Origin of the sequence: Pseudomonas sp. HMSC057H01, from assembly GCF_001836405.1 — a bacterium.
In the GTDB taxonomy this organism is placed as follows: Bacteria; Pseudomonadota; Gammaproteobacteria; order Pseudomonadales; family Pseudomonadaceae; genus Pseudomonas; species Pseudomonas aeruginosa.
Genome location: NZ_KV828412.1, coordinates 1 through 56549 on the forward strand (window position 1 = coordinate 1; position 56549 = coordinate 56549).

Genomic DNA, 56549 nt, shown 5'->3' on the forward strand with positions numbered 1-56549 from the left:
CACCGACAACCACCTGATGCTGATCAGCCTGGTGCGCCAGGGCCTGACCGGCAAGGAAGCCGACGCCGCCCTCGGCCGGGTCGGCATCACGGTGAACAAGAACGCCGTGCCGAACGATCCACAGAGCCCGTTCGTCACCTCCGGCATCCGCATCGGCACCCCGGCCATCACCACCCGCGGGCTGCAGGAAGCGCAGAGCCGCGAACTGGCCGGCTGGATCTGCGACATCCTCGACCACCTCGGCGATGCCGACGTGGAAGCCAAGGTCGCCACCCAGGTCGCCGGTCTCTGCGCGGACTTCCCGGTCTATCGCTGAGCCCCCCGAAGACGGTCGGGGAGCCCGACGCGCCCCGGCCCAACCCTCTCCGCGGGAGAGGGAGCAACAGTTCAGGAGCATCCACATGCAACGCTACTCCGGCTTCGGCCTGTTAAAGCATTCACTGAGCCATCACGAGAACTGGCAACGCATGTGGCGCACGCCCACGCCGAAGCCGGTCTACGACGTGGTCATCGTCGGCGGCGGCGGGCACGGCCTGGCCACCGCCTACTACCTGGCCAAGGAACACGGCATCAGCAACGTGGCGGTAGTCGAGAAAGGTTGGCTGGGCGGCGGCAACACCGCGCGCAACACCACCATCGTGCGCTCCAACTACCTGTGGGACGAGTCCGCGCTGCTCTACGAACACGCGATGAAGCTGTGGGAGGGCCTGTCCCAGGACCTCAACTACAACGTGATGTTCTCCCAGCGCGGGGTCTACAACCTCTGCCACACCCTCCAGGACATGCGCGACGGCGAGCGCCGGGTCAGCGCCAACCGCCTCAACGGCGTCGACGGCGAATTGTTGAACGCGCAGCAGGTGGCGGAGGAGATTCCCTACCTGGACTGCAGCAAGAACACCCGCTACCCGATCATGGGCGCGACCATCCAGCGTCGCGGCGGCGTCGCCCGCCATGATGCGGTGGCCTGGGGCTTCGCCCGCGCCGCCGATGCCCTCGGCGTGGACCTGATCCAGCAGACCGAAGTCACCGGCTTCCGCAAGCAGGACGGCGCGGTGATCGGCGTCGAGACCAACCGCGGCTTCATCGGCGCGCGTCGTGTCGGGGTGGTCACCGCCGGCAACTCCGGGCACATGGCCAGGCTCGCCGGCTTCCGCCTGCCGCTGGAGTCGCACCCGTTGCAGGCGCTGGTCTCCGAGCCGCTGAAGCCGATCATCGACAGCGTGATCATGTCCAACGCCGTGCATGGCTACATCAGCCAGTCGGACAAAGGCGACCTGGTCATCGGCGCCGGCATCGACGGCTACAACGGCTACGGCCAGCGCGGCTCGTACCCGGTGATCGAGCACACCCTGCAAGCCATCGTCGAGATGTTCCCGGTGCTCTCGCGGGTACGCATGAACCGCCAGTGGGGCGGCATCGTCGACACCACCCCGGACGCCTGCCCGATCATCGGCAAGACTCCGGTGCAGAACCTGTTCTTCAACTGCGGCTGGGGCACCGGCGGCTTCAAGGCCACTCCCGGCTCCGGAAACGTCTTCGCCGCCACCCTGGCCAAGGGCGAACCGCATCCGCTGGCCGCGCCCTTCTCCATCGAACGCTTCCACAGCGGTGCGCTGATCGACGAGCACGGCGCGGCGGCAGTGGCGCACTGACAAAAGCCGCCCGAAGGGCGAAATCCGCTGCCCCTCGCCCTTCAGGGAGAGGGTGCCGGTCAACCGGCAAGAACAGTTTCCGGAGGCTACAAAATGCTGAATATCTTCTGCCCCCACTGCGGCGAACTGCGTTCCGAAGAGGAATTCCACGCCAAGGGTCAGGCCCACATCCCGCGCCCGCTCGACCCGAACGCCTGCAGCGACGAGGAATGGGGCGACTACATGTTCTTCCGCGACAACCCGCGCGGCCTCCATCACGAGCTGTGGGTGCACGCCGCCGGCTGCCGCAAGTACTTCAACGTCACCCGCCATACGGTGACCTACGAAATCCTCGAGACCTACCTGATCGGCGAGCAGCCCAGCGTCGTCGCCGACGGTGAGAAGAAACCCGCCGTACAAGGGGAACCGGCATGAGCCAGATCAATCGCCTGTCCAGCGGCGGCCGCATCGACCGCAACCGCCCGCTGACCTTCAGCTTCAACGGCCAGCACTACCAGGGCTATGCCGGCGACACCCTGGCCGCCGCGCTGCTGGCCAACGGCGTCGACATCGTCGGCCGCAGCTTCAAGTACTCGCGGGCGCGCGGCATCGTCGCCGCCGGCGCCGAGGAGCCCAACGCGATCCTGCAGATCGGCTCCCGCGAAGCCACCCAGATCCCCAACGTGCGCGCCACCCAGCAGGCGCTCTACGGCGGCCTGGTGGCCACCAGCACCAACGGCTGGCCGAATGTGCAGAACGACCTGATGGGAATCTTCGGCAAGGTCGGCGGCAAGCTGATGCCGCCCGGTTTCTACTACAAGACCTTCATGTACCCGCAGTCGATGTGGATGACCTACGAGAAGTACATCCGCAAGGCCGCCGGCCTGGGCCGCGCGCCGACCGAGGTCGATCCGGACAGCTACGACTGGATGAACCACCACTGCGACGTGCTGGTGGTCGGCGCCGGCCCGGCCGGCCTGGCCGCCGCCCTCGCCGCCGCTCGCAGCGGCGCGCGGGTGATTCTCGCCGACGAGCAGGAAGAGTTCGGCGGCAGCCTGCTGGACACCCGCGAGACCCTCGACGGCAAGCCCGCCGCCGAGTGGGTCGCGGACGCCGTGGCCGAGCTGCAAGGCCTGCCGGAAGTCATCCTGCTACCGCGCTCCACGGTCAACGGCTACCACGACCACAACTTCCTCACCATCCACGAACGGCGCACCGACCACCTCGGCGAGGTCGCCCCGCTCGGCCAGGTCCGCCAGCGCGTGCACCGCGTACGCGCCAAGCGCGTGGTACTGGCCGCCGGCGCCCATGAGCGGCCGCTGGTCTACGGCAACAACGACCTGCCCGGCAACATGCTCGCCGGCGCGGTTTCCACCTATGTACGGCGCTACGGCGTGGCACCGGGCAAGAAACTGGTGCTGGCCACCAACAACGACTACGCCTACCGCGTCGCCCTCGACTGGCAGGAAGCCGGCCTGCAAGTGGTGGCCATCGCCGACGCCAGGGCCAATCCGCGCGGCGAGTGGGTCGAGGAAGCACGCCAACGCGGTATGCGGGTGATCACCGGCAGTTCGGTGATCGAGGCTCGCGGCGGCAAGCGGGTCAGCGGCGCCAAGGTCGCCCGGATCGACTTGCAGGCCATGCGCGCCAGCGGCGGCGAATGGCTGGACTGCGACCTGATCGCCAGCTCCGGCGGCTACAGCCCGGTCGTGCACCTGGCCTCGCACCTGGGCGGCAAGCCGGAATGGCGCGAGGAAATCCTCGCCTTCGTCCCCGGCGAAGGCCTGCAGAAACGCATCTGCGCCGGCGCCGTGAACGGCGTGTTCGGGCTCGCCGAGGTGCTCGCCGACGGCTACCAGGCCGGGAGCCGCGCCGCCCTCGACGCCGGCTACAAGACCGCCGCCGGCAGCCTGCCGAAGGTCCAGCCGCGCCGCGAGGAAGCGTCCGTCGCGCTGTTCCAGGTGCCCCACGAGAAGCCCACGGCACGCGCACCGAAGCAGTTCGTCGATCCGCAGAACGACGTCACCGCCGCCGCCATCGAACTGGCCTGCCGCGAGGGCTTCGAGTCCATCGAGCACGTCAAGCGCTACACCGCGCTGGGCTTCGGCACCGACCAGGGCAAGCTGGGCAACATCAACGGCCTGGCGATCGCCGCGCGGGCCCAGGGCAAGAGCATCGCCGACACCGGCACCACCATGTTCCGTCCGAACTACACCCCGGTGACCTTCGGCGCCGTCGCCGGCCGCCACTGCGGGCACCTGTTCGAACCGGTGCGCTTCACCGCCCTGCACGCCTGGCACGTGAAGAACGGCGCCGAGTTCGAAGACGTCGGCCAGTGGAAGCGGCCGTGGTACTTCCCGCGCCGCGGCGAGGACATGCACGCCGCCGTGGCCCGCGAATGCCGCGCGGTGCGCGAGGCGGTCGGCCTGCTCGACGCCTCGACCCTGGGCAAGATCGACATCCAGGGCCCGGACGCGCGGGAGTTCCTCAACCGGGTCTACACCAACGCCTGGACCAAGCTCGACGTCGGCAAGGCGCGCTACGGCCTGATGTGCAAGGAAGACGGGATGGTCTTCGACGACGGCGTGACCGCCTGCCTGGCCGACAACCACTTCGTCATGACCACCACCACCGGCGGCGCCGCCCGCGTACTGGAGTGGCTGGAGCTGTACCACCAGACCGAATGGCCGGAGCTGAAGGTGTACTTCACCTCGGTCACCGACCACTACGCGACCCTCACCCTGTCCGGCCCGAACAGCCGCAAGCTGCTCGCCGAAGTCACCGACATCGACCTGGACAAGGACGCCTTCCCCTTCATGACCTGGAAGGAAGGCAAGGTCGCCGGGGTGCCGGCGCGGGTGTTCCGCATCTCCTTCACCGGCGAGCTGAGCTACGAGGTGAACGTCCAGGCCGACTACGCCATGGGCGTGCTCGAAGCGCTCGCCGAGCACGGTGCGAAGTACGGCCTGACACCCTACGGCACCGAGACCATGCACGTCCTGCGCGCCGAGAAGGGCTTCATCATCGTCGGCCAGGACACCGATGCCTCGGTCACCCCGGACGATCTCAACATGGGCTGGGCGGTGGGCCGCAGCAAGCCGTTCTCCTGGATCGGCTGGCGCGGCATGAACCGCGCCGACTGCCTGCGCGAGGATCGCAAGCAACTGGTCGGACTCAGGCCGAGCAACCCGCAGGAGGTACTGCCCGAAGGCGCGCAACTGGTGTTCGACACCCAGCAGGCGATCCCGATGAAGATGGTCGGCCACGTCACCTCCAGCTACATGAGCGCCAGCCTCGGCCACGGCTTCGCCCTGGCGGTGGTGAAAGGCGGCCTCAAGCGCATGGGCCAGAAGGTCTACGCGCCGCTGGCGGACGGCCGCTTCATCGAGGCGGAGATCTGCTCCTCGGTGTTCTACGACCCCAAAGGGGAGCGGCAGAACGTGGATTGACCGGAGAGGGATGCGCTCCTCTCCCCGGCCCTCTTCCCGAAGGGAGAAGGCAGACAGGCTACCAGGGCGCGCGGCGCCCCAAGGTGAAAACGAATGAGCAAGGCAAACGTCTACCAGCAACGCCCCGAACCCGGCGTCCACGCCGAATCGCCTCTGCACCATGCCGAGCTGCACAAGCTCGCCGGCAAGACCGCCGCGAAGGCCGGTATCGTGCTGCGCGAGAAGAAGCTGCTCGGCCACCTGGTGCTGCGCGGCGATGCCGCCGACCCGGCCTTCGCCGCCGCCGTGCACCAGGCCCTCGGCCTGGAACTGCCGGTGGCCCTGACCCTGGTCGCCAGCGGCGAGACCTCGCTGCAATGGCTGGCCCCGGACGAATGGTTGCTGATCGTCCCCGGCGGCGAGGAATATGCCGTCGAACAGCGCCTGCGCCAGGCCCTGGGCGAGGAGCTGCACTACGCGGTGGTCAACGTCAGCGGCGGGCAGACGCTGCTCGAACTGAGCGGAGCGAACGTCCGCGAACTGCTGATGAAATCCACCAGCTACGACGTGCATCCGAGCAACTTCCCGGTGGGCAAGGCGGTCGGCAGCATCTTCGCCAAGTCGCAATGCGTGATCCGCCATACCGGCGAGGACACCTGGGAGCTGGTCGTGCGCCGCAGCTTCGCCGACTACTTCTGGCTCTGGTTGCAGGACGCCAGCGCCGAATACGGCCTGCAGGTAGCGGCATGAGCAGCCTTCCCCTCTCCCCGAGAGGGGATACCGGACCCGGAGCCTCGCGATGAGCCGTACCCCCGACACCTGGATCCTCACCGCCGACAGTCCCAGCCTGCTGGGCACCGTCGACGTGGTGACGCGCTACCTCTTCGAGCAGCGCTGCTACGTCACCGAGCACCATTCGTTCGACGACCGCCTGGCGCAACGCTTCTTCATCCGCGTGGAGTTCCGCGCCGGCGACGGCTTCGACGAAGCCTCCTTCCGCGCCGGACTGGCCGAACGGGTGGCACCGTTCGGCATGCGTACCGAGCTGACCGCGCCGGGCTACCGCAGCCAGGTGGCGATCATGGTTTCCAAGGCCGACCACTGCCTGAACGACCTGCTCTACCGCCAGCGCATCGGCCAGTTGCCGATGGACGTGGTGGCGGTGATTTCCAATCACCCGGACCTGGAGCCGCTGGCGCGCTGGCACGGCATTCCCTACCACCACTTCCCGCTCGACCCGAACGACAAGCCGGCCCAGGAAGCCAGGGTCTGGCAGGTGCTCGAAGAGAGTGGCGCCGAGCTGGTGATCCTCGCTCGCTACATGCAGGTGCTGTCGCCGGAACTGTGCCGACGCCTGGACGGCTGGGCGATCAACATCCATCACTCCCTGCTGCCCGGCTTCAAGGGCGCCAAGCCGTACCACCAGGCCTACCAGAAGGGCGTGAAGCTGGTCGGCGCTACCGCCCACTACATCAACAACGACCTCGACGAAGGGCCGATCATCGCCCAGGGCGTCGAGACGGTCGACCACGCCCACTACCCCGAGGACCTGATCGCCAAGGGCCGCGACATCGAGTGCCTGACCCTGGCGCGGGCGGTGGGCTACCACATCGAGCGGAGGGTATTCCTCAACGCCAATCGGACCGTGGTGCTGTAAGCGCGCCTTCTCTCCCCAACCCTCGCTGAAGGAAGAGTGCCAGGGAGAGGGGCGCTTCCCACGGCCTCGCGTCCCGAGCAACACCGACAGCCCGCCGGCTGCCAGCATTCTCCGGCCCTGTCGCGCAACAGACGACTTTCCAGTGCAAAGCCGCGCGGCCGTGGACGCCGCGCATTTGTACCCACAACGACAAAGAGGAAACGCGTATGTCTGGCAATCGTGGTGTGGTCTATCTCGGCCCGGGCAAGGTCGAGGTGCAGAACATTCCCTATCCGAAGATGCAGGACCCGCAGGGCCGGCAGATCGACCACGGGGTGATCCTGCGGGTGGTCTCCACCAACATCTGCGGCTCCGACCAGCACATGGTGCGCGGCCGCACCACCGCGCCGGAAGGCCTGGTGCTGGGCCACGAGATCACCGGCGAGGTAGTGGAGATCGGGCGTGGCGTGGAAACCATGAAGATCGGCGACCTGGTCTCGGTACCGTTCAACGTCGCTTGCGGCCATTGCCGTACCTGCAAGGAACAGCACACCGGCGTCTGCCTGACGGTCAATCCGGCGCGGGCCGGCGGCGCCTACGGCTACGTCGACATGGGTGGCTGGGTCGGCGGCCAGGCCGAATACGTGCTGGTGCCCTACGCCGACTTCAACCTGCTGAAACTGCCCAACCGCGAAGCGGCGATGGAGAAGATCCGCGACCTGACCTGCCTTTCGGACATCCTCCCCACCGGCTACCACGGCGCGGTCACCGCCGGCGTCGGCCCGGGCAGCACGGTCTACATCGCCGGCGCCGGTCCGGTCGGCCTGGCCGCGGCGGCCTCGGCACGCCTGCTCGGCGCGGCGGTGGTGATCGTCGGCGACGTCAACCCGACCCGCCTGGCCCATGCCAAGAAACAGGGCTTCGAGATCGCCGACCTGTCCAAGGACACCCCGCTGCACGAACAGATCGCCGCTCTGTTGGGCGAGCCGGAGGTCGACTGCGCGGTCGACGCGGTCGGTTTCGAGGCGCGCGGCCACGGCCATTCGGGCTCGCAGCAGGAAGCCCCGGCCACCGTGCTCAACTCGCTGATGGGCATCACCCGGGTCGCCGGCAAGATCGGCATCCCCGGCCTGTACGTCACCGAAGACCCGGGCGCGGTGGACGCGGCCGCCAAGCACGGCGCCCTGAGCATCCGCTTCGGCCTGGGCTGGGCCAAGTCGCACAGCTTCCATACCGGCCAGACCCCGGTGATGAAGTACAACCGCCAGCTGATGCAGGCGATCATGTGGGACCGGATCAAGATCGCCGACATCGTCGGGGTGGAAGTCATCACCCTCGACGATGCGCCGAAAGGCTACGGCGAGTTCGACGCCGGGGTGCCGAAGAAATTCGTCATCGACCCGCACAACCTGTTCCGCGCGGCCTGAACCACCGGCAACAACCGACGCGGCCTACGGGCCGCGTCTTCGTTGGCGCTATCCGGGGGAACTGCCGGCGATAAAATGGATCGGTGATACTGCTGCCATCCATTCGCCTCCCGGAGACCGCCATGAGCACCGATAGCCCGATCAACCGCGTCGAACAGGTACAGGTCGACGACCTGGCCTGCTGGCGCATCCACACCGCCCATGGCGAGGCGCTGATCGCCCAGCAGGGCGCGCAACTGCTCAGCTACCAGCCCCACGAACAGCCGCCGCTGGTCTGGCTCAGCGACGAGGCCGGCTACCGGCGCGGGCAGTCGGTACGCGGCGGGGTGCCGGTGTGCTGGCCGTGGTTCGGTCCGCTGGAGCGCAACCCGCAGGAAGTCCGCGGCCAGGTGGAAGATGGCCTGAAGGCGCCCGCCCACGGGCTGGTTCGGGCGGTCGACTGGGAAATCGACGACATCGCCGAGGAGGACGGCGACCTCTGCGTCAGCTTCCGCCTCGACGCCCCCGATGGCCTCCCCGGCTGGCCGCACCCGGCGGCGCTGCGCATGCTGTTCCGCTTCGGCGAGCGCCTGACCCTGCGACTCACCAGCGAGAACCTCGGCAGCAAGCCGCTGGTGCTCAGCCAGGCACTGCACACCTACTTCGCGGTCAGCGACAGCCGCGAGATCGCCATCGAGGGCCTGGAAGGCGCGCGCTACATCGAGACCCTGGAGAACTGGGAAGAACGCACTCAGCACGGCGCGGTACGGGTCAAGGGCGAACTGGACCGCATCTACCTCGGTCTCGAACGCGACCTGCTGATCAAGGACCCGCGCTGGGAACGCAGCATCCACCTGCACGCCCTCGACTCGCGTTCGGCGGTGGTCTGGAACCCCTGGGTGGACAAGTCCCGGCGTCTTTCGCAGTTCGCCGACGACGCCTGGCAGCAGATGCTCTGCATCGAGACGGGGCGGGTCTGGGACGACCTCATGGTGGTCGCCCCCGGGCGCAGCGAAAGCTTTGGCGTGCAGATCTGGAGCGAGCCGCTGAAACGACCCTGAGCGGGACGGCGAGCGGACGGGGCGGCTCGCGTCGTCCGCCATGGGCCGTTGCGCAGGTGCGGCCCTACAGGTCCGCTTCCTCCACTACCTTCACCTGCGCCTTGTCGATGGCGTAGGCGGCATCGGCCAGGTCATTGCTCACCTGCTCGATCTTCAGCGTGCCGCTGACCCACAGCGGGGTGTAGATATCGGCCAGCTTCAGCCCCTGTGGATAACGCACCAGGACGATCTGGTTCGGCGGCGGCGGCGGCACGTGGATGCAGGCGCCCGGATAGGGCACCAGGAAGAATTCGGTGACGCGGCCCTTGGCGTCGTTCTCCAGCGGCACCGGGTAGCCGCCGAGGCGGATCGCCTTGCCATCCAGGCTGGCGACGGTCTTGGCCGAATACATCACCGCCGGCATCTTTCGGTCCGACTGCTTCAGGCCACCCTTGCTGGTGAAGGTGCCGGCGGCCTCCGGGGTGTCGTGAATGATGTCGGGCATTTCTTCCAGCGCCTTGCGGTCGGCCGGCGGCATCAGTTCCAGCCAGTCGGTCTCGGGCAGTTCGGCGTGGGCCAGGGGTGAGGACAACAGGGCGAGCAGCAACAGGCGGGCGAACGGGAAGCGGCGCATGATGGCGGGAATACCGGCGAAGTGAGGAAACGCCGGCCCCCGCGGGGGCCGGCCAGAGCCATCAATTCTTCTTGATCAGGCCGTAAATGACCAGCAGTACGACGGCGCCGACCACCGCGCCGATGAAACCGGCCGCCTGGCCGGCCTGGTAGAAGCCGATCGCCTGGCCGCCGTAGGTGGCCAGCAGCGAACCGCCGATGCCGAGCAGGATGGTCATGATCCAGCCCATGCTGTCGTCACCTGGCTTCAGAAAGCGTGCAACGAGACCAACGATCAGTCCGACGATGATGGTTCCGATTAATCCCATGACAGTCCCTCCTTACGGGTGTATGCGCATGTATTGCGCCTGCCATGGGACAGTGTAGAAAAGCCTTGGGTTCAGTGCCGCCCGCCAACCCAAGGATGGGCGGACGGCAATCGCTCACGCCTCGATCAGCGCCTCGACCTCGGCGATGCGCGCCTGCAGCGTCGCCCGGTCGGCACAGCGCAGGGTGGCGTGGCCGACCTTGCGGCCGTTCTTGAAGGCCTTGCCGTAGTGATGCAGGTGGCAATCGGCGACGGCGACCACCTGATCCACCGGGGGCACCGCGCCGATGAAATTGAGCATCGCGCTCTCGCCGACCTTGGCGGTCGAGCCCAGCGGCAGGCCGGCGACGGCGCGCAGGTGGTTCTCGAACTGGCTGCACTCGGCGCCTTCGATGGTCCAGTGCCCGGAGTTGTGCACGCGCGGGGCGATCTCGTTGGCCTTCAGGCCGCCGTCCACCTCGAAGAACTCGAAGGCCAGCACGCCGACGTAGTCGAGCCGGGCCAGCACGCGGCCGACGTAGTCCTCGGCCAGCGCCTGCAACGGATGCCCGCTGCTGGCCACGGAGAGCTTGAGGATGCCGCTGTCGTGGGTGTTGTGCACCAGCGGGTAGAAACGCGTCTCGCCATCGCGGGCACGCACCGCCACCAGTGAGACTTCCCCGGTGAACGGCACGAAGCCCTCGAGGATGCACGGCACGCTGCCCAGTTCGGCGAACGCGCCCTGCACGTCGGCCGGCTGGCGCAGGACCTTCTGGCCCTTGCCGTCGTAGCCCAGGGTGCGGGTCTTGAGCACCGCCGGCAGGCCGATGGCGGCCGCGGCGGCATCGAGGTCAGCCTGGGACTGGACGTCAGCGAAGTCCGGGGTGGGAATGCCGAGGTCCTTGAACATCGACTTCTCGAACCAGCGGTCGCGGGCGATGCGCAGCGACTCGGCGTTCGGGTAGACCGGCACGAACTGGGAGAGGAAGGCCACGGTTTCCGCCGGCACGCTCTCGAACTCGAAGGTCACCAGGTCGACCTCGTCGGCCAGTTGCCGCAGGTGCTCCTGGTCGCCGTAGTCGGCGCGGATGTGCTCGCCCAGGGAGGCCGCGCAGGCGTCCGGCGCCGGGTCGAGGAAAGCGAAGTTCATGCCCAGCGGGGTTCCCGCCAGGGCCAGCATGCGGCCCAGCTGGCCGCCACCGATGACACCGATTTTCATGGTTCGAGCCTTACCTTCTCAGAGCCTGTCTCACGCATCGCGCGGGTCGGGATTGTCCAGCACGGTTTCGGTCTGGTTGGCGCGGAACTGCTTCAGCGCCTCGTGGTACTGCGGGTGCTTGGCGCCGAGGATGCTCGCCGAGAGCAGCGCCGCGTTGACCGCGCCGGCCTTGCCGATGGCCAGGGTGGCGACCGGTACGCCGGCGGGCATCTGCACGATGGAGAGCAGCGAGTCGACACCCGACAGCATCGACGACTGTACCGGCACGCCGAGTACCGGCAGGTGGGTCTTGGCCGCGCACATGCCCGGCAGGTGGGCGGCGCCGCCAGCGCCGGCGATGATCACTTCGAGGCCGCGGCCTTCGGCTTCCTCGGCGTACTGGAAGAGCAGGTCCGGGGTGCGGTGGGCGGAAACCACCTTCACTTCGTAGGGGATGCCCAGCTTGTCCAGCATGTCCGCGGTGTGACTGAGGGTGCTCCAGTCCGATTTGGAACCCATGATCACGCCAACCAGTGCGCTCATCGTCGTGCCTCTCTCAAATGCGCCGTCCGGCGCGTCAGAAACCAACAAGCCACGCTTCGTCGAGGGGCGTGGCTTGTACTGGGCCGAGCCGGCGGGCAGTGCCGGTTCGAAGGCGGCGCAGTATACCGCAAAGGCAGGCCGGGCGCGCGCCGGGGGCTACCGTCCGTCCCGTTTTTTCGCGCCATGGCGGGAAACTTGCCGCAACTCAATGCGCGCCTGCCACGAGCGGCCAGACTGGTTGTCGCGGCGCGCTCCGAGGGAGCGGCGGCCGCGCCGGTTCCGCAGCCTGTCGCGGTGCCCGTCAAAGGCACCGCGACAGGCGCTCAGCCCCGTCCAAGGAGATGACCATGACCCTGCCACAGACCATGAAAGCCGCGGTCGTGCACGCCTACGGCGCGCCGCTGCGGATCGAGGAAGTCAAGGTTCCGCTGCCCGGCCCCGGGCAGGTACTGGTGAAGATCGAAGCCTCCGGCGTCTGCCACACCGACCTGCACGCCGCCGAGGGCGACTGGCCGGTGAAGCCGCCGTTGCCGTTCATTCCCGGTCACGAAGGCGTCGGCTACGTCGCCGCGGTGGGCAGCGGAGTGACCCGGGTGAAGGAAGGCGACCGGGTCGGCATCCCCTGGCTGTACACCGCCTGCGGCTGCTGCGAGCACTGCCTGACCGGCTGGGAGACCCTCTGCGAGAGCCAGCAGAACACCGGCTACTCGGTGAACGGCGGCTATGCCGAATACGTATTGGCCGACCCGAACTACGTCGGAATTCTGCCGAAAAACGTCGAATTCGCTGAAATCGCGCCGATCCTCTGCGCCGGCGTCACCGTCTACAAGGGGCTCAAGCAGACCAACGCGCGCCCCGGCCAGTGGGTGGCGATCTCCGGCATCGGCGGCCTCGGCCACGTCGCCGTGCAGTACGCCAGGGCCATGGGCCTGCACGTCGCCGCCATCGACATCGACGACGCCAAGCTGGAACTGGCGCGCAAGCTCGGTGCCAGCCTGACGGTCAACGCCCGGCAGGAAGACCCGGTGGAGGCGCTCCAGCGCGACATCGGCGGCGCCCACGGGGTGCTGGTCACAGCGGTATCCAACAGCGCCTTCGGCCAGGCCATCGGCATGGCCCGCCGCGGCGGCACCATTGCCCTGGTCGGCCTGCCGCCGGGTGACTTCCCGACGCCGATCTTCGACGTGGTGCTCAAGGGCCTGCACATCGCCGGCTCCATCGTCGGCACCCGCGCGGACCTGCAGGAAGCCCTCGACTTCGCCGGCGAAGGCCTGGTCAAGGCGACCATCCATCCGGGCAAGCTGGACGACATCAACCAGATCCTCGACCAGATGCGCGCCGGGCAGATCGAGGGGCGCATCGTCCTTGAGATGTGACCTGCGGGGCGGCGTCCCGGCGCCGCCCTTGCCTGTCTACTCGACGCTGCCCAGCCCGCCTTCCAGCTTGCGCCAGAGCAGGCGGATCGCCGCCTTGCGCACCAGCGCGCAGCGGTACAGGCGGATTTCCTGCGGCACGAACCATTGCGGCCCGCCACAGATCGCCAGTTCGCCGCGCTCCAGTTCGTTGACCACGCTCAGCCGTGGCACCCAGGCCACGCCCATGCCTTGCAGCGCCATGCTCTTCAGGCTGTCGGCCATCGCCGTCTCGTAGACCGTGGTGTAGCGCAGGTTGCGCTGGCGCAGCAGCAGGTTGACCCCGCGACCGAGGAAGGCGCTGGCGCTGTAGGCGAGCAGCGGCACGCTCTGGCCGTTCTCCAGGTCGAACAGCGGCAGGCCCTCGGCGTTCACCGCGCAGACCGGCAGCATCTCGGTGCGCCCCAGGTGCAGCGAGGGGAAGATCTCCGGGTCCATCTGCAACGCGGCGTCAGGGTCGTAGAACGCCAGCATCAGGTCGCAGCTACCCTCGCGCAGGGAATGCACCGCCTCGCCGACGTTGGTGGCGATCAGCCGGCTGGCGATGTTCAGCCCCTCGTTGCGCAGCCGCGCGATCCACTGCGGGAAGAAGCCCAGCGCCAGCGAGTGGGCGGCGGCGAACTGCAGCACCTCGCCCTGCCCGCCTTCCAGGTGGTGCAGGTGGCGCACCACCTGGCCGAGCTGCTCGACCACGCTGCGCGCGGTGACCAGGAACAGCTGCCCGGCCTCGGTCAGTTCCACCGGCGTGCGCTGGCGATTCACCAGGGTCAGGCCGAGGGCGTCCTCCAGGCTGCGGATGCGCCGGCTGAAGGCCGGCTGGGTGACGAAGCGCTTCTCCGCCGCCTGGGAAAAGCTGCGGGTGCCGGCCAGGGCGATGAAATCCTCCAGCCACTTCAGTTCGAGGTTCACGACGGGAAAGGCTCCGGTAATGCGACGACACGTCCGCCATCATACCAGCGTCACATCCAACATTATGCCGTTTGTGCATGAGGCAGCGTTTAACAGCATTGGCCACGAAATCGTCACATCCTTAGTCTAGTGGGCATCGCGGCGCTGGCCGTGTCCCTCTGAGACAAATCCCGTCATGTCCCCCGTTGCATCTTCCCGTATCGAGAAAGACCTGCTCGGCACCCTCGAAGTGCCCGCTGACGCCTACTACGGCATCCAGACCCTGCGCGCCGTGAACAACTTCCGCCTCTCCGGGGTGCCGCTGTCGCACTACCCGAAGCTGGTCGTTGCCCTGGCCATGGTCAAGCAGGCCGCCGCCGACGCCAACCGTCAGCTCGGCCATCTCCCGGAAGACAAGCACGCCGCCATCAGCGAGGCCTGCGCCCGCCTGATCCGCGGCGATTTCCACGAGCAGTTCGTGGTGGACATGATCCAGGGCGGCGCCGGTACCTCCACCAACATGAACGCGAACGAAGTGATCGCGAACATCGCGCTGGAAGCCATGGGCCATACCAAGGGTGAGTACAAGTACCTGCACCCGAACAACGATGTGAACATGGCGCAGTCGACCAACGACGCCTACCCGACCGCCATCCGCCTGGGCCTGCTGCTCGGCCACGACACCCTGCTGGCCAGCCTCGACAGCCTGATCCAGGCCTTCGCCGCCAAGGGCGTCGAATTCGCCGGCGTACTGAAGATGGGCCGCACCCAATTGCAGGACGCCGTGCCGATGACCCTCGGCCAGGAATTCCACGCTTTCGCCACCACCCTCGGCGAAGACCTCGATCGCCTGCGTCGCCTGGCGCCGGAGCTGCTCACCGAAGTGAACCTCGGCGGCACCGCCATCGGCACCGGCATCAACGCCGACCCCGGCTACCAGAAGCTCGCCGTCGAGCGCCTGGCCGCCATCAGCGGGCAGCCGCTGAAACCGGCCGCCGACCTGATCGAAGCCACCTCCGACATGGGCGCCTTCGTGCTGTTCTCCGGCATGCTCAAGCGCACCGCGGTCAAGCTGTCGAAGATCTGCAACGACCTGCGCCTGCTCTCCAGCGGCCCGCGCACCGGCATCAACGAGATCAACCTGCCGCCGCGCCAGCCGGGCAGTTCGATCATGCCGGGCAAGGTCAACCCGGTGATCCCGGAAGCGGTCAACCAGGTCGCCTTCGAAGTGATCGGCAACGACCTCGCCCTGACCCTGGCGGCCGAAGGCGGCCAGTTGCAACTGAACGTGATGGAGCCGCTGATCGCCTACAAGATCTTCGACTCGATCCGCCTGCTGCAACGCGCCATGGACATGCTCCGCGAGCACTGCATCACCGGCATCACCGCCAACGTCGAGCGCTGCCACGAACTGGTCGAGCACAGCATCGGCCTGGTCACCGCGCTGAACCCGTACATCGGCTACGAGAACTCCACGCGGATCGCCAAGACCGCCCTGGAGAGCGGCCGCGGCGTACTGGAACTGGTACGCGAGGAAAAGCTGCTGGACGAAGCCACCCTGGCCGACATCCTGCTGCCGGAAAACATGATCGCGCCGCGCCTGATTCCGCTGCGCGCCTGATCCGATACGAGATCGAGCGCGCCCAGGTCCGGCTGTCGACGCAGCCGGGCCGCAGCGCAGCCGATCGAAGAAGGCTCACCGGTAGAGGGGGAGTACTACCCCCTCGACCTTTAGGGATGGATACCCTTCATCCCTTCTTTTATACCCGGCGCCCCGGCCCAGCCGCGGCGCCACGCTCACCGGTCGAGAGGGATACCAACTTTCCCTCTCTACACTCTGAGGGACACGGCGACCTGCGGTGTCCCTTCTTTTTTTCACCGCTCAGGACGGCCCGCAGATCTTCCCCGTTGCCGAGGTGTTGTGTGGCTGCGCTCACCTGTGGATAACGTCCGCGTCATACGTCCTACGAAGGCATATCCCCTCTCAACACCCCGTCAACCCTTGCTCCCGCCGCTCCTCCGGGAAGAAATAAGGCCTCAATACCCGTACCCCGACGCTGTTGCCGGCAAACGCCGCCACCAACCACAACCAGCCATGCAGGCTGCCGGAAGCGATCCCGCTGAAATACGCGCCGATGTTGCAGCCATAGGCCAGGCGCGCGCCGTAGCCGAGCAGCAGCCCGCCGATCACCGCCGCCGCCAGCGAACGGCGCGGGATGTCCAGGTTCGGCGCGAAGCGTCCGGCCAGGCCGGCGGCGAGCAGCGCGCCGAGGACGATGCCGATGTCCATCACGCTGGTGATGTCTTCCCACAGCGGCGCGGCCAGCGCCTTGGCGTTCGCCGGCGTCTGCCAGAAGGCCCAGGCGCCGACGTCCAGGCCCACGCCCTGGGCGATCTTCGCGCCCCACAGGGCGAAGGCCGACGTGATGCCCCAGGGGCGTCCGGCGAGGTACAGGGTGAGGAAGTTGAGCAGCGCCAGCGCCAGCGCGCCCCAGACCAGCGGCCAGGGGCCGCGGAGGAAGCGCCGCCAGCCGCGCCATTCGGCGCTCGGCGGGGTTTCCAGGGTGCCGTGGCGGGCCTTCTCCATGCGTACCGTGACCCCGGCGATGCCGATGAACACCGCCAGGCTCAACACCAGCGCCGGTGCCAGGCCCAGTTCGGCGACCAGCGAGATCGGCGGCAGCGACGGCAGGGCGAACCACCAGCCGACATGCTGGGTGGCGATCAGCGAGCCGAGGATGAAGAACAGCAGGGTCACCAGCATCCGCGCGTTGCCGCCGCCGACGGTGAACAGGGTGCCGGAGGCGCAGCCGCCGCCCAGTTGCATGCCGATGCCGAAAATGAAGGCGCCGACGATCACCGAAGTGCCGACCGGCGAGACGAAACCGCTCACCGGCTGGCCGAACAGGCTGCCCGCCGCCAGCGCCGGGAAGAACAGCAGCACCGCCAGCGCCAGCATCACCATCTGCGCGCGCAGCCCGGCGCCACGCCGTTCGCGGATGAATACCCGCCAGGCGGAGGTGAAGCCGAAGGCGGCGTGGTAGAGGGTCAGGCCCAGGGCGCCGCCGACGATGAAGAGGATGGCCTGGCGCGCGCTGACCGCGTTGAACAGGAACAGCCCGCCGAGCACCAGCAGGGCGAAGGCGATCAGGGGGGCGGCGAGCTTGCGCTCGGGCGCGGCGGAAAGGGCGACACTCATGGCTACTCCTGGGCGCGAGGGTGATCCGGGGGCATTCTAGTCAGTCGCGACGACGGGTCCAACCAGGGCCTCCCGCCGCCAGGCCTTGCGCAACGCCCGCAGCGCTTCGTCGATACGCGCCTCGGGTACTGCCGCGAAGCCCAGCACCAGGCCCGCGCGGTCGTCTGGCGCAACGCTGGAGTCGTCCATCCAGTAGTCGCTCAAGGCGCTGACTTCCACCCCGGCGGCTGCCGCCGCGGCGATCAGGGCCCGCTCGCGCGCCAGGCTGTCGACCCGCACGCACAGGTGCAGCCCCGCCTCCACCGCCGGCAACGGCTGGCAACCCGGCGCCTCTGGCCAGCCCCGCAGCAAGGCGTCGCGGCGGGCGCGGGCGGCGCGGCGCATGCGGCGGACGTGGCGCTGGAAATGCCCCTCGGCGATGAAGTCGGCCATGACCCGCTGGGTGCCCACCTCCGAATGGCGTACCTCGATGGCCCGCCGCTGGCGGAAGCGCTCGACCAGCGCCGGCGGGACCACCAGGTAGCCCAGGCGCAACGCCGGGAAGGCGATCTTGCAGAAGGTCCCGACGTAGAGCACCCGGCCCTGTCGGTCCAGCGCGGCCAGCGGCGCCAGCGGCGTACCGCTGTAGCGATACTCGCCGTCGTAGTCGTCCTCGACGATCCAGCCGTCGGCGCGCTCGGCCCACTCCAGCAGCTCCAGGCGCCGCGCCAGCGACAGGGTGACGCCGGTGGGGTACTGGTGTGACGGCGTGACATAGGCCAGGCGGCAGCCGGCGATGCCCGCGAGCCGGTCGCTGCGCAGGCCCTCGGCGTCGATGTCGATCCCGTGCGGTACCGCGCCGGTCGCGGCGAAGGCCAGGCGCGCCGCGCGGTAGCCGGGGTTTTCCACAGCCACCGGATCGCCGTTCTCGAGCAACACCTGGGCGCACAGGCGGATGGCCTGCTGCGCGCCATGGGTGACGATCACCTGTTCCGCCTCGCAGCGCAGGCCGCGAGCGCTGCGCAGGTAGGCGGCGATCAGCTCGCGCAGGCGCGCCTCGCCGGCCGGATCGCCGTAGCCCAGGCAGTCCGCCGGCGGGTTGCGCCAGAAGCGCGCCTGTAGCCGCGCCCAGGTGTCGAAGGGGAACAGGTCGAAGGCCGGCACGCCGACGCGGAACGCTCGCGGCGCGCCTTCCGGTGGCGGCGCCAGGGCCGCCGGGCCGCGCGGCGCGGGAGCGCTCGGGGCGACGGCGGGGGCCCTGCCTGGGATTTCCTGCAACTCGGCAACGTAGGTGCCGTCGCCTGTGCGCCCGTCGATATAGCCCTCGGCGTGCAACTGTTCATAGGCCCGCACCACGGTGTTGCGCGAGACCTTCAGGGCCTGGGCCAGCTCACGGCTGGCGGGCATCCGCGTGCGGCTGCCGAGGCGGCCGTCGAGGATCCGTTCGCGCAGCGCGGCGTAGAGCTGGCGGGCCAGGCCCTGGGCGGGGTCGAGGTGGATGCCGGCGGGGTCGAAGGGCAGTACGGTGGCCATGGCGGTCTCGGAGGGAAGAAAACGCCAGTGTGGATTGGACCTGTGGAATTGACCAGCAATGGATCTTCTAGCGGACCATTTCCCGGCCTAGTCTGGAGGCACCTTTACCCGGACATGGAACCGAGCCATGAGCACGTCCCTGCAGATTCGTCCCGTCGGCGCCGCCGACCACGCCGCCTGGCTGCCGCTGTGGGAGGGCTACCAGCGCTTCTACAAGACCGAGATCGCCGCCGCTACCAGCGACGCCACCTGGCAGCGCTTCCTCGACGCCGACGAACCGATGAACGCCGCCCTCGCCTGGCTCGACGAGCGCGCCGTGGGCCTGGTGCACTGGATCTACCACCGCTCCTGCTGGACCGTCGGCGACTACTGCTACCTGCAGGACCTGTTCGTCGCCGAGGGCCTGCGCGGCGAGGGCATAGGGCGCCGGCTGATCGAGCATGTCTACGCCGAGGCCGGCGCCGCTGGCTGTTCGCGGGTGCACTGGCTGACCCACGAGAGCAACAGCGACGCGATGAAGCTGTACGAGCGCATCGCCGACAAGTCCGGTTTCCTTCAGTACCGCAGGATTCTCTGAGGCCCACCATGCGCGAACCCTTGAACTGGCGCCCCGTCGCCACTCCGCCCCACGCCCCGCTCGACGGCCGCTTCGTCAAGCTCGAACCGCTCGATCCGCAACGCCACGGCGACGACCTGTGGGACGCCCTGCAAGGGCCTGGCGCCGACCCGCTGCTGTGGGAATACCTGGCCTACGGCCCGTTCGCCGAGCGCACGGCGTTCGACGCCTGGCTGGCCGGCCAGGCGACCAGCCGCGACCCGCTGTTCTTCGCCGTGCGCGAGCGGCGCACGCAGCGCGCCGTCGGCCTGCTCAGCTACCTGCGGATCACGCCGAAGGATGGCGTCATCGAAATCGGCCATATCGCCTTCGGCGCGCCGATGCAGCGCACACCGGGGTCTACCGAGGCGGTCTACCTGCTCGCCGAGCTCGCCCTCGGCCGCCTCAGCTACCGCCGCCTGGAGTGGAAGTGCAATGCCGGCAACGCCCGTTCGATGCGCGCCGCCGAGCGCCTGGGCTTCACCTACGAAGGCACCTTCCGCCAGCACATGGTGGTCAAGCAGCGCAACCGCGACACCGCCTGGTTCTCCCTGCTCGACAGCGAATGGCCGGCGCGACAGGCGGCGTTCGAGCGCTGGCTCGATCCTTCCAACTTCGACGCCGAAGGCCGCCAGCGGCAGACGCTGGAGGCGCTGCGCGACTAGCCCCTGGCAGGGACTGCCGGTCGCTCAACGGTACTCCGGCAGCCAGTGCAGGCTGGCCAGGATGTGCGCGACCGCGTTGGCCACGCCGAACAGCAGCACCAGCACGATCGCCGGCGTGCCGCCCCAGGCGCGGAACAGCGGGCTGCCGAAGCGCTTGCGCGAGGCCCGCGCCATCAGCGCCGGAACGATCACCGCCCAGAACGCCGCGGCCAGCCCGGCGAAACCGATGGCGTAGATGAAGCCGTTGGGGAACAGCAGCCCGCCGATGGTCGGTGGGACGAAGGTCAGCAACGCGGTCTTGAAACGTCCGAAGTGGCTGTCGTCGAACCTGCACAGGTCGGCCAGGTAGTCGAACAGGCCGAGGGTCACGCCGAGGAAGGAGCTGGCCACCGCCAGGTTGGAGAAGGTGGTGAGCAACGCGTTCAGCGAATCCGACGCGGTGATCCGGTGCAGGTATTCCACCAGGGTGCCGACGTTGCTGCCGCCGGCGATGATGCCCTTGAACTGCTCGCGCGGGATGGTGCCCAGGGTGCTGGCCTGCCACAGCAGGTAGATGGCCAGGGCGATCAGGGTGCCGATCCACAGCGAACGGCTGATCCGCTGCGGGTCCTTGCCGTAGTACTTCATCAGGCTCGGCACGTTGCCGTGGTAACCGAAGGAAGTCAGGCAGAACGGCAGGGTCGCCAGCAGGTAGGGCCAGTAGACCGCGTCCGGCTCGCCGCTGTTGAACAGGATCGCCGGCTGGATGCGCCCGAGCAGGCCGCTGATGGAGAGGCCGAAGGTAATGATCATGCCGCCGAGCATCAGCGTGGTGATGCGGTCCACCGCGCGGGTGCTCCACCACACCACCAGCGCCACCGCCAGGGCGAACAGCAGCCCGGCGAGCTTTTCCGGCAGGGTCACGCCGAGGCCGCTGGACAGGGTGTAGCCGATGATCGAGCCGCCGCCGGAGATATAGGCATAGGTGAGGATATAGAGGACGAAGGCGATGCTCAGCCCGTTGACCACATTCCAGCCCTGGCCGAGCAGGTCGCGGGTGATGGTCGAGAAGCTCGAGCCCACCGGGTAGTTGAGGTTGGCCTCGAGGATCATCATCCCCGACAGCAGCATGCAGAACCAGGTGAGCAGGAACACCGCCACCGACCAGCCGAACCAGATGCCGGACATGGCGATGGGCAGGGAGAACATTCCGGCGCCGACGGCGGTGCCGGCGATGATCATCGAACCGCCGAGCAGCGAGGGCCGGCGGCTGGGCGTTTGAGCTGGAGAGGACGACACCTGGACTTCCCGATAGTCAGCGCCTGCGGCGCGACGCGCCGTTGGGCAGAGGCGGCATTCTAGGCGGCGCGCGCGCCGGGCGCACCCTGGCAGGGCGAACAGCCAGCCGACGCGGCAACCGATGCCGATAAAAAAAGGGGAGCATCATGCTCCCCCAGGGACTTTAACCGTCTGTCGCGGTCAGCCCGCAATCTCGATCAGGATCTCGCCCGGGTTGACCCGGTCGCCCTTGGCCACGTGGATCGCCTTGACCGTACCGGCGATGCCGGCCTGGACCTCGGTTTCCATCTTCATCGCCTCGGTGATCAACACCGCCTGGCCGGCCTTGACGCTATCGCCTTCCTTCACCAGCACGTCGACGATGTTGCCCGGCATGGTGGTGCTGACGTGGCCCGGCTCGCTGGCATGCTTGCGGCCGCTGGCGGAGCCGGCGACATATTCGTTGAGCGGCTCGAACACCACTTCTTCCGGCATGCCGTCGATGGACAGGTAGAAGTGCCGCTTGTTGTCGCTCTTCACGCCGACCCCGGTGATGTCGACGCGGTAGGTCTCGCCGTGCACGTCGATGACGAACTCGGTCGGGGTGCCTTCCGCGCCGGCGGCGGCGACGCCCTTGCCGGTGGGAATCGGCAGCAGTTCCTCGGGCTTCAGGGTGCCGGCCTCACGCTCTTCGAGGAACTTGCGCCCGATGTCCGGGAACATCGCGTAGGTGAGTACGTCTTCCTCGGACTTGGCCAGGTTGCCGATCTCGCTGCGCAGCTTGTTCAGCTCCGGCTTGATCAGGTCGGCCGGGCGCACGTCGATGACTTCCTCGCTGCCGATGGCCTGGCGCCGCAGTTGCTCGTTGACCTCGCCGGGGGCCTTGCCATAACGGCCCTGCAGGTACAGCTTCACTTCGTTGGTGATGGTCTTGTAGCGCTCGCCGGCGAGCACGTTGAAGAACGCCTGGGTGCCGACGATCTGCGAAGTCGGCGTCACCAGCGGCGGGAAACCGAGGTCGGCGCGGACCCGCGGGATTTCCTCGAGCACCTCGCCCATACGGTTCAGCGCGCCCTGCTCCTTGAGCTGGTTGGCCAGGTTGGAAATCATCCCGCCCGGCACCTGGTTGACCTGCACGCGGGTATCCACGCCGGTGAATTCGCTCTCGAACTGGTGGTACTTCTTGCGCACCGCGTGGAAGTACATGCCGATCTCCTGGATCAGCTCCAGGTCCAGGCCGGTGTCGTAGGGGGTGCCACGCAGCGCCGCGACCATCGACTCGGTGCCCGGGTGGCTGGTGCCCCAGGCCATGCTGGAGATCGCCGTGTCGATACGGTCGGCGCCGTTTTCCACGGCCTTCAGCTGGCACATGCTGGCGACACCGGCGGTGTCATGGGAATGCACCACCACGTCCAGCGGCAGGGCGTCCTTCAGGGCCTTGACCAGGTCGCCGGTGGCATAGGGGGTGAGCAGGCCGGCCATGTCCTTGATGGCGATGGAGTCGACGCCCATGTCGGCCATCGCCTTGCCCTGGGCGACGAAGGCCTCGATGATGTGCACCGGGCTGGTGGTGTAGCAGATGGTGCCCTGGGCGTGCTTGCCGGCGGCCTTCACCGCCTCGATGGAGACGCGCAGGTTACGCACGTCGTTCATCGCGTCGAAGATGCGGAACACGTCGATGCCGTTGACCGCCGCCTTGGCCACGAAGGCGCGCACCACATCGTCGCTGTAGTGGCGGTAGCCGAGCAGGTTCTGCCCGCGCAGGAGCATCTGCAGGCGGGTGTTGGGCAGCGCTGCCTTGAGCTTGCGCAGGCGTTCCCACGGGTCTTCCTTGAGGAAGCGCACGCAGGCGTCGAAGGTCGCGCCGCCCCAGACTTCCAGCGACCAGTAGCCGACGCGGTCGAGCTTGTCGCAGATCGGCAGCATGTCCTCGGTGCGCATGCGGGTCGCCAGCAGCGACTGGTGGGCATCGCGCAGGATGGTATCGGTGACGCCGGTCTTCTTCGCTTGGATGGTGTTGCTCATGTTCTGCTCCTTCCCTTACAGGCCGGCGTGGGCCGCGATGGCGGTGGCGATGGCGATGGCCAGGTGCGACGGGTTGCGCTTGATCGAGTACTGGGTCAGTTCCGGGTGGCTTTCGACGAAGCTGGTGTTGAACTGGCCGCTGCGGAATTCCGGGTTGCGGAGGATTTCCTGGTAGTACGGCGCGGTGGTCTTGACCCCTTGCACGCGCATGTCGTCAAGGGCGCGCAGGCCGCGATCGAGGGCCTCTTCCCAGGTCAGCGCCCAGACGATCAGCTTCAGGCACATCGAGTCGTAGTACGGCGGGATGGTGTAGCCGGTGTAGATCGCCGTGTCGGTACGCACGCCGGGGCCGCCGGGGGCGTAGTAGCGGGTGATCTTGCCGAACGAGGGCAGGAAGTTGTTCTTCGGGTCCTCGGCGTTGATGCGGAACTGCAGGGCGTAGCCGCGATGGACGATGTCGTCCTGCTTGACCGACAGCTCCAGCCCGGAAGCGATGCGGATCTGCTCGCGGACCACGTCGATGCCGGTGATTTCCTCGGTGATGGTGTGCTCCACCTGGACCCGGGTGTTCATCTCCATGAAGTACACCTCGCCGTCGGCGAGCAGGAACTCCACGGTGCCGGCGTTCTCGTAGCCCACCGCCTTGGCCGCGCGCACCGCCAGATCGCCGATGTAGGCGCGCTGCTCGGGGGTGAGCTGCGGGCTCGGGGCGATCTCGATGAGCTTCTGGTTGCGGCGCTGGATCGAGCAGTCGCGCTCGAACAGGTGCACGGTGTTGCCGAAGGAATCGGCGAGGATCTGCGCCTCGATGTGCTTGGGATTGACGATGCACTTCTCGAGGAATACTTCGGCGCTGCCGAAGGCCTTGGTCGCCTCGGAGATCACCCGCGGGAACGCCTGTTCCAGCTCCTCGCGGCTGTTGCAGCGACGGATGCCACGGCCGCCGCCGCCGGAGGTGGCCTTGAGCATCACCGGGTAGCCGATCCGCTCGGCTTCGCGCAGGGCCTCGGCGAGATCGGCGACGTTGCCTTCGGTGCCGGGGGTGCAGGGCACGCCGGCGGCGATCATGCTGCGGCGGGCTTCGGTCTTGTCGCCCATGCGGCGGATCACTTGCGCCGACGGGCCGATGAACTTGATACCGCGCTCGGCGCAGATTTCCGCCAGCTCGGCATTTTCCGAGAGGAAGCCATAGCCGGGGTGCAGGGCGTCGCAGCCGCTTTCCACCGCCAGGTTCACCAGGGCGCGCGGGTTGAGGTAGCCGGCCAGCGGGTCCGCGCCGATGCTGTGGGCTTCGTCGGCGCGCTTGACGTGCAGCGCGTGGCGATCGGCCTCGGAGTAGACGGCCACCGAGCGGATGCCCATCTCGGCGCAGGCGCGCACGATGCGGACGGCGATCTCGCCGCGGTTGGCGATCAGGATCTTCTTGATCACGGAGGTCTCCCTCTTCGGGGTTGGGAACCTGGTACGGTCGATCCGGATATTCCGGTCGCTGCATGACCGGCAGGCAGCTCCCGGTCGCACTTTTACCCTACCCCCGCGAGGGTGATTAACAAAAATCAATAATTATTGGGATAGCCATTAGAAAAGCTTTATAGTCGCCCGACCGATCTCGGTCAGAGTGTGACTGGAATGCGTAAGTCGTTGATGCGTATGACATTACGGCAGCTTCAGGTTTTTCGTGCCGTATGCGAGAGCCGCTCCTACAGCCGGGCGGCGGAGGAAATGGCCCTGACCCAGCCGGCGGTCAGCTTGCAGATCCGCCAACTGGAAGAGCTGGTCGGCCAGCCGCTGTTCGAGTACGTCGGCAAGAAGCTCTACCTGACCGATGCCGCCGAAGCCCTGCTGAAGACCAGCACCGACCTGTTCCAGCGCCTGGAAAGCCTGGACATGCAGCTCTCGGATCTGAAGGGCTCGCTGCAGGGCCAGTTGCGCCTGGCGGTGGAGTCCAGCGCCAAGTACATCACCCCGCACCTGTTCAAGGCGTTCCAGAACCTGCATCCGGAAGTCAGCCTGAGCCTGACGGTGGTCAACCGCACCCAGGTGATCAAGCGCTTGGCCGACAACCGCGACGACCTGGTGATCATGTCCCTGGTACCGCAGGACATGGCCCTGGAGTTCCTGCCCTTCCTGAACAACCCGATCATCGCCGTGGCGCCGCCGGACCATCCGCTGTGCAACGCCGCGAAGCTGGCCCTGAAGGACCTGGAGCCCTTCCCGCTACTGGTCCGCGAACCGGGCTCGGGCACCCGCAAGGCTTGCGAGGAGTTCTTCCAGCAACGCCGCGCGCACTTCTCGCAGATCCAGGAGATCGCCTCGCTGGAGTCCCTGCGCGAAGGGGTGATCACCGGCCTCGGCCTGGCCCTGCTGCCGCGCCATGCGGCGCACCAGGAACTGGCCAACGGCCTGCTGCGCGAACTACCGGTGGAGGAATTGCCGCTCTATCGCAGCTGGTGCCTGGTGCACGCCAAGGGCAAGCGCCTGAGCCCGGTGGCCCAGGCGTTCGTCGCCTTCGTCCGCGAGGAGCGGGCGCTGATCAGCCAGCTCGCTGGGCGCTTCGCCGGCCCTGGCGGTTCGAGCTGAGGTAGGCGGCGGCTACCAGCTCGGGGTAGTCGGCCAGTTCCTGGCGCAGGCGCAGTTCTTCGCAGTGGTCCTCGATCGCCCGGCGGAATTGCATGCGCCGCTGGTCTTCGAGCTTGCGGCGGGTTTTCGAATCCACGTGCTGGGCATTGGCATCGCTATGACGGGGCATCTCGCGTCTCCCATGGCCGACTGGCTGGAGTCGCGAGCATCGCGCAGCAATGTGACGGTTTGGCGGCAGGCCGGTGAAGACTGCGTTATGCCTTCCCGGCGGCGCCTCAGGACGGCTCGCCGCGCTCTTCCTGGTTCTTCATCACCTTCGGCGACAGGCGCAGGCTGCGCAGGCTGCGCTTGACGCTCTTGAGGTGGTTGACCAGGTCCGGGCCGCGGGCCATGGCCACGCCCATCGCCAGCACGTCGATCACCACCAGGTGGGCGATGCGCGAGGTCAGCGGGGTGTAGATGTCGGTGTCCTCGTGCACGTCGATCGCCAGGTTGACCGTGGCCAGGTCGGCCAGCGGGGTCTGGCTCGGGCACAGGGTGATCAGCGTGGCGCCGGCCTCGCGGACCAGGTTGGCGGTGATCAGCAGGTCCTTCGAGCGACCCGACTGGGAAATGCAGATGGCCACGTCGCTGGGCTTGAGGGTCACCGCCGACATCGCCTGCATGTGCGGGTCGGAGTAGGCCGCCGCCGACAGCAGCAGGCGGAAGAACTTGTGCTGGGCATCCGAGGCCACCGCGCCGGAAGCGCCGAAGCCGTAGAACTCCACGCGCTGGGCGTGGGCGATGGCGGCGATGGCGCGCTCCAGGGCGTGGGTGTCCAGGTGCTCGCGGACTTCCATCAGGCTGTGCAGCGTGGTGTCGAAGATCTTCAGGCTGAAGTCGGCCACCGAGTCGCTCTCGTGGATCGAGAACTGGCCGAAGCTGGCGCCGGCCGCCAGGCTCTGCGCCAGCTTCAGCTTGAGGTCCTGGAAGCCGCTGCAGCCGATGGCGCGGCAGAAACGCACGATGGTCGGCTCGCTGACCCCGACCCCATGGGCCAGTTCGGCCATGGAGCTGTGCATGACCGACGCCGGATCGTTGAGAACGTGATCGGCGACCTTGAGTTCCGACTTGCGGAGCTGTTGGCGGGACTGGGCTATGTGCTGCAGCAGGTTCACAGGCTGGGCTCGATTCTCTGTAGTAACCTTGTAGTTATACTACAAACAGTCAGCCACGCCCAGCCAACGCCGTCGGGAGCTTGCCTTGAGTACACCAGCCACTCCAACGTCCTGCGACATCCTGGTCTTCGGCGGTACCGGCGACCTGGCCCTGCACAAGCTGCTGCCGGCGCTCTATCGCCTGCACCGGGAGGACCGCCTGCCGGCCGATACGCGGATCTTCGCCCTCGCCCGCAGCGCGCTGGACAACGCCGCCTTCCTCGCCCTCGCCGAGCGCAACGTCCGCGCGGTGGTGGCACGCAGCGAGTTCGCCGCCGAACAATGGAAAGGCTTCGCCGCGCGCCTCGACTACCTGGCCATGGACGCCTCGCAGAGCGCCGACTTCGGCCGTCTCGCGCGGCACCTGAAGAGCAGCGAGGGCCGGGTGCTGGTGCACTACCTGGCGACCTCGCCGAGCCTGTTCGCGCCGATCGCGCAGAACCTCTCCATCGCCGGCCTCGCCGGGCCGCAAGCGCGCATCGTGCTGGAAAAACCGCTGGGCCATTCGCTGGACTCGGCGCGGGCGATCAACCAGTCCATCGGCCGGGTGTTCGACGAGTCGCGGGTGTTCCGCATCGACCACTACCTGGGCAAGGAAACCGTGCAGAACCTGATGGCCCTGCGCTTCGCCAATGCGTTGTTCGAGCCGGTCTGGCGCGCGGCGCACATCGACCATGTGCAGATCAGCGTCAACGAGACCCTTGGCGTGGAGAACCGCGGCGGCTACTACGACCACGCCGGGGCGATGCGCGACATGGTGCAGAACCATCTGCTCCAGTTGCTCTGCCTGGTGGCGATGGAGGCGCCGGTGCGTTTCGACGCCGAGGCTGTGCGCAACGAGAAGCTCAAGGTGCTGCAGGCGCTGAAGCCGATCTCCGGGCTCGACGTGCAGGACAAGACGGTACGCGGCCAGTACGCCGCCGGCAGGATCGGCGGCCAGGAGGTGCCGGCGTACTACTTCGAGAAGAACGTCGACAACGACAGCGATACCGAGACCTTCGTCGCGCTCCAGGCCGAGGTCGAGAACTGGCGCTGGGCCGGGGTGCCGTTCTACCTGCGCACCGGCAAGCGCATGGCGCGCAAGTGCTCGGAAATCGTCATCCAGTTCAAGCCGGTGCCGCACAGCCTGATCGACGGCGGCGGCGGGCCGGCCAACCGCCTGTGGATAAGGTTGCAGCCGGAGGAGCGGATCAGCGTGCAACTGATGGCCAAGACCCCGGGCAAGGGCATGCAACTGGAACCGGTGGAGCTGGATCTCAACCTGGCCGAGGCCCTCAGCCGCAACAAGCGGCGCTGGGACGCCTACGAACGCCTGCTGCTGGACGTGATCGAGGGCGACTCGACGCTGTTCATGCGCCGCGACGAGGTAGAGGCCGCCTGGGGCTGGGTCGACCCGATCCTCGCCGGCTGGCGCGAGCACTACCAGAGCCCGCGGCCCTACCCGGCCGGCAGCAACGGCCCGGAACAGGCGCAACTGCTGCTGGAACTGCAGGGTCGACGCTGGCTGGAATGACGCGGACATTGATCCGGCTCAGGATCGCCCGGCGCGCGCTCGGCTAGAGTCGCGCGCCCACGTCGTTGCGAGCCCGAACCATGACCGCCACCGCCCTCCGCCCCGAACTGCTGTGCCCCGCCGGCACCCTGAAAAGCATGCGCTATGCCTTCGCCTACGGCGCCGATGCCGTCTACGCCGGGCAGCCGCGCTACAGCCTGCGGGTGCGCAACAACGATTTCGACCACGCCCAACTGGCCGAAGGCATCGCCGAGGCCCACGCGCTCGGCAAGCGCTTCTACGTGGTGGTCAACATCGCCCCGCACAACGCCAAGCTGAAGACCTTCCTGCGCGACCTGGAGCCGGTGGTCGCCATGGGTCCGGATGCGCTGATCATGTCCGATCCCGGCCTGATCATGCTGGTTCGCCAGCATTTCCCGCAGATGCCCATCCACCTGTCGGTGCAGGCCAACGCGGTGAACTGGGCCGCGGTGCAGTTCTGGCGGCAGCAGGGCCTGACCCGGGTGATCCTTTCCCGCGAGCTGTCGCTGGAGGAGATCGAGGAAATCCGCCAGCAGGTGCCGGACATGGAGCTGGAAGTGTTCGTCCACGGCGCTTTGTGCATGGCCTATTCCGGGCGCTGCCTGCTGTCCGGCTACATCAACCGCCGCGACCCCAACCAGGGCACCTGCACCAATGCCTGCCGCTGGGAATACAAGGCGGTGGAGGGCCGCGAGGACGAGCTGGGCAACGTGGTGGCGCGGGAGCCGACCCTGGGACGCGGCGCGCCGACCGAGCAGGTATTCCTCCTCGAGGAAGGCAACCGTCCCGGCGAACCGATGGCCGCCTTCGAGGACGAACACGGCACCTACATCATGAATTCCAAGGACCTCCGCGCCGTGCAGCACGTCGAGCGGCTGGCGCGGATCGGCGTGCACTCGCTGAAGATCGAGGGCCGTACCAAGTCCCACTACTACGTGGCGCGCACCGCCCAGGTCTACCGCCAGGCGATCGACGACGCGGCGGCCGGCAAGCCGTTCGACCGCGGTCTGATGGACACCTTGGAGTCCCTCGCCCACCGCGGCTACACCGAGGGCTTCCTGCGCCGCCACGTGCACGACGAGTACCAGAACTACCAGCACGGCCATTCGCTGTCCGAGCGCCAGCAGTTCGTCGGCGAACTCACCGGCGAACGCCGCGACGGCCTGGCCGAGGTGGAGGTGAAGAACCGCTTCCAGCGCGGCGACAGCGTCGAACTGATGACTCCGCGAGGCAACCTGAGCCTGCGCGTGGAGGACCTGCGCAACGCCGCCGGCGAAGCCATTGAGGTGGCGCCGGGCAATGGCCACGTGGTCTACCTGGCGCTGCCGGAAGGCCTGGATCTGCGCTACGCGCTACTGATGCGCGATCTCCAGCCCGGCCAGGATACCCGCCAGCCGCAGGCCGAACGCAGCGGCGGGTGTGCCGGCAAGGGCGCTTGCGGCTGCGCTCACTGAGGGTTGAGCAGGAACACCACGTAGCCCCTGAACCAGGGGCTCTTTTCCAGGTAGTCGGGGGCTTGCCAGTCGCCGCCCTGGACCAGGCCGATCCGGTACGGCAGCTGCAGGCGGCTGACCCGCGGGAGGTAGGCGGCGTGGTTGGGAATGCTGTGGCGCCCCTGGTAGGTCTGCACCACCACTTCGTCGACCACGCCCTTGAGCCGGTTGATCGCCGCCGGCTCGGCGTTGCTGCCCCAGTCGAGCAGCCCGGTGATGCTCAAGCGGTATTCGCGGGGCAGGCGCTGGCGCAGGTCGCGGAGGAAATCGACGTACTCGTCGAGGTAGCGGGTACGCGCATCGAAGTCGATCTGGATGCCGACCACCGGGTTGCCGGCACGCTTCCAGCGCTGCACCTGGTTCAGCACGGCCTGGTAGATCTGCGGCGTCCAGCGCAGGGTATGGGCGCGGTACACCACCCAGACCTCGCCCCGCGCCAGGCGCGGCACCGAGATGCCCTGGGCGATCAGCCGCACGCCCTCGCCGGGGCGCCGGCGCGACTGGCTGATCTGTCCCTGCAGGATGTACAGCGTCTCGGCCCGCGCCAGCGCCGGCTGCGGCGCGACGCCGCTCCACAGCCAGAAGGCGTCGTAGTCCTCGGCGCGCACCGCGGCCTCGACGGACGGCAACAGCGGCAGGCCCAGCAACAGGCCCGCCAGCCAGGCTCGCCAGCGCCTCACCAGTAGTACTTCAGTTCCTTGGCCCAGGAGCTGTCGGCGTAGGTCGACTTGAGCGTACGGAACCATTGCTTGCGCTCGGCCTGCGGGATGTCCTGCTGGCCGCAGGTGTTGTAGCCGGCCGGGGCGAAGCAGTTGATCGCGCGGAACAGCGCGTAGGCCTTGTCTTCGCGCGGTGCCTTGGGGTTGTCCATGACCAGGCGATAGCCATCCAGCCGGGAGTACACCGCGCCCTTGAAGCCGCTCGGGGTGCCGCCCAGCTCGTTGGCCTCGGGCTGGCTGTCCAGCGGCATGCCGTCGAGACCGTTGCGCAGGATGAATTCGCCCAGGCAGTTCAGGCCCTTCGGGTCCTTGTCATCAGCGGCCAGCGCCGCGGCCGACTCGGCGATGGCCGGGCAAACGTAGCCGGACTCGGCCTTGTCGCCCTTCCAGCGGAACAGCTCCAGGCTGTTGCCGGCGCCGTAGACATAGCCGAGGCTGGTGCCCAGCTTGGTCTGCGAGGGGGTTTCGCCGAGCAGCGCGAAGTCCTTGCCGAAGTCGGAGAAGCGGCTGCGGCGCAGGTCCTTGTAAAGGAGAGTGAACAGCGCGCTGTCGCGCTCTTCCGCCGTCGCGCCCTGCTTGGCCTGGCGGCGCAACAGCGCGGCGTCGGCGACGTTGCGCAGGAGGATGCTGCGCAGCAGCGGCTCCTGGACCGGCGAACCTTCGGCGAAGACCTTTTCCAACTGGCCGCTGCGCTCGTAGTTGAGCGCCAGGGCCAACTGCAACTGGCCCTTCTGGTACGGCTGCGCGGCCTGCGGCAACAGTTCCAGCCAGAGCGCCTCGGCGGCTTTCCAGTCCTTCTGCTGCTCCAGCGCCAGCCCGCGCAGGGTCTGCTGGCTGAAGCCGACGTAGTCGAGGCTGCCGACCTTTTGCGGCAGCGCTTCGAGGGTCTTCGCCGGGTCCTGGTCGACATAGAAGCGATAGGCCGCCTGCAGGTAGGCGAACAGTTCGGGATGCGCGGCGAAGCTGGCCTGCTGGGCCTGTAGCGTTTCCCAGGTGAAGCTGCGCGGGGTCGACGGATCGTGGGCGCGCATCTGCACCAGGTCGGCCACCGCCAGCAGCAGCGGGGTCTGGATGTCGCCGAGCTGGATACCGGTCAGGAGCTTGTTGTCGACCTCCTGGACCAGGTCTTCCAGGGCCATGTTGCGCTGCCCTTGCTCGGCTTCGGCGAATTGCGCGGCATAGTCCTGGGCCAGCAGCTTCTGGTCGCCGGCCAGCCAATGCACGCGCCGCTGCAAGCCCTTGGCAGAGGCGGCGTAGAGCCCCTTCGGATACGCCTGCAGGTAGGCATCGAGGGCGCTGCGGGTCTGTTCCAGGCGAGCCTTGTCGACATTCTGCAGCTCGGGGAAGCCCATGTCGTCGAAGGCGTTCTGCTGGGCGGCGTTGAGCAGGGTGCGCGCCTGCAGGTACAGGGCGGTTTCCTTCAGCCAGGGCTGCGACACGTCCTGCAACGCCTTGAAGCCCTGTTCGGCTTCGTCGAAGCGACCGCTGTAGAAGTTGGCCGCAGCCTCCAGGTACGTGGCGAAGGCCTTGCCTGCGGCCGACTCGACGCCTTGCGCGAGCACACCGCCCAGTTCCTCTTGTTCCCAGCCGCAGGCACCGAGCAGGTCCAGGCGGCTGTTGGCCAGGGCCTTGGTCTCCGCCTCGCCCAGCCCGGCGTCACGCACCTGGCGAAGAAACGCCAGCGCGCTGTCCTGGTCGTTGCTGCGGCAGCGGCTGCCCTCGCCCTCGAAGAATTCGGCGCCGGCGATCTTTTCCGGTAGCGCTTCGGCGCCCATCTGCCGGGCCAGTTCGGCGAGCGGCGAGGGCGCTGGCGCAGGCGGCGGTGTCTCGGCCTCGCTCGCCGCCGGCGGCGCGGGCGGCTGGCTGCCGTCGCCGGGCAGCAGGCGGAACAGGCCGAACGGTACCAGGCCGTAGCCTTCGAGCTTCTCTTCCTCCGACGGCGGCGCCTCCACCAGCCGCCAGTGGCCGGCGTCGGCCAGCAGCAGGCGCAGGTTGGCGCGGGTGTCGTTGCCCGGGGCGAGGAACGGCAGGGTATCGCAGACACCGCCGCCGACCAGCGACCAATCGGGATAGCAGGAGTCGTCGCTGCTGGCCTGGGCCAGCGGGGAGAGACCGGCGCCCACCAGCAGGAGGGCGGGAAGAAGCGGCTTCGAGCGCATGAATCGTCCTTAATTCGTGGGAGTCGAAAGTGCTACAGCATACTCCGCCGGATCGCGTTCAACGAGCCTGGCGCAAACCTTCCTCCAGGGCATGGGCCGGCAACGGCCGGCCGATCAGGTAGCCCTGCAGCTCATCGCAACGCTGGGCCACCAGGAAGTCCCGCTGTTCGATGGTTTCCACGCCTTCGGCGACCACCTTCAGGTCGAGGCTGTGGGCCATGGCGATGATCGCCCGGATGATCGCCGCATCCTCGCTGTTCTGGGTCAGGTCGCGGACGAACGACTGGTCGATCTTCAGGTAGTCCAGCGGCAGGCGCTTCAGGTAGCTGAGCGAGGAATAGCCGGTGCCGAAGTCGTCGACCGATAGCTTCACCCCCATCTCGCGCAACTGGCGGAAGGTCGCCAGGACACTATCGAGGGCGTCCAGCCACTGGCTTTCGGTCAACTCCAGCTCCAGTTGCGCCGCCGGCAGGCCGCTGTCGGCCAGCGCCGAGCGCACTACGTCGAGCAGGTCGCCCTGGCGCAACTGGTGGACCGAGAGGTTCACCGAGACCCGCAGGTTCAGGCCCCGCTGGCTCCACTCGGCGGCCTGCAGGCAGGCCCGGCGCAGGACGAATTCACCGATCTCGCCGATCAACCCGCACTCCTCGGCGAGGCCGATGAAGGTCGACGGCGGGATCATGCCCTCCTCCGGATGGTGCCAGCGCACCAGCGCCTCGACCGAGTCCGGGCGGGCGCTGGCCAGGCACAGCTTGGGCTGGTAATGCACGTCCAGCTGGCCCTCCTCGACCGCCTTGCGCAACCGGGTTTCCAGGCGCAGGCGTTCGAGGGTGCTGTCCTGCAGGTTGTCGCGGAAGAACTGGAAGGTATTGCCGCCGAGTTGCTTGGCATGTTGCATCGCCAGGTTCGCCTGGCTCATCAGCACGGAGATTTCCCGTGCTTGCTCGGAAAACAGGCTGATCCCCAGCGAGGCGCCGAGGATCAACTCGTGGCCGAGCACGCTCACCGGCTGGCGCAACTGGACCAGCAGGCGTTCGGCCAGGCGCGACAGGGCCGCGGTGCCGGTGCCGCCATCGAGGAGAATGGCGAACTCGTCGCCGGCCAGACGCGCCAGGGTGTTGGCTTCCGGCGCGGTGCGCCGCAGGCGCTGGGCCATCTCCCTGAGCAACTGGTCGGCGACCTCGTGGCCGAGGCTGTCGTTGAGCAGCTTGAAGCGGTCCAGGTCGATCAGCAGCAGGGCCAGCCCGCCCTCCTCCTGGCGCGCCCGCTGGGCCGCCTCGTGCAGCCGCTCGCGGAACAACCGGCGGTTGGCCAGGCCGGTCAGTTCGTCGTAGTGCAGCAGGTGACGCAGGCGCTCCTCGACGTCGCGGCGGGCACTGAGATCGGTGAAGAAACCGACGATGTGGGTCGCCTCGCCATTGCCGTCGCGCAGCAGGTTGAGCTGCAGCCATTGGGGATAGGGATCGCCATTCTTCCGCGTATCCACCAGTTCGCCCTGCCACTGCCCGTGCTGGCGCAGCTCGGCGCGGATCTGCCGGTAGTGGCGCTGGGCCTCGGGGGTATTCACCAGCAGGCTGGCGTTGCGCCCGACCACGTCCTCGCGGCGATAGCCGGTGATGCGACTGAAGGCCTGGTTGACCGCCAGCAGGTTGTAGGCCGGATCGAGGATCACGATGCTCTCGCTGGCCGCCTCGAACACTGTCGCGGCCAGTTGCTGCTGCTCTTCCAGGCGCTTGCGCGCGCTGATGTCGCTGCGCGTGCCGAGCATCCGCGTCACCCGTCCCCGCGGGTCGCGAGCCATGGCCCGGCCACGATCCTCCAGCCAGCGCCAGCCGCCCTCCCGGTCGCGCACGCGGTACTCCACCCGGTACAGCTCGCTGCGCCCCTTGAGATGTTCGGCGAGGGCGCGACGGATACGCGGCAGGTCGCCGGGGTGGATGCTTTCGATCAGCCTGCGATAGTCCTCGGGACCGTCCCCGGCGCTGAAGACCGCCTCGAGATAGGAATGCTGGACCCGGCCGCTCTCCAGGTTCCAGTCCCACAACCCCAGTTCGCTGGCCTCCAGGGCCATGGCCAGGCGCGCCTCGCTCTGGCTGAGCGCCTGGCTGGTCGCGCCAAGCTCCTCGGTGCGCGCCTCCACCCGGCGCTGCAAGGCATCGCGGGCGGCGCGCAGCTCGCGTTCGACCAGGCGTCGCTGGCCGACCTCCTGGGCGAGCTTGCGATTGAGCGCTTCGGCCTCGGCGTTGACGCGCTCCAGGTGCAGGTTCAGCGCCTGGGTCTGGAAGCGTCGCAGCAGCGCGCCCTGCACCAGCCGGTGGATCTGCCCGGCGACCACCAGCAGCGCCACCAGCAGGATCAGGCCGAGCACGCCCCAGCCCTGCAACAGGCTATGCGGCTGTAACAGCAGGAAAACGATGGATGGCAGCAGGCCCGGCAAGGCGAAGGTGAGGAAGGCCGGCAGGCTCACCGCATAGGCGACGCTGGCGGAGAGGATCGCCGCCGCCACCAGGCCGAACACCAGCACCTGCTGGAGGAAGGCATCGGCCGGGACCAGCATGATCACCGCGAACGCCAGGGTCAGGCCCGAGGCGCCGGCGCCGCACAGGAAGGTCCGCCGCCAGTGGCGGCTGGCCTGGCGACGGCTGTCGGCCTGCTGGAAGGCGGCGACCTGCAGCAGGCGCAGGACGGCGAGCAACACCAGCCAGACCAGCCAGCCACCGAGCAGCCAGCTGCTGACCTTGCCCCACACCAGGCAGGCGCTGGTCACGCCGCCGAGCAGCATGAGCAGGGTCGGCGTGCGCGAGCCGAGATAAAGGAGCCGGGTACGCTCGATGGCAATTTCGCGGGCGTAGAGCCGCAGTACATCGGTGCTGCCGCCCGGCAGCGCCAAGGGCTCGACATGGACGGTCATAGGCGCTTGTTCTTGTAGTGGTTTGCCTTGAAGTGGCCGGAGCATAACCGAGCAGGGGCAGGCTGCCCAAGGCCGGGATAGAGCATTTTTCCGCAGCCAGGCCCGACGCTGCGCCGGCCTGCGCCGAATGGCGGCCCGGTTTGCCCGGCTTTTCCCCGCCCCGGTAGAATGCCGCGATGAACGACGACCTCTCCCTCCTGCTGAACTCCCTCAACGACCCGCAGCGCCAGGCCGTGGCCGCGCCGCTGGGCCGCCAACTGGTCCTCGCCGGCGCCGGCTCGGGCAAGACCCGCGTGCTGGTGCACCGGATCGCCTGGCTGATCCAGGTCGAGCACGCCTCGCCCTACAGCATCCTGTCGGTGACCTTCACCAACAAGGCGGCGGCGGAGATGCGCCACCGCATCGAGCAGTTGCTCGGGATCAATCCGGCGGGCATGTGGGTCGGCACCTTCCACGGCCTCGCCCATCGCCTGCTGCGCGCGCACTGGCGCGAGGCCGGGCTGAGCGAGAACTTCCAGATCCTCGACAGCGACGACCAGCAACGCCTGGTCAAGCGGGTGATCCGCGAACTCGGCCTCGACGAGCAGCGCTGGCCGGCGCGCCAGGCCCAGTGGTTCATCAACGGGCAGAAGGACGAGGGCCTGCGGCCGCAACACATCCAGCCCGGCGGCGACCTGTTCCTCGCCACCATGCTGAAGATCTACGAAGCCTACGAGGCGGCCTGCGCCCGCGCCGGGGTGATCGACTTCTCCGAGCTGCTGCTGCGCGCCCTGGACCTCTGGCGCGACCATCCCGGCGTGCTCGAGCACTACCAGCGGCGCTTCCGCCATATCCTGGTGGACGAGTTCCAGGACACCAACGCCGTGCAGTACGCCTGGCTGCGGATTCTCGCCAAGGGCGGCGACAGCCTGATGGTGGTCGGCGACGACGACCAGTCGATCTACGGCTGGCGTGGCGCACGGATCGAGAACATCCAACAGTTCAGCGACGACTTCGCCGACGCCGAGGTGATCCGCCTGGAGCAGAACTACCGTTCCACCGCGTCGATCCTCAAGGCCGCCAACGCCCTGATCGCCAACAACCAGGGACGCCTGGGCAAGGAGTTGTGGACCGACGGCGAGGACGGCGAGTCGCTGAGCCTGTACGCCGCGTTCAACGAGCACGACGAGGCGCGCTACGTGGTCGAGTCGATCGAGAGCGCGCTCAGAGGCGGCCTGGCGCGCAGCGAGATCGCCATCCTCTACCGCTCCAACGCCCAGTCGCGGGTGCTGGAGGAAGCCCTGCTGCGGGAGAAGATTCCCTACCGCATCTACGGCGGCCAGCGCTTCTTCGAGCGTGCCGAGATCAAGAACGCCATGGCCTACCTGCGCCTGCTCGACGGCCGCGGCAACGACGCGGCGCTGGAACGGGTGGTCAACGTGCCGGCACGCGGCATCGGCGAGAAGACCGTGGAGAGCATCCGCGAATTCGCCCGCGGCAACGATGTGTCGATGTGGGAGGCGATTCGCCTGATGATCGCCAACAAGGTCCTGCCCGGCCGCGCCGCCAGCGCCCTGACCGGCTTCGTCGAGCTGATCGAGAATCTTTCGGCGAAGGTCATGGACATGCCGCTGCACCTGATGACCCAGACGGTGATCGAGCAGTCCGGACTGATCAGCTACCACAAGGAAGAAAAAGGCGAGAAAGGCCAGGCCCGGGTGGAGAACCTCGAGGAACTGGTCAGCGCCGCCCGCGCCTTCGAGAACAGCGAGGAAGAGGAAGACCTCACCCCGCTGCAGGCCTTCCTCAGCCACGCCTCCCTGGAGGCCGGGGAAACCCAGGCCGACGCCCACGAGGACAGTATCCAACTGATGACCCTGCACAGCGCCAAGGGCCTGGAGTTCCCGCTGGTGTTCCTGGTCGGCATGGAGGAAGGGCTGTTCCCGCATAAGATGAGCCTGGAGGAATCCGGCCGCCTGGAAGAGGAACGCCGCCTGGCCTACGTCGGCGTCACCCGCGCCATGCAGCGACTGGTCCTGACCTACGCGGAGACCCGCCGGCTCTACGGTAGCGAGACCTACAACAAGGTTTCGCGCTTCATCCGCGAGATCCCGCCGTCGCTGATCCAGGAAGTGCGCCTGTCCAATACCGTCAGCCGCCCCTACGGCGGCACTTCGCGCAACGCCGGCGGCAGCCTGTTCAGCGGCGCCGGGGTGCCGGAGACGCCCTTCTCCCTCGGCCAGCGGGTGCGCCACGCGCTGTTCGGCGAAGGGACTATCCTCAACTTCGAAGGCGCCGGCGCCCAGGCCCGGGTGCAGGTGAACTTCGAGAGCGAAGGCAGCAAGTGGCTGATGCTCGGCTACGCCAAGCTGGAAGCCCTGTAGCGGCGCAGCCCGTGGAGAAGGCCCGGAGGAGGACGACATGCTGGCATCCTGGGCCTTCTGGGCACTGCTTTCGGCGCTGTTCGCCGCGCTGACCGCGATCTTCGCCAAGATCGGCCTCGACCGGGTCGATTCGGACTTCGCCACCTTCATCCGCACCCTGGTGATCCTCGTCACCCTCGGCGGCATCCTCGCGGTCCTGGGCAAGTTCCAGGCCCCGGGCAGCATCCCGCCGCGCAGCTGGCTGTTCCTGGTGCTCTCCGGGCTGGCCACCGGTGCTTCCTGGATCTGCTATTTCCGCGCCCTCAAGCTCGGCCCGGCGTCGCTGGTGGCGCCGCTGGACAAGTTCAGCGTGGTGCTGGTGGCACTGCTCGGCGTGGCCCTCCTCGGCGAACGCCTGGACCTGCGCCAATGGCTCGGCGTAGGCCTGGTGACAGCGGGCGTGGTGGTCCTGGCAATCCGCCCATAAGCCCGCTGAATAGCGCTTCGACCTTGGTATAAAGGCGAAAAATCGCGGAAACCCTAGACTGGCGGCCTCTAATAATTCGTCGTCTGAGGTTCGTTCCATGTACCGTGATCGCGTGCGCCTGCCCTCCCTGCTCGACAAGGTGATGAGTGCGGCCGAAGCCGCCGACCTGATCCAGGACGGCATGACCGTCGGCATGAGCGGTTTCACCCGCGCCGGCGAGGCCAAGGCCGTACCCCAGGCGCTGGCCATGCGCGCCAAGGAACGTCCGCTGCGTATCAGCCTGATGACCGGCGCCAGCCTCGGCAACGACCTCGACAAGCAGCTCACCGAGGCCGGCGTGCTCGCCCGGCGCATGCCGTTCCAGGTCGACAGCACCCTGCGCAAGGCGATCAACGCCGGCGAAGTGATGTTCATCGACCAGCACCTCTCGGAAACCGTCGAGCAGTTGCGCAACCACCAGCTGAAGCTGCCGGACATCGCCGTCATCGAAGCCGCCGCGATCACCGAGCAGGGCCACATCGTGCCAACCACCTCGGTGGGCAACTCGGCGAGCTTCGCGATCTTCGCCAAGCAGGTCATCGTCGAGATCAACCTGGCCCACAGCACCAACCTGGAAGGCCTGCACGACATCTATATCCCGACCTACCGGCCGACCCGCACGCCGATCCCGCTGACCCGCGTCGACGACCGCATCGGCAGCACGGCGATCCCGATCCCGCCGGAGAAGATCGTCGCCATCGTCATCAACGACCAGCCGGACTCGCCATCCACCGTGCTGCCGCCGGACGGCGAGACCCAGGCCATCGCCAACCACCTGATCGATTTCTTCAAGCGCGAGGTCGACGCCGGACGCATGAGCAACAGCCTCGGCCCGCTGCAGGCCGGTATCGGCAGCATCGCCAACGCGGTGATGTGCGGCCTGATCGAGTCACCGTTCGAGAACCTGACCATGTACTCCGAAGTGCTGCAGGACTCGACCTTCGACCTGATCGACGCCGGCAAGCTGCGCTTCGCCTCGGGCAGCTCGATCACCCTGTCGCCGCGGCGCAACGCCGACGTGTTCGGTAACCTGGAGCGTTACAAGGACAAGCTGGTGCTGCGCCCGCAGGAAATCTCCAACCACCCCGAGGTGGTCCGTCGCCTGGGCATCATCGGCATCAATACGGCGCTGGAGTTCGACATCTACGGCAACGTCAACTCGACCCACGTCGGCGGCACCAAGATGATGAACGGCATCGGCGGCTCCGGCGACTTCGCCCGCAACGCGCACCTGGCGATCTTCGTCACCAAGTCGATCGCCAAGGGCGGCAACATTTCCAGCGTGGTGCCGATGGTCAGCCACGTCGACCACACCGAGCACGACGTCGACATCCTCGTCACCGAGCAGGGCCTCGCCGACCTGCGCGGCCTGGCGCCTCGCGAACGGGCCCGGGTGATCATCGAGAACTGTGTCCACCCGTCCTACCAGGCACCGCTGCTGGACTACTTCGAGGCGGCTTGCGCGAAAGGCGGCCACACGCCGCATCTGTTGCGCGAGGCGCTGGCCTGGCACCTGAACCTGGAAGAACGTGGACACATGCTGGCCGGCTGAGGCTGAACCGTTTCATCCGCAACTATTTCCAGCGCCCGGACGATTAATTCTTCCGGGCGTCTGGACAGGGCAGAAAAAACCACGTAAAAACATATTTCGGCGGCCTTTTCTCTTGCCGCCATCGCAACACGCCCACCCGGCCCTTTCGCTTTTCCTGCTGTAACACTTCGCTGTTTCTTTCGGTAACGCACCATGACGGTGCAGAGCGGTACAGTTACGCACCGAAACAACCCATACAGTTCGGAAACACACCCCGGTGATCCAACGCAATTCTCCGCAACTGTTCCTATTCTTGTTGACCTGTTAGTCAGATCATATTGCTCAGTTAATCACTAGCAACCTGACTACCCACCACAAGTGGGAAGGATCGACACATCATGGAACGTACCCTCGGTTCCAACACTTTCGACATCGCTCGCTCCAACCGCCGCAGCAGCAGCCTGCTGGGCACCATGAAACTGTGGCAGCGCCGCATCCAGAGCCGTCGCCAGCTGGCCCGTCTGGACTCCCGCCTGCTCGCCGACGCCGGCATCAGCGAAGCCCAGCGCTACGCCGAGCTGAACAAGCCGTTCTGGCGCTAAGCGATACTGTAACGCCCCGGTTCGGCCCAGCCTGAACTGTACCGTAGGCCGCTCCTTACCGAGCGGCCTTCACGTATCTGGAAGAAGCCTTTTCCTCCAGCAGTTCACGGTACAGCTCGCTCCAGCGACGCCCCATCTCTTCGGCGGTGAACAGTTGCCGATAGCGGGCCTCCGCGTTCCTGCCCATATCCTCCGCCTGCTGCGGATGCTCCCAGAGCCAGCGCATCGCTTGGCGAAACGCGGCCGGCTGGCTGGGCGGCACGACCAGGCCGGTCTCGCCATGGATATTGATGTAGCTGGTGCCGGTGCCGATCTCGCTGGAGATCATCGGCTTGCCGTACATCGCGCCCTCCAGCAGGGAGATGCCGAACGCCTCGGAACGCAGGTGCGACGGAAAGACCATGGCGTAGCTGAGTTGCAGCAGGGCGACCTTGTCCTCGTCGTCCACCCGCCCGAGGAAGTGCACGTTGCGCAACCCCAGCGCCGCGGCCTGGGCATACAGCTCGGCCTGCAACGGCCCGGCACCGACGATCACCACCGGGTAATCGGTGCCCTGCAACGCATCCAGCAGGATATGCAGGCCCTTGTAGTAACGCATCACCCCGACGAACAGGAAGAACCGCGGCCCGAGTTTCTCTCGCCAGTGCTCCAGACGCTGTGCCGCAGGCTTCGGGTAGCCGTCCTTGTCCAGGCCGTAGGTGATCACCCGGGTCTTTTCCCGGTACTGGCGGAGCACGTCGCTGGTACTGAAGTAGTTGGGCGAGGCTGCGACGATGCGATCCACGCTGTGGAGGAAACGACTCATCAGCGGCCGGTACAGTTTCAACAGGACGCGCTGGCGGATGATGTCCGAATGGTAGGTGACCACGCTCGGCTTGTTCATACCGGTGAGGAAATGCACCAGGTCCATGAACGGCCAGGGGAAGTGGTAGTTGACCACGTCCGCCTCCGCCGCCAGCTCGCGGAACTGCTTGAACACGCTCAGGGAAAAACCGGTGGAGGCGAGCTGCAGGTCGAGCCTGGCGCGATGCACCACATGTCCGCCGAAGGGCACGACAGGCGGATGCGGGTCGCTGCTCAGGGTCAGGACGTGGTTGTCGATCCCCCACGACCCGCTGCTCTCGCAAAGCTGGAAGATCACCTGTTCGATCCCGCCTACCGTCTCGCTCAGGTAGGTCTTGTAGAAGTGCAGTACCCGCATTCAGCCCTCCACGGCACGACGATAGGCTGCAGCGGTGAGATTCGCGCAACGCTTCCAGGAAAACTGCTCCGCCCGTCGCAGGCCGGCTTCCCGGCAGCACTCCCAGTAGACGGTATCCTCGGTCATGCGGACCAGCATGTCAGATAGCCCATTGGCATCATCCGGGTCAATATAGCTGCCCGCCTCGCCGGCCACCTCCGGCATTGCGGAGAGTCGCGTGAGCAATACCGGCGTGCCGCTGGCCATGGCTTCCAGCACAGGCAGGCCGAAGCCTTCGTAGATCGAGGGGAAGACCAGCGCCCGAGCGCCCGACATCAACTCGGCGACCCGCTCGTCCGGCAGGTAGCCGAGCAGCCGCACCGTCCCCGAAGCCAGCGCCTGGCGCAGTTCGTCGTCAAGCGAGCGACTTTCCCATCCCGGCATGCCGACGATCATCAGCGGAAAACGCTGGCGGACCGCCGCCGGCAGTTGCCCATGGGCGCGCAGGGCCAGCGACAGGTTCTTGCGCGGTTCGAGGGTTCCTACGCAGAGGAAATACCCGCGCGGCACCAGGCCATGCGCGCGCAAGGGCTCGCGCAGGGACTCCCGGTCCCGCGGACGGAACCGCGCGGCATGGCCGAGGGGCGCCACCACGAAGCGCTCGCGCGGCAGGCCGAAATACGCCTGCGCCTCGTCGGCGATCGCCTGCGAGTCGGTCAGGATCAACCGCGCCTTTTCCATCCCGCGCGCCAGCCGGCGTTCTATTTCGCGCAAGCGGGCGGCGGGTTGCGTCGCCGGATAATGCAGGTGGGTCAGGTCGTGCAGGGTCATCAACATCGGCCCGTCGAAGTCCAGCGGCCAGAGACTGGGCTCATGGTAGAGATCGACCGGCGGCCGACCGCTATCGAAACGCCGCTGTTCCAGCCAGCGTCGGGCCCGGTAGGCTCCGGGCAGGTTGCGCAGCCAGGGCGACAGACGCGAATAGCCGGGCAGCGCCGCCGCCGGCAGGTCGCCGCTCCAGCCCCAGCCATGGAACAGGGAAAACTCGAAGTCCGCGTGCGCCTGCAACGCGCCCAGCAACTCGACCAGGTAATGTCCGATGCCGGTCCGCGGCGCCTGGAGAATCCGTGCGTTAACCGCAATCCGCATGTACTGCCTCGCCATGCGTCGGGGCCTTGCCGAGGGCGAGCAGGATCCGCGCGATCAGTTGCCGACTCGCTTCGTGCCAGCCGATCCAGCGCCATTCGCCGACCGGTCGCTCGGCCGGGAACTCGCCCGTGGCTTCGAAGCGGGTGACCAGGTTCGCCAGGGTCTGCGGATCGGCGAGGTCGAAGTAGGCCATGAATTCGCCGCCGATCTCGCGGAACACCGGGATGTCGCTGCCCATCGCCGGCAGGCCGCGCTGCATGGCCTCCACCAGCGGCAGGCCGAAACCTTCCACATAGGACGGGAAGACCAGCGATGCGGCATGGGAGTATGCGTACTCCAGGCTCTTGTCGGAGAGGTCGTTGAACATGAACAGGCGCTTGTTCAGCTCCGGATGCTGCCGCACCCGTTCCACCAGCGCCTCGCACTTCCAGCCGATGCGTCCGGCGATGCACAACCGCACCTGCGAACCCTGGGCCCAGGCGCGCTCGAAGGCATCCAGCAGGTAACCGTGGTTCTTCCGCGGCTCGATGGTGCTGACCATCAGGAATACCGGCGCCTTGGCCTTGAACATGCGCAGCAGATCGGGCTCGACGGAGGCGCCGTCCTCTACCAGGTCCAGCTCCGAACCCAGGTGGAAATAATCGAACCAGCGTTGCGCGACCTTCTCCGGGCCGATACGCCGCAGCATCTCCGCGCGCACTTCGTCGCGGATGGTCTCGGAAATCGCGACGTAGCCGTCGGCGGTGGCCGCGATCCAGTCGAACCAGTGGTTGAATACCTTGACCAGGCCGGCATCGCAGAATTGCGGATGGGTCAGGGGAATCAGGTCGTAGATCACCGAGACGATGCCCACGCCCTCGCTCTTGAGGCGTTCCGCCAGCGGGAAGAAATCGGCGTGCCAGGAGGAGTCCAGCAAGACCAGTTGGTCGCCGGCCCGATGTTCGAGCGGGGTCGCGCGCACGGGTGCAGGCTGCTGCTTGCCGAGGATGCGGTCGAGCAGGCGCAGCGGAATGCTGAGGAAGGCGAAGGCGAACAGGCGGCAGGCTACATAGAGAAGGCGCCGGGCCCACGGCGAGGAACGGAACGGGCGGCGCTTTTCCAGGGTGCGCTGGCCCAGCCAGAAGTAGTTGGCGGCTCGCTCCACCAGGATGCGCAGGCGTACCAGCGGCGAATGCGGCCGTGGGTCCAGCGGCGCCAGGCTGTGGACCTGATACAGGGTGCCGTCGAGCATTGCCACCGGGATGCACTCCACCGTCTCGTCGGCTTCCGGCAACTCGCGGATGACGTTGCGCACCACCCGCTGAATACCGGAATTGACCTTGGGATGCTCGAACACATAGGTGCATTCGACCAACAGACGCGTCATGGAGTGCTCTCCGCGGAAGTGGGGTCCAGAGCCGCCTCGCCGGAGCGGCTGATATGGGTTTCGGCGCCCAGCCAGGAGCAACCGACGAAGTCTTCCTGGCGGTTGTTGATGACATGGAAGACCAGGCCGTAGTCGCGCCATTCGAAGTTGCGGTCCAGGTGCGAGTCCAGCCGCGACAGGCTCAGCGCCACCGAGTAGTGCCCCTTGCCCAGGCGCATGTCGAAGGCGAAGCGGTAGGTGATGCGCTCGCCGGCCTTCAGGTCGGTGAGGGCCTTGTCCAGGCGGTGGGTATTGATCCCGTACATCGGCTGGCCGAGGCGGTCCTTGATCATGAAGCCGAGGATCAGCCGCTCGATGTCCTGGCGAACCTCGACTTCGACTTCCAGCGTCACCGCCTGGCCTACCTCGACCACCTCCAGCGCGCGCTGCCGCTGGTCGACCATCCGTACGTCGAGGATCGCTGCCTCGCCGGTGCCGGAAATCGTCCGCACCTGGCCGTCGGCGAGCATTTCCTGGCGCACGGTCTGCCCCTCGCGCTCGGCGAGCAGGGCGTTGTAGTAGTCCATCACCTCTTCCGGCCGCCCGCGCATGGCCATCCGTCCCTGCTCCAGGAGGATCGCGGAGTCGCAGATGGACTGGATCGCCGAGCGGTCGTGGGAAACGATCAGCAGGGTGGTGCCGGCCTTGCGGAAACTGCGGATGCGCTCGAAGCTCTTGTGCTGGAAATAGGCATCGCCAACCGACAGGGCCTCGTCGACGATCAGGATGTCCGGCCGCCGGGCAGTCGCCACGCTGAACGCCAGGCGCATCTGCATGCCGCTGGAGTAGGTGCGCACCGGTTGCTCGATGGCCTCGCCGATTTCGGCGAAGGCCTCGATCTCCGGCATCAGCGCCTGGATTTCCTCGACCTGCATGCCCAGCAGTTGCCCGGCCATGAAGACGTTCTGCCGGCCGGTGAAGTCCGGGTGGAAGCCCATGCCCAGCTCGAGCAGCGCGGCGACCCGGCCGGCCACGCGGATCTCGCCGCAGGTCGGCTGGGTGGTGCCGGCGATCATCTTCAGCAGGGTGCTCTTGCCGGCGCCGTTGACCCCGACGATGCCGACCGCTTCGCCCGGCTCGATGGTGAACTCGACCTCGCGCAGGATCCAGTGCAGGTGGTGGCGCGGAGGGCTGAAAGGCACCAGCCATTCGAACAACCGGCTCCAGCGATTGGGATACTGCTTGTAGGCCTTGCCGAGGCCGGATACGCGTATCTGTCCCATCAGAGTTCATCCACCATTTCGCCGACCCGCTGGCGGAACAGACGCAGGCCGAGCGCGCACAGCAGCAGCGCCAGCAGGGTGATCGGCAGCAATGAAGGCCAGTCCGGCCATTGCCCGTGGAGGAACAGCTGCTGGTAGCTGCGCATCAGCGCGGTCATCGGGTTGAGTTCGATCAGCGAGCGGATACCCTCGGGCAGGATGCCGATCGGATAGACGATCGGCGTCAGCCAGAACCAGAACTGCAGACAGATGCCGAACAACTGGCCGACGTCGCGGAAGAACACGTTGAGCACCCCGAGGATCATCCCCAGTCCCGCCGCGAACAGCACCTGGATCGCCAGCAGCGGCACCAGCGCGAGCAATGCCGCGCCCGGCAGGCGCCCGCTGAGTGCGAGAAAGCCGAGGAACAAGGCGAGGATGATGGCGAAATTGACCCCGGCGTTGAGCAGTACGATGACCGGCAGGCAGATGCGCGGGAAGCTGATCTTCTTCAGCAGGTTGGCGTTCTCGATGAACATGCTCTGGCTGCGCGAGGTGATTTCCGCGAACAGGCCCCAGGTCAGCAGCCCGGCGCAGAGATAGACGCTGTAGGCCAGGCCGTCGTCGACGCCCGGCAGGCGCGCGCGCATCACCTGGGAGAAGATCACCGTGTAGACGACGATCATCGACAGCGGATTGAGCACCGTCCACAGCGCGCCGAACAGCGACCCGCGGTAGCGCGACTGGAACTCGCGCTTGACGCTGCCGAGAACGAAGCCACGATAGCCCCACAAGGAACGAGACAAGCCAAGAAGCATCAGACCACCCTGCCGTACTGGTCCTCGAAGCGGACGATGTCGTCCTCTCCCAGGTATTCGCCGCTCTGCACCTCGATCATCACCAGGTCGATGACCCCCGGGTTTTCCAGGCGATGCCGGTGGCCCGCGGGAATGTAGGTCGACTCGTTGCTGTTGACCAGCCGCGCGCCATCGCCATTGGTGACCCTGGCCATGCCTTGCACCACGATCCAGTGCTCGCTGCGGTGATGGTGCATCTGCAGCGACAAGCGCTCTCCCGGCCTGACCACGATTCGCTTGATCTTGAAGCGCGGCCCTTCCTCGAGGACGGTATAGCTGCCCCAGGGACGGTTGACGGTCCGATGCAGCCGATAGGCCTCGTGCCGCTCGTCCTTCAACCGCTGCACCACCCTGCGCACCTCCTGGACCCGGTCGGCGCGGGCGATCAGCAGCGCATCGGAAGTATCCACCACGACCAGGTCGTCGACCCCGACCGTGGCGACCAGGCGCCCGTCGCTCTGCACGAAGGTGTTACGGGTGTCGACGAACAGGGTGTCGCCGCTGCCGCGATTGCCCTCTGCGTCCGCGTCGAGCAGCGCGCTCATCGCGCCCCAGGAACCGATATCGCTCCAGTCGAAGGCCGCCGGCACCACAGCGACCCGCGCGGAGCGCTCCATCAGCGCATAGTCGATGGAAATGTCCGGCAGCGCGGCGAAGGCTTCGCCTGCCAGCTCATGCTGGATGCCATCGGCCATCTTCACCGCCGCACTGGCGGCCAGGCAGGCCCTGGCCTGCTCCAGCAGGGCCGGGGCATGCTGCGCCAGCTCGTCGACCAGGGTCGAGGCCGTGAAACAGAACATCCCGGAATTCCACAGGAAACCGCCACTTTCTACGTAGCGACGGGCGGTTTCCTCATCGGGTTTCTCGACGAAGCGGCGCACCTTGGCCGCCCCCTGCTCGTCCAGCCGGTCGCCCAGCTCGATATAGCCGAAACCGGTTTCCGCTGCGTCCGGCACCACGCCGAAGGTAACCAGGTGCCCGGCGACGGCGAGACGCGCGGCATGCCCTACCGCCTCGCGGAAGGCCTCCTCGTTGCGGATCAGGTGATCCGCCGGCATCACCACCAGTACCGCCGCGTCGCCATGTTCGGCTTGCAGCGCCAGGGCGGCGACGGCAATCGCCGGAGCGGTGTTGCGCCCGGTCGGTTCGAGGATGAAATGTCCTCGGTGCCGCCCCAGGCGGGCTGCCTGGAACTGGTCCTTGCTCTGGAAGTAATGCTCGCGGTTGGTCACCGTGACGATTTCGCCATGCCCGGCCAGGAGCCCGGCGGCACGTCGGTAGGTCTTGCCCAGCAGGGTCTGGCCATCGGGCAGGCGCATGAACGGCTTCGGCTGTCCTTCACGCGACACCGGCCACAGGCGGGTACCGGCGCCGCCGGAAAGCACCACGGGAATCAGCATGGCTTACTCCCGGGAAACGCGTCGCAGGTCCGCCTCGACCATCATCCGGATCAGCTCGTCCAGGCTGGTCCTGGGCTTCCAGCCGAGCACACGCTGGGCCTTGGCCGGATTACCCAGCAGCACGTCGACCTCGGCGGGCCGGAAGAACGCCGGGTCGATCTTGAGGAAGTCGCGGTAGTCCAGGCCCACATGCTCGAAAGCGATCTGGCACATGTCGCGCACGGTGGTAGTGACACCGGTGGCCACCACGTAGTCGTCGGCCTTGTCCTGCTGCAACATCAGCCACATGGCTTCGACGTAGTCCCCGGCAAAGCCCCAGTCGCGCTTGGCGTCGACGTTGCCCAGGCGCAATTCCTGCTGCTTGCCGAGCTTGATGCGGGCCACCGCGTCGGTAACCTTGCGCGTGACGAACTCGATGCCGCGCAGCGGCGATTCGTGGTTGAACAGGATGCCGCTGGAGGCGTGCAGGCCGAAGCTCTCGCGATAGTTGACGGTGATCCAGTGGCCATAGAGCTTGGCCACGCCGTAGGGGCTGCGCGGGTAGAACGGCGTGTTCTCGTCCTGGCGCTCGGCCTGGATCAGGCCGAACATCTCGCTGGTGGAGGCCTGGTAGAAGCGCGTTTCCGGGCTGAACTGGCGGATCGCCTCGAGCAGGTGGGTCACGCCCAGGCCGTCGACGACGCCGGTGGTCACCGGCTGGTTCCAGGAAGCCCCGACGAAGCTCTGTGCCGCCAGGTTGTAGACCTCCTGCGGCTGCGCCTTGATCACCGCGCGCTGCACCGAACAGGCATCGGCCATGTCGCCGTCCTCGTACTGGATATCGCCTTCGATCCCCAGTTCACGCAGGCGCCAGCGCGTGTCGCTGCTGCGCCGCGCCACCAGGCCGTGGACCCGGTAGCCCTTCTCCAGCAGCAGCTTGGCCAGGTACGCTCCGTCCTGACCGGTGATCCCAGTTACCAGTGCACTTCTTGTCATTCTTCTCGTACCCGTGACTCCCAGTCGGACAGGATCGCCCGCAGGGACTGTTTTATGGTTATTTCAGGCTTCCAGCCCGTGGCGTCATGCAGTCGCGCATGGCTGCCGCGAACCCGACGCTGTTCCGCCCGGCGCATCCGGGCAGGGTCCTGAACGATTTCCAGCTCGACCTGGGCGATGTCCGCCAGCAGTTCGATCAGCTCGCGAATCTTCTGCTCCTGCCCGGAACAGACGTTATAGACGGCGCCCGCCTCGCCGTGGGAGAGCAGGCGCAGATAGGCTGACAGCACGTCCTGGACATCGAGGAAATCACGGCTGACGTCGATGTCCCCCACTTCCAGCCGATTGGCCTGCAAGCCCTGCTTCATCCGGGCGATCTGCCGCGCGGCGCTGGCGATCACGAAGCTGTCCTTCTGCCCCGGCCCGATATGGTTGAACGGCCGCGCCACCAGCACCCGCCAGCCTTCGGTGATACCCCACTGCAGGCACAGCGACTCGGCCGCCAGCTTGCTGACCGCATAGGGATTGCGCGGGTGGGGGATGAGTTCCTCGTGGATCGGCAACGCCGCCTCGGCCACCTGGCCGTAGACGTCGCCGGAGCTGATGTACAGGAAGGTACCGGAGAAGCCCCGCGCCTTAAGCGCCTGGAGCAGGTTCAGGGTGCCAAGGAGGTTGATCTGCAGGGTCCGCGCAGGATCGCGGAAGGCCTCCGGCACATAGGTCTGCCCGGCCAGGTGGATGACCGCATCCGGCAGCTCCGGCCAGAGGTCGCCCAGCGAATCCGGCTCCAGCAGATCGTAACGATGCGGTACGGGAAGGAGCGCCCACGGCGTGTGGGCCGCTGCCAGATAAGCTTGAAGATGCTTGCCTACGAAACCGGAGAGCCCGGTGACGAACAGACGCTGAGTCAAGGAAGCGGGCCTTTTATCTGATGCTACGCTCGGCGACGCTCTTCCTAGGAATACGACGTTCCAGAGGTCATGCCGGATAGCGTGTTGTTCTGATTATCGCGCTCCAATCTGTGCCAAGAATGCGCCAATTTCAACCGCTTATTCGTGACCGGTAGGTTCTCACTCGAACGGCATGACGTTTTCTCCGTCAGCCTTCACGTTTTTGCGAAAGGTATGTTTAGAATGCCTCTCGATTTCGTGCTTGACTGCCTCCTGTTCTGTTGATCGAACAGGTCGCGGCTGCGATAACAGAACAAGAACACGATGGGTCGACCAGTCCGCCGGGAAGGCTTCCGGACAACGAAGCAGCGCCTGGCCTCGCTCATCACCACCAAGCTGTCGAACGGGCAGTTTCATCACGAGATGCCATGAATTTCATCCTTTACTCGGATATCAACGAGCGCTCGATCGGCCACAACCTCGGTCGCCCCGAATACAGCTACTACTTCGTCCTCAAGGCCTACCGGCCAATCCTCGAATCGCTGGGACAGGTCCACCTGGTACAGAGCACGGACGAAGTCGACCCGCTCTATCGGCAACTGCATGAACAGGGCGAAGACTGCCTGTTCCTCTCCTTCACCCCGCCGCACAAGGCGGCGCGGGGCCTGCAATGCCCGATGCTGTGCGTGGTCGCCTGGGAGTTCGAGTCGATTCCCGACGTGGCGTGGGACGGCGATCCGGCGCAGGACTGGAGCCAGGTCCTGGCCGGCCATGGCGCAGCCATCACCCTCTCCGAACAGACTGCCCACGCGGTTCGCCGGGTGCTGGGCGAAGATTTTCCGGTACTGGCGCTGCCGACGCCGATCTGGGAGGAGTTCGCCGCGATCCGCCAGCAAGGCGAGCGGAATCCGGTCAAGTCCGCCGAGACCCTGCAACTCAAGGGCTGCGTCATCGACAGTCGCCTGCTGGGCCTTTCCGCCGACGGCCTCATCGCACCGATCAGGGAAGAGACCGAGGATGAGATCCTCGAGGTCCTCCCCGAGACGCCCGCCGAGCCCGAGCCCGAACCGGTCCCTGAGCCAGAACCAGAGCCAGAGCCGGTTCCTCTCGACTGGAGGCGCCGACTGGTCATCAGCAAGCACTACCTGCTGCTGTGGTACCGGGAAGCTGTCAGCGACCTGGTACCCATGCCGGTACGCCGCTGGCTGTTCCGTCACCTGCGCCAGCCGCTGCCGCACCCGCCAACGGCGCTGGAAACGCTGCCGGAGCCATTGCCCCAGGCCATCGAGCCGATGCCGCCCGCCGAGCCCGAGCATCCGCCGGCGCTGCTGCCGGACGTCGACCAGCACCAGCAGGTCGTCGTGGACGGGGTGGTCTACGTCTCGGTGTTCAATCCGCTGGACGGGCGCAAGAACTGGCATCAGCTGATCACCGCCTTCTGCTGGGCATTCCGCGACACCAGCGATGCCACGCTGGTGCTGAAGATGACCCAGAGCGACCTGACGACCTACCACGTCGAACTGCTCACCCTGCTTTCCCAACTGTCGCCGTTCGCCTGCCGGGTCATCGCCCTGCACGGCTATCTCGACGCCGCGGAGTACGCCCGTCTGTACGGAGCCGCCAGCTACTACGTGAACGCCTCGCGCTGCGAGGGCCTGTGCCTGCCGCTGATGGAGTTCATGTCCTGCGGCACCCCGGCGATCGCTCCGGACCATTCGGCGATGGCCGACTACATGGACGCCCAGGTGGGCTTCGTGGTCCGCTCCAGCCAGGAGCCCGCGGCCTGGCCGCAGGATTCGCGCCGGTTGTACAGCACCCGGCGCTACCGGCCGAGCTGGGAGTCCCTGAAGGAGGCCTACCTGGAGAGCTACCGGGTGGCCCGGGAACAGCCGGAGCGCTATCGGCAGCTGTCCGCCGCGGCCAACCAACGCATGCGCGGCTACTGCGCCGGCGACGTGGTCCGCCAGCGCCTAGAACCCTTCCTTTCCGCTCGCAAGGCAACCCCTGCGCCCGGCGTCGAACTGGCGGCCACCGCCACAGGCAACGTTCCATGCTGATCATCATCCACTCCGAGACCAACAAGACCACCATCCGGCAGAACCTCGGGCGCCCGGAGTACAGCTATTACTTCGTCCTCAAGGAATTCCGTCCGCTGCTGGAAGAGATCGGCCAGGTGGTCGAAGTCAGCGATCCCGACGAACTGGTGGACCGCCTCTACCACGACTGCCGCAAGCGCGGCGAACCCTGCGTCTTCCTCTCCTTCTCGCCGCCCCATCGCACGCCGATCCACCATGCCTGCCCAACCATCCCGGTGTTCGCCTGGGAGTTCAGCACCCTGCCCAGCGAAACCTGGCACGGCGAACCGCGCCACGACTGGCGACACGTGCTGCGCCACAGCGGACGGGCCATCACCCATTCCAGCTTCACGGTCGACGTGGTGCGCGCCGCCATGGGTCGCGACTACCCGGTACTGAGCGTGCCGGCGCCGGTCTGGGATCGCTTCGCCAACCGCGCCTCGCAGCAGGCGGGCCGTCCCGAAGCCCGGGATGTGCGCCTGCGCCTGGACGGCCTGCTGGTGGACAGCCGCCAGCTGGACCTGGCCGTCCATGCCGACCCCGAGCCCTCGGCGGAGGTCCTGGCCCTGCCGGACCGCGCGGCGAAACAGGTCGAGCTGAGCCTCGACGGGGTCATCTACACCTCGGTGTTCAACCCCTACGACGGGCGCAAGAACTGGCAGGACATGATCAGCGCGTTCTGCGCCACCTTCCGCGACGAGCCCGACGCCACCCTGGTGCTGAAACTGACCCACCACAACGTCGGCGAAGCGCTGGCCGACATGCTTCACCACCTGTACAAGAACCAGTCCTACCGCTGCCGCATCGTGCTGATCCACGGCTACCTCGCCGACCCGGACTACGAGCGGCTGGTCGAGGCCACCAGCTACGTGGTGAACACCTCCTACGGCGAAGGCCAATGCCTGCCGCTGATGGAGTTCATGTCCAGCGGCAAGCCGGCCGTGGCTCCGCGCAATACCGCGATGATCGACTACATCGACGCCGACAACGCCTTCATCGTCGACTCCTCGGAAGAAGCCACCGCATGGCCCCACGACCCGCGCGCGGCCTACCGCACGCTGCGCTACATCACCGACTGGGAGTCGCTGTGCCGGGCCTACCGGGCCAGTTTCGAGGTCGCTCGCCAGGAGCCGGAGCGCTACGCACGCATGTCCGCGCATGCCAGCGCCAGCCTCGAACGCTTCTGCAGCCGCAAGCTGGCCGTGGAGCGCCTGCGTCGCTTCCTCGACGAAGCGGCACAAGGCGACCCCGCCGCCTTGCAAAGCATCCCGGCATGATCCGCGCCCTGCTCCAACGCTGGCGTTCCCGTCCCGCTGCGGCGAGCGAACCGGTGTCGCCACGCATGTGCGGTCTGCGCGATGCGGTGCTGGATGGCTGGTTCCGCAGCGAAACCGGCGAACTGCTCGCCGGCTTCGCCATCGGCGCCCAGGACACCCTGCTCGATCTCGGCTGCGGCGAAGGCGTCGCCACCCTCTTCGCCGCCCGCCAGGGCGCTTCGGTGATCTTCACCGACAGCGAGGAAGACAAGGTGCGGAGCCTGGCGCAGCAGGTCGAGGCAGTGGCCCGGCGGCCCTTCACCGGCCTGGTCAGCGACAGCGACCCGCTGCCGCTGCGCGACGCCTGCGCCGACAAGCTGGTGTGCATGGAAGTGCTCGAACACGTGGCCAACCCAGCGCGGGTGATGGCCGAACTCGTGCGTCTCGGGCGCCCTGGCGCGCAGTACCTGCTGAGCGTGCCGGACCCGGTCGGCGAACACCTGCAGCAGGGCATCGCCCCGACCGACTACTTCCGGGCGCCCAACCACATCCACATCTTCTCCCGCGACGACTTCGCGCGCCTGGTGCAGGACGCCGGGCTGGTCATCGAGCACCGCCAGGCCAGCGGCTTCTTCTGGGTGATGGGCATGATCTTCTTCTGGGCCAGCGAACGGGCCGCCGGCCGTGAGCTCGGCGGCGCCGTCCGCGACCGTATCCAGCCGCCCTACCCGGCGCTGATGGAAGACTGGGCACGGCTCTGGGAAAACCTCCTGGCCCGTCCCGACGGTCTGGAGATCAAGCACCTGCTCGACCATTTCATGCCCAAGAGCCAGGTGATCATCGCGCGCAAGCCGCTCGACCCCGGATCGTCGCGGACATGAGCGGCAAACGCATCCTCGACATCGAACTGTTGCGCGGGCTGGCCGTGCTCGGCGTGGTATTCCACCATCTGCACGGCAACCTGTTCAGCGGCTCCCCGGCACTGCTGGACGGCATCAACCAGCGCGTCCAGTTCTGGTGGGGCGTGGACCTGTTCTTCGCCATCTCCGGCTTCGTCATCGCCCGCACCCTCATCCCGCAACTGCGCGAGGCGCCCACACGCCAGGCATTCTGGGAACAGGCGCGGTACTTCTGGATCCGCCGCGCCTTCCGCCTGTTGCCCTCGGCCTGGCTGTGGCTGGCGCTGATCTTGGCCTGTTGCCTGCTGCTGAACCGCTCCGGAGCCTTCGGCAGCCTGTCGGCCAACCTCGCGGCGAGCCTCGCCGGTTTCCTCCAGGTCGCCAACTTCCGCTTCGCCGACAGTTTCTACCGCTACGAATACGGTGCCAGCTTCGTCTACTGGAGCCTTTCCCTGGAGGAACAGTTCTACCTCCTGCTGCCGCTGCTGATCCTCTGCCTGCGTCGCTACCTGGGCTGGGCCCTGCTGGCGCTGGTGCTGGTCCAGTTCTTCAGCCTGCGCACGCCGCTGCTGATGGTATTGCGCACTGACGCCCTGGCCATCGGCGTACTGCTCGCCCTCGCCTCCCTGCAGCCTGGCTATGCCCGCTGGAACCCCACCCTGCTGGGCCGCGCCTGGAGCGGGCCGTTGCTGCTGGTCGCCGTGGCCGCGGCCCTGGGCGTGCTGGCCAGCGAAGCGTACAGCCTGGTCGCCGTGCGGATCGGCACCATCGCGCTATTGTGCGGACTGCTGGTGTGGATAGCCTCCTACGACCGCGACTACCTGCTCTCCAACGGGCCGCTGAAGCGCTTGCTGGTCTGGGTCGGCGCGCGCTCCTATGCGATCTACCTGATCCACATCCCGGCGTTCTATCTCAGTCGCGAACTCTGCTTCCGCCTGGGCTGGGACGCCGGCGAGCGGCCCCTGTCGCTGCTCGGCACCAGCCTGGTCCTGATCGTCGTACTCAGCGAGCTCAACTACCGCTTCGTCGAGAGCCCCTGCCGCGACCTGGGCTCCCGCCTGGTCAAGCGCCTGAGCGCCGCCCGCCGCGTCGCCACCACTTCCGGAGCCACCTCATGCTGAACTTCCTCAAGAAGATCGTCTCGCCGCCCAGCCCCGCCGCCCAGCCCGTCGCCGCGCCACCCACCCCCGCGCCGGTCGACCCGTACATGCTCGGGTTGCGCGACGCGGTGCTCAGCGGCTGGTTCAACCAGGAGACCGACGAGCTGTTCAGCGGCTTTCCGATTTCCGCCGAGGACACCGTGCTCGACGTGGGGTGCGGCGACGGCGGCAACGTTCATTTCTGCGCCATGCGCGGCGCTCGCATCATCATCGCCGACATCGACGCGGAAAAGATCGCCAGGACCCGCGAGCGCCTGGCCGATACCCCGGCCCGCGAACTGGAATGCCTGGTCAGCGACTGCGACCCGTTGCCCCTGGCTGACGCCACGGCCACCCGGGTGGTCTCCACCGAGGTCATCGAGCACGTCGACGATCCGCGGCAGTTCCTCGCCGAGCTGGTGCGGGTCGGCCAGCCCGGCGCACTCTATCTGCTCAGCGTGCCGCATCCCACGTCGGAAGACCTGCAGAAAGACTTCGCCGCCGACGAATACTTCCGCAAGCCCAACCACATCCGCGTGCTCGGCGAGGAGCAGTTCGCCGCACTGGTGCGCGAAGCCGGGCTGGAAATCCTCAGCCACAGCCGCTACGGCTTCTACTGGTCGCTGTGGATGCTGCTGTTCTGGGAGGCCAAGGTCGATTTCGGCAATCCCGACCATCCCCTCCTCGAACACTGGGCCAGGACCTGGCAGGCGCTGCTCGACTCGCCGCGCGGTCCGGCCATCAAGCAGGCCCTGGACGCCGTGGTCGCCAAGAGCCAGGTGATCATCGCGCGCAAGCCCGCCCAGGCGTAGAGCCACCGAAACAGTTCCGCTACAGCCGGGCGGAACAGTTGCCGGGGCCACCGAACTGTTCCGTCCAACTCCCGCGTGGTTGCCCCTGAGCAAGCCAGCGGTCCCGGCGCATCATGAGGTTCCACACCCCGCCCCCATCCCCGGGATGGGAAGGAACGCACGATGAGGACATCCCCGCACCCGCACGCCGGGAGCTCCAGCGGTCTCCCGGCTGCCCATCCACATCTCGCCGCCCTGCTGGAAAAATTGAATTCCTGGCGACAAAACGCTCGATCGCGCAAGCATCTTGCGCAAATGTCCGAACACGACCTCGCCGACCTGGCGATCAGCCCGAGCGAACGCTACGTAGAGATTTCGAAACCT

General features: G+C 67.2%; 48 protein-coding genes and 1 pseudogene (1 of these 49 running past the window's edge). 25 read left to right on the forward strand and 24 right to left on the reverse strand.

The genetic code is table 11. The features are described 5' to 3' along the window. The 8 genes and pseudogenes from glyA to HMPREF2581_RS06115 all read left to right on the forward strand — a co-directional run. Positions 1-316, forward strand: a pseudogene (gene glyA, locus HMPREF2581_RS06080) (serine hydroxymethyltransferase); the annotation flags it as partial. Positions 317-401: 85 nt separating this feature from the next. After that, complete coding sequence (locus tag HMPREF2581_RS06085; protein ID WP_003096779.1) at positions 402-1652, forward strand: sarcosine oxidase subunit beta; 1251 nt, start codon at positions 402-404, stop codon at positions 1650-1652. Between the two features lie 93 nt (positions 1653-1745). After that, entirely contained in the window at positions 1746-2066 is a 321-nt protein-coding gene (locus tag HMPREF2581_RS06090; protein ID WP_003096781.1) for a sarcosine oxidase subunit delta, read from the forward strand. Further along, entirely contained in the window at positions 2063-5080 is a 3018-nt protein-coding gene (locus HMPREF2581_RS06095) for a sarcosine oxidase subunit alpha (protein ID WP_003142077.1), read from the forward strand. Before HMPREF2581_RS06090 ends, HMPREF2581_RS06095 begins: the two co-directional genes overlap by 4 nt. A 93-nt stretch (positions 5081-5173) precedes the next feature. Next, positions 5174-5809: a sarcosine oxidase subunit gamma gene (soxG, locus tag HMPREF2581_RS06100; protein ID WP_003096784.1), complete on the forward strand. Its 636-nt coding sequence runs from the start codon at positions 5174-5176 to the stop codon at positions 5807-5809. A 49-nt stretch (positions 5810-5858) separates the two neighbouring features. Next, complete coding sequence (locus HMPREF2581_RS06105) at positions 5859-6716, forward strand: formyltetrahydrofolate deformylase (protein WP_003096786.1); 858 nt, start codon at positions 5859-5861, stop codon at positions 6714-6716. Between the two features lie 206 nt (positions 6717-6922). Beyond that, the gene (fdhA, locus tag HMPREF2581_RS06110) at positions 6923-8122 is read left to right on the forward strand and encodes a formaldehyde dehydrogenase, glutathione-independent (RefSeq protein WP_003096788.1); all 1200 of its coding nucleotides are present in this window, start codon (positions 6923-6925) and stop codon (positions 8120-8122) included. A gap of 83 nt (positions 8123-8205) precedes the next feature. Then, positions 8206-9162: a D-hexose-6-phosphate mutarotase gene (locus tag HMPREF2581_RS06115; RefSeq protein ID WP_003142078.1), complete on the forward strand. Its 957-nt coding sequence runs from the start codon at positions 8206-8208 to the stop codon at positions 9160-9162. 64 nt (positions 9163-9226) lie between these two features. On the opposite strand, the gene HMPREF2581_RS06120 is transcribed toward HMPREF2581_RS06115, so the two are convergent. From HMPREF2581_RS06120 to purE, 4 genes are all read right to left on the reverse strand, one after another. Then, complete coding sequence (locus tag HMPREF2581_RS06120) at positions 9227-9775, reverse strand: DUF3299 domain-containing protein (RefSeq protein WP_003142080.1); 549 nt, start codon at positions 9773-9775, stop codon at positions 9227-9229. 61 nt (positions 9776-9836) lie between these two features. Next, positions 9837-10082, reverse strand: a complete 246-nt coding sequence (locus tag HMPREF2581_RS06125; protein ID WP_003096795.1) for a GlsB/YeaQ/YmgE family stress response membrane protein — start codon at positions 10080-10082, stop codon at positions 9837-9839. 114 nt (positions 10083-10196) lie between these two features. Then, positions 10197-11279, reverse strand: coding sequence for a 5-(carboxyamino)imidazole ribonucleotide synthase (locus HMPREF2581_RS06130; RefSeq protein WP_003142082.1), 1083 nt, complete (start codon positions 11277-11279; stop codon positions 10197-10199). 30 nt (positions 11280-11309) lie between these two features. Beyond that, on the reverse strand, positions 11310-11801 hold the full coding sequence (gene purE, locus HMPREF2581_RS06135) for a 5-(carboxyamino)imidazole ribonucleotide mutase (RefSeq protein WP_003106314.1): 492 nt from the start codon (positions 11799-11801) through the stop codon (positions 11310-11312). A 347-nt stretch (positions 11802-12148) separates the two neighbouring features. Here purE and adhP point away from each other — a divergent pair, with 347 nt between their 5' ends. After that, the gene (gene adhP, locus HMPREF2581_RS06140; protein ID WP_003142085.1) at positions 12149-13177 is read left to right on the forward strand and encodes an alcohol dehydrogenase AdhP; all 1029 of its coding nucleotides are present in this window, start codon (positions 12149-12151) and stop codon (positions 13175-13177) included. Between the two features lie 36 nt (positions 13178-13213). Here the strand turns inward: adhP and HMPREF2581_RS06145 are convergent, their stop codons facing one another. Next, a complete protein-coding gene (locus HMPREF2581_RS06145; protein WP_003122350.1) occupies positions 13214-14122 on the reverse strand; it encodes a LysR substrate-binding domain-containing protein in 909 nt (302 codons plus the stop codon). A gap of 175 nt (positions 14123-14297) precedes the next feature. On the opposite strand from HMPREF2581_RS06145, the gene aspA reads away from it, so the two are divergent. Then, a complete protein-coding gene (aspA, locus tag HMPREF2581_RS06150) occupies positions 14298-15722 on the forward strand; it encodes an aspartate ammonia-lyase (protein WP_003096822.1) in 1425 nt (474 codons plus the stop codon). Between the two features lie 363 nt (positions 15723-16085). Here aspA and HMPREF2581_RS06155 read toward each other — a convergent pair whose 3' ends face one another. Continuing rightward, on the reverse strand, positions 16086-17300 hold the full coding sequence (locus tag HMPREF2581_RS06155) for a YeeE/YedE family protein (RefSeq protein ID WP_003106317.1): 1215 nt from the start codon (positions 17298-17300) through the stop codon (positions 16086-16088). Positions 17301-17336: 36 nt separating this feature from the next. Further along, positions 17337-18812 (reverse strand): MocR-like pyridoxine biosynthesis transcription factor PdxR, encoded by a 1476-nt coding sequence (locus HMPREF2581_RS06160; protein WP_003142087.1) that lies wholly within the window; start codon positions 18810-18812, stop codon positions 17337-17339. A gap of 127 nt (positions 18813-18939) precedes the next feature. Between HMPREF2581_RS06160 and HMPREF2581_RS06165 the strand changes: the two genes are divergently transcribed. Next, positions 18940-19389, forward strand: coding sequence for a GNAT family N-acetyltransferase (locus HMPREF2581_RS06165; protein WP_003142089.1), 450 nt, complete (start codon positions 18940-18942; stop codon positions 19387-19389). Positions 19390-19397: 8 nt separating this feature from the next. Further along, on the forward strand, positions 19398-20072 hold the full coding sequence (locus HMPREF2581_RS06170) for a GNAT family N-acetyltransferase (RefSeq protein ID WP_003142091.1): 675 nt from the start codon (positions 19398-19400) through the stop codon (positions 20070-20072). A 24-nt stretch (positions 20073-20096) separates the two neighbouring features. Here HMPREF2581_RS06170 and mtr read toward each other — a convergent pair whose 3' ends face one another. The 3 genes from mtr to HMPREF2581_RS06185 form a co-directional block, all read right to left on the reverse strand. After that, the gene (gene mtr / locus HMPREF2581_RS06175; protein ID WP_003096841.1) at positions 20097-21350 is read right to left on the reverse strand and encodes a tryptophan permease; all 1254 of its coding nucleotides are present in this window, start codon (positions 21348-21350) and stop codon (positions 20097-20099) included. Positions 21351-21530: 180 nt separating this feature from the next. Continuing rightward, positions 21531-23354, reverse strand: a complete 1824-nt coding sequence (gene oadA, locus HMPREF2581_RS06180) for a sodium-extruding oxaloacetate decarboxylase subunit alpha (protein ID WP_003142094.1) — start codon at positions 23352-23354, stop codon at positions 21531-21533. Positions 23355-23369: 15 nt separating this feature from the next. Next, complete coding sequence (locus HMPREF2581_RS06185) at positions 23370-24785, reverse strand: acetyl-CoA carboxylase biotin carboxylase subunit (protein WP_003096848.1); 1416 nt, start codon at positions 24783-24785, stop codon at positions 23370-23372. A 213-nt stretch (positions 24786-24998) separates the two neighbouring features. Between HMPREF2581_RS06185 and pycR the strand changes: the two genes are divergently transcribed. After that, the gene (gene pycR, locus HMPREF2581_RS06190) at positions 24999-25934 is read left to right on the forward strand and encodes a LysR family transcriptional regulator PycR (protein ID WP_003142096.1); all 936 of its coding nucleotides are present in this window, start codon (positions 24999-25001) and stop codon (positions 25932-25934) included. On the opposite strand, the gene HMPREF2581_RS06195 is transcribed toward pycR, so the two are convergent. Continuing rightward, positions 25888-26103, reverse strand: a complete 216-nt coding sequence (locus HMPREF2581_RS06195; protein WP_003105559.1) for a PA3496 family putative envelope integrity protein — start codon at positions 26101-26103, stop codon at positions 25888-25890. The two genes, pycR and HMPREF2581_RS06195, sit on opposite strands and share 47 nt — an antisense overlap. A gap of 106 nt (positions 26104-26209) precedes the next feature. Continuing rightward, a complete protein-coding gene (hexR, locus tag HMPREF2581_RS06200) occupies positions 26210-27091 on the reverse strand; it encodes a transcriptional regulator HexR (protein ID WP_003096857.1) in 882 nt (293 codons plus the stop codon). An 85-nt stretch (positions 27092-27176) separates the two neighbouring features. Here hexR and zwf point away from each other — a divergent pair, with 85 nt between their 5' ends. Together zwf and yegQ are read left to right on the forward strand one after the other, a co-directional pair. Next, positions 27177-28643 (forward strand): glucose-6-phosphate dehydrogenase, encoded by a 1467-nt coding sequence (gene zwf, locus HMPREF2581_RS06205; protein ID WP_003096859.1) that lies wholly within the window; start codon positions 27177-27179, stop codon positions 28641-28643. 80 nt (positions 28644-28723) lie between these two features. Continuing rightward, positions 28724-30118: a prephenate-dependent tRNA uridine(34) hydroxylase TrhP gene (gene yegQ / locus HMPREF2581_RS06210; RefSeq protein WP_003142098.1), complete on the forward strand. Its 1395-nt coding sequence runs from the start codon at positions 28724-28726 to the stop codon at positions 30116-30118. On the opposite strand, the gene HMPREF2581_RS06215 is transcribed toward yegQ, so the two are convergent. From HMPREF2581_RS06215 to HMPREF2581_RS06225, 3 genes are read right to left on the reverse strand one after another with little or no spacing between them, the layout of a single operon-like run. Further along, complete coding sequence (locus tag HMPREF2581_RS06215; RefSeq protein WP_016254356.1) at positions 30112-30837, reverse strand: DUF3142 domain-containing protein; 726 nt, start codon at positions 30835-30837, stop codon at positions 30112-30114. The two genes, yegQ and HMPREF2581_RS06215, sit on opposite strands and share 7 nt — an antisense overlap. Continuing rightward, positions 30834-33035, reverse strand: a complete 2202-nt coding sequence (locus tag HMPREF2581_RS06220) for a PA5441 family protein (RefSeq protein ID WP_003142100.1) — start codon at positions 33033-33035, stop codon at positions 30834-30836. The genes HMPREF2581_RS06215 and HMPREF2581_RS06220 overlap by 4 nt, the downstream gene beginning before the upstream one ends. 58 nt (positions 33036-33093) lie before the next feature. Next, positions 33094-35946 carry a putative bifunctional diguanylate cyclase/phosphodiesterase gene (locus tag HMPREF2581_RS06225; RefSeq protein WP_003142102.1) on the reverse strand — a complete coding sequence of 951 codons (2853 nt, stop codon included), beginning with the start codon at positions 35944-35946 and terminating at the stop codon, positions 33094-33096. 176 nt (positions 35947-36122) lie between these two features. On the opposite strand from HMPREF2581_RS06225, the gene uvrD reads away from it, so the two are divergent. The 4 genes from uvrD to HMPREF2581_RS06245 all read left to right on the forward strand — a co-directional run bounded on the left by uvrD (position 36123) and on the right by HMPREF2581_RS06245 (position 40947). Beyond that, the gene (gene uvrD, locus HMPREF2581_RS06230; protein ID WP_003142104.1) at positions 36123-38309 is read left to right on the forward strand and encodes a DNA helicase II; all 2187 of its coding nucleotides are present in this window, start codon (positions 36123-36125) and stop codon (positions 38307-38309) included. 37 nt (positions 38310-38346) lie between these two features. Next, a complete protein-coding gene (locus HMPREF2581_RS06235) occupies positions 38347-38775 on the forward strand; it encodes an EamA family transporter (RefSeq protein WP_003142106.1) in 429 nt (142 codons plus the stop codon). Positions 38776-38872: 97 nt separating this feature from the next. Beyond that, positions 38873-40366 (forward strand): acetyl-CoA hydrolase/transferase family protein, encoded by a 1494-nt coding sequence (locus HMPREF2581_RS06240; RefSeq protein WP_003096875.1) that lies wholly within the window; start codon positions 38873-38875, stop codon positions 40364-40366. Between the two features lie 377 nt (positions 40367-40743). After that, positions 40744-40947 carry a DUF1127 domain-containing protein gene (locus tag HMPREF2581_RS06245; protein WP_003096877.1) on the forward strand — a complete coding sequence of 68 codons (204 nt, stop codon included), beginning with the start codon at positions 40744-40746 and terminating at the stop codon, positions 40945-40947. A gap of 55 nt (positions 40948-41002) precedes the next feature. Here the strand turns inward: HMPREF2581_RS06245 and wbpZ are convergent, their stop codons facing one another. From wbpZ to HMPREF2581_RS32880, 9 genes are all read right to left on the reverse strand, one after another. After that, a complete protein-coding gene (wbpZ, locus tag HMPREF2581_RS06250) occupies positions 41003-42148 on the reverse strand; it encodes a D-rhamnosyltransferase WbpZ (RefSeq protein WP_003142108.1) in 1146 nt (381 codons plus the stop codon). Next, a complete protein-coding gene (locus HMPREF2581_RS06255; protein ID WP_003102573.1) occupies positions 42149-43276 on the reverse strand; it encodes a glycosyltransferase family 4 protein in 1128 nt (375 codons plus the stop codon). Continuing rightward, positions 43260-44642 carry a glycosyltransferase family 4 protein gene (locus HMPREF2581_RS06260; protein ID WP_003110353.1) on the reverse strand — a complete coding sequence of 461 codons (1383 nt, stop codon included), beginning with the start codon at positions 44640-44642 and terminating at the stop codon, positions 43260-43262. Before HMPREF2581_RS06260 ends, HMPREF2581_RS06255 begins: the two co-directional genes overlap by 17 nt. Continuing rightward, positions 44639-45904, reverse strand: coding sequence for an ABC transporter ATP-binding protein (locus tag HMPREF2581_RS06265; protein WP_003142110.1), 1266 nt, complete (start codon positions 45902-45904; stop codon positions 44639-44641). Before HMPREF2581_RS06265 ends, HMPREF2581_RS06260 begins: the two co-directional genes overlap by 4 nt. After that, positions 45904-46701, reverse strand: a complete 798-nt coding sequence (locus HMPREF2581_RS06270) for an ABC transporter permease (RefSeq protein WP_003096887.1) — start codon at positions 46699-46701, stop codon at positions 45904-45906. Before HMPREF2581_RS06270 ends, HMPREF2581_RS06265 begins: the two co-directional genes overlap by 1 nt. Beyond that, complete coding sequence (locus HMPREF2581_RS06275; RefSeq protein ID WP_003096889.1) at positions 46701-48140, reverse strand: mannose-1-phosphate guanylyltransferase/mannose-6-phosphate isomerase; 1440 nt, start codon at positions 48138-48140, stop codon at positions 46701-46703. The genes HMPREF2581_RS06270 and HMPREF2581_RS06275 overlap by 1 nt, the downstream gene beginning before the upstream one ends. 3 nt (positions 48141-48143) lie before the next feature. Beyond that, a complete protein-coding gene (gmd, locus tag HMPREF2581_RS06280) occupies positions 48144-49115 on the reverse strand; it encodes a GDP-mannose 4,6-dehydratase (RefSeq protein ID WP_003096890.1) in 972 nt (323 codons plus the stop codon). Next, positions 49112-50026, reverse strand: a complete 915-nt coding sequence (gene rmd, locus HMPREF2581_RS06285; RefSeq protein ID WP_003096892.1) for a GDP-6-deoxy-D-mannose reductase — start codon at positions 50024-50026, stop codon at positions 49112-49114. The genes gmd and rmd overlap by 4 nt, the downstream gene beginning before the upstream one ends. Before the next feature lie 159 nt (positions 50027-50185). Next, on the reverse strand, positions 50186-50422 hold the full coding sequence (locus HMPREF2581_RS32880; RefSeq protein WP_003096896.1) for a hypothetical protein: 237 nt from the start codon (positions 50420-50422) through the stop codon (positions 50186-50188). Positions 50423-50433: 11 nt separating this feature from the next. On the opposite strand from HMPREF2581_RS32880, the gene HMPREF2581_RS06290 reads away from it, so the two are divergent. From HMPREF2581_RS06290 to HMPREF2581_RS06315, 6 genes are all read left to right on the forward strand, one after another. Continuing rightward, entirely contained in the window at positions 50434-52062 is a 1629-nt protein-coding gene (locus HMPREF2581_RS06290) for a glycosyltransferase (RefSeq protein WP_003142113.1), read from the forward strand. Further along, positions 52056-53357: a glycosyltransferase gene (locus tag HMPREF2581_RS06295; RefSeq protein WP_003125903.1), complete on the forward strand. Its 1302-nt coding sequence runs from the start codon at positions 52056-52058 to the stop codon at positions 53355-53357. Before HMPREF2581_RS06290 ends, HMPREF2581_RS06295 begins: the two co-directional genes overlap by 7 nt. Next, positions 53354-54217 (forward strand): class I SAM-dependent methyltransferase, encoded by an 864-nt coding sequence (locus HMPREF2581_RS06300; protein WP_003142116.1) that lies wholly within the window; start codon positions 53354-53356, stop codon positions 54215-54217. Before HMPREF2581_RS06295 ends, HMPREF2581_RS06300 begins: the two co-directional genes overlap by 4 nt. Beyond that, positions 54214-55356 carry an acyltransferase family protein gene (locus tag HMPREF2581_RS06305; protein WP_003142117.1) on the forward strand — a complete coding sequence of 381 codons (1143 nt, stop codon included), beginning with the start codon at positions 54214-54216 and terminating at the stop codon, positions 55354-55356. The genes HMPREF2581_RS06300 and HMPREF2581_RS06305 overlap by 4 nt, the downstream gene beginning before the upstream one ends. Beyond that, positions 55350-56186 carry a class I SAM-dependent methyltransferase gene (locus HMPREF2581_RS06310; RefSeq protein ID WP_003142118.1) on the forward strand — a complete coding sequence of 279 codons (837 nt, stop codon included), beginning with the start codon at positions 55350-55352 and terminating at the stop codon, positions 56184-56186. Before HMPREF2581_RS06305 ends, HMPREF2581_RS06310 begins: the two co-directional genes overlap by 7 nt. A gap of 162 nt (positions 56187-56348) precedes the next feature. Further along, on the forward strand, positions 56349-56549 hold the 5' portion of the coding sequence (locus tag HMPREF2581_RS06315; protein ID WP_003096905.1) for a DUF1127 domain-containing protein. Its footprint extends 12 nt past the window's final position; only the first 201 of its 213 coding nucleotides appear in the window; its start codon is at positions 56349-56351; its stop codon lies beyond the right edge, outside the window.

Bases quoted from the DNA above. Each gene is read 5' to 3' on its own strand.
- HMPREF2581_RS06085 (WP_003096779.1), top strand. From the start codon at position 402: ATGCAACGCTACTCCGGCTTCGGCCTGTTAAAGCATTCACTGAGCCAT.
- HMPREF2581_RS06090 (WP_003096781.1), top strand. From the start codon at position 1,746: ATGCTGAATATCTTCTGCCCCCACTGCGGCGAACTGCGTTCCGAAGAG.
- HMPREF2581_RS06095 (WP_003142077.1), top strand. From the start codon at position 2,063: ATGAGCCAGATCAATCGCCTGTCCAGCGGCGGCCGCATCGACCGCAAC.
- soxG (WP_003096784.1), top strand. From the start codon at position 5,174: ATGAGCAAGGCAAACGTCTACCAGCAACGCCCCGAACCCGGCGTCCAC.
- HMPREF2581_RS06105 (WP_003096786.1), top strand. From the start codon at position 5,859: ATGAGCCGTACCCCCGACACCTGGATCCTCACCGCCGACAGTCCCAGC.
- fdhA (WP_003096788.1), top strand. From the start codon at position 6,923: ATGTCTGGCAATCGTGGTGTGGTCTATCTCGGCCCGGGCAAGGTCGAG.
- HMPREF2581_RS06120 (WP_003142080.1), bottom strand. From the start codon at position 9,775: ATGCGCCGCTTCCCGTTCGCCCGCCTGTTGCTGCTCGCCCTGTTGTCC.
- HMPREF2581_RS06125 (WP_003096795.1), bottom strand. From the start codon at position 10,082: ATGGGATTAATCGGAACCATCATCGTCGGACTGATCGTTGGTCTCGTT.
- HMPREF2581_RS06130 (WP_003142082.1), bottom strand. From the start codon at position 11,279: ATGAAAATCGGTGTCATCGGTGGCGGCCAGCTGGGCCGCATGCTGGCC.
- purE (WP_003106314.1), bottom strand. From the start codon at position 11,801: ATGAGCGCACTGGTTGGCGTGATCATGGGTTCCAAATCGGACTGGAGC.
- adhP (WP_003142085.1), top strand. From the start codon at position 12,149: ATGACCCTGCCACAGACCATGAAAGCCGCGGTCGTGCACGCCTACGGC.
- aspA (WP_003096822.1), top strand. From the start codon at position 14,298: ATGTCCCCCGTTGCATCTTCCCGTATCGAGAAAGACCTGCTCGGCACC.
- HMPREF2581_RS06155 (WP_003106317.1), bottom strand. From the start codon at position 17,300: ATGAGTGTCGCCCTTTCCGCCGCGCCCGAGCGCAAGCTCGCCGCCCCC.
- HMPREF2581_RS06160 (WP_003142087.1), bottom strand. From the start codon at position 18,812: ATGGCCACCGTACTGCCCTTCGACCCCGCCGGCATCCACCTCGACCCC.
- HMPREF2581_RS06165 (WP_003142089.1), top strand. From the start codon at position 18,940: ATGAGCACGTCCCTGCAGATTCGTCCCGTCGGCGCCGCCGACCACGCC.
- HMPREF2581_RS06170 (WP_003142091.1), top strand. From the start codon at position 19,398: ATGCGCGAACCCTTGAACTGGCGCCCCGTCGCCACTCCGCCCCACGCC.
- oadA (WP_003142094.1), bottom strand. From the start codon at position 23,354: ATGAGCAACACCATCCAAGCGAAGAAGACCGGCGTCACCGATACCATC.
- pycR (WP_003142096.1), top strand. From the start codon at position 24,999: ATGCGTATGACATTACGGCAGCTTCAGGTTTTTCGTGCCGTATGCGAG.
- HMPREF2581_RS06195 (WP_003105559.1), bottom strand. From the start codon at position 26,103: ATGCCCCGTCATAGCGATGCCAATGCCCAGCACGTGGATTCGAAAACC.
- yegQ (WP_003142098.1), top strand. From the start codon at position 28,724: ATGACCGCCACCGCCCTCCGCCCCGAACTGCTGTGCCCCGCCGGCACC.
- HMPREF2581_RS06220 (WP_003142100.1), bottom strand. From the start codon at position 33,035: ATGCGCTCGAAGCCGCTTCTTCCCGCCCTCCTGCTGGTGGGCGCCGGT.
- HMPREF2581_RS06225 (WP_003142102.1), bottom strand. From the start codon at position 35,946: ATGACCGTCCATGTCGAGCCCTTGGCGCTGCCGGGCGGCAGCACCGAT.
- uvrD (WP_003142104.1), top strand. From the start codon at position 36,123: ATGAACGACGACCTCTCCCTCCTGCTGAACTCCCTCAACGACCCGCAG.
- HMPREF2581_RS06235 (WP_003142106.1), top strand. From the start codon at position 38,347: ATGCTGGCATCCTGGGCCTTCTGGGCACTGCTTTCGGCGCTGTTCGCC.
- HMPREF2581_RS06240 (WP_003096875.1), top strand. From the start codon at position 38,873: ATGTACCGTGATCGCGTGCGCCTGCCCTCCCTGCTCGACAAGGTGATG.
- HMPREF2581_RS06245 (WP_003096877.1), top strand. From the start codon at position 40,744: ATGGAACGTACCCTCGGTTCCAACACTTTCGACATCGCTCGCTCCAAC.
- wbpZ (WP_003142108.1), bottom strand. From the start codon at position 42,148: ATGCGGGTACTGCACTTCTACAAGACCTACCTGAGCGAGACGGTAGGC.
- HMPREF2581_RS06255 (WP_003102573.1), bottom strand. From the start codon at position 43,276: ATGCGGATTGCGGTTAACGCACGGATTCTCCAGGCGCCGCGGACCGGC.
- HMPREF2581_RS06260 (WP_003110353.1), bottom strand. From the start codon at position 44,642: ATGACGCGTCTGTTGGTCGAATGCACCTATGTGTTCGAGCATCCCAAG.
- HMPREF2581_RS06265 (WP_003142110.1), bottom strand. From the start codon at position 45,904: ATGGGACAGATACGCGTATCCGGCCTCGGCAAGGCCTACAAGCAGTAT.
- HMPREF2581_RS06270 (WP_003096887.1), bottom strand. From the start codon at position 46,701: ATGCTTCTTGGCTTGTCTCGTTCCTTGTGGGGCTATCGTGGCTTCGTT.
- HMPREF2581_RS06275 (WP_003096889.1), bottom strand. From the start codon at position 48,140: ATGCTGATTCCCGTGGTGCTTTCCGGCGGCGCCGGTACCCGCCTGTGG.
- gmd (WP_003096890.1), bottom strand. From the start codon at position 49,115: ATGACAAGAAGTGCACTGGTAACTGGGATCACCGGTCAGGACGGAGCG.
- HMPREF2581_RS32880 (WP_003096896.1), bottom strand. From the start codon at position 50,422: ATGAAACTGCCCGTTCGACAGCTTGGTGGTGATGAGCGAGGCCAGGCG.
- HMPREF2581_RS06290 (WP_003142113.1), top strand. From the start codon at position 50,434: ATGAATTTCATCCTTTACTCGGATATCAACGAGCGCTCGATCGGCCAC.
- HMPREF2581_RS06295 (WP_003125903.1), top strand. From the start codon at position 52,056: ATGCTGATCATCATCCACTCCGAGACCAACAAGACCACCATCCGGCAG.
- HMPREF2581_RS06300 (WP_003142116.1), top strand. From the start codon at position 53,354: ATGATCCGCGCCCTGCTCCAACGCTGGCGTTCCCGTCCCGCTGCGGCG.
- HMPREF2581_RS06305 (WP_003142117.1), top strand. From the start codon at position 54,214: ATGAGCGGCAAACGCATCCTCGACATCGAACTGTTGCGCGGGCTGGCC.
- HMPREF2581_RS06310 (WP_003142118.1), top strand. From the start codon at position 55,350: ATGCTGAACTTCCTCAAGAAGATCGTCTCGCCGCCCAGCCCCGCCGCC.